Source organism: Flavobacterium pasteuri (assembly GCF_048286615.1).
Taxonomy (GTDB): domain Bacteria; phylum Bacteroidota; class Bacteroidia; order Flavobacteriales; family Flavobacteriaceae; genus Flavobacterium.
Genome location: NZ_JBLVPN010000003.1, coordinates 288,358 through 346,028, shown reverse-complemented (window position 1 = coordinate 346,028; position 57,671 = coordinate 288,358). Strand labels below are relative to the sequence as shown.

Sequence of the window (57,671 nt, the reverse complement as noted above, 5' to 3'; positions counted from 1 at the left end):
CCGGTATTTCATAAACACGCATCCAGAAACATTTTCCTTTTTGGGTAAAAAACATCATGTATTGGTGATTCGTTGCTACAAACATGTGCTCTAAGAAATCTTGATCTCTTGTTCCAGCACTTTTTTGTCCAACTCCTCCTCTGTTCTGAGTTTTGTATTCCGTAAGATTAGTCCGTTTAATGTAACCTGCATGAGATATTGTAATTACTACATTTTCATCGGCAATTAAATCCTCAATACTTACATCACCACCTGAATATTCAATTACAGAACGACGCTCATCTCCGTATTTATCACGAATTTCAGTTAGTTCTTCTTTAATCAAAGCAATTCTTAAGTTTACATCTGCTAATAAAGCTTTCAAGTGCTCTATTAACTTCATGATTTCTTCGTATTCTGTTCTTAACTTATCTTGTTCAAGACCTGTTAATTGGCGCAAACGCATTTCAACAATGGCACGCGATTGAATATCTGATAAATTAAACCTTTCGATTAATTTTTCTCTAGCTTCTTCCGTACTTTTTGAAGCTTTGATTAAAGCAATTACTTCATCTATATTATCCGAAGCAATAATCAAACCTTCTAATATATGAGCTCTTGCTTCCGCTTTTTTCAACTCAAATTGCGTTCTACGAATTACTACATCATGACGGTGTTCGATAAAATAATGAATCAAATCTTTTAGATTCAACATTTGTGGACGCCCTTTTACAATGGCAATATTATTTACACTAAACGAAGATTGTAATTGTGTAAACTTATAAAGTGTATTTAAAACTACGTTTGGTGTCGCATCACGTTTTAAAATATAAACGATACGCATCCCATTTCTATCTGACTCATCACGGATATTCGCAATTCCATCAATTTTTTTGTCATTAACCAAATCAGCCGTACGCTTTATCATATCAGCTTTATTGACTTGATAAGGTATTTCGGTAACGATAATACATTCTCTGCCATCTACTTCTTCAAAACCAACTTTAGCACGCATTACAATACGTCCTCTACCAGTTTTGAATGCTTCACGAACGCCTTCATACCCATATATTATACCACCAGTGGGGAAGTCTGGGGCTTTAATATGATTCATTAACTCGTCAACTTCAATATCATTATTATCCATGAAAGCCAACGTACCATTAATTACCTCAGTTAAGTTGTGAGGCGGCATATTAGTGGCCATACCTACTGCGATTCCTGTTGCCCCATTGATTAATAAGGTAGGGACACGAGTTGGCATAACTGTTGGTTCTTGCAGTGTATCATCAAAATTTAATTTAAAATCAACAGTTTCTTTATCGATATCTGCCAAGATTTCTTCCGAAATCTTACGCATTCTAGCCTCAGTATAACGCATTGCTGCAGGACTATCGCCATCAACAGATCCAAAGTTACCCTGACCATCAATCAATAAATAACGCATACTCCATTCTTGTGCCATACGAACCATCGCATCATAAACAGATGTATCTCCGTGTGGGTGGTATTTTCCAAGAACTTCTCCGACAATTCTTGCTGATTTTTTATGGGCAGATCTAGAATTAACACCTAAATCATGCATTCCAAATAATACTCTTCGATGTACTGGTTTCAAGCCGTCTCTAACATCTGGAAGCGCTCTTGATACAATTACTGACATCGAATAATCGATGTAAGCTGATTTCATTTCATCTTCTATGTTAATAGGAATTAACTTTTCTCCTTCAGACATAAGTTGTTATATTAAAAAATTATATTAGTTTCAAAACGTGCCAATATACGCCTTTTTGAAATTTTTAAACCTATTTAGCAGTAGTTATTTCGATGATTTATTAACAAATTTTAAAGTCGTTTTAGTTAATAAATTAAGTCAATTTTAACTATAAATTTATTTTTATTTTTGTCTATTAGCTGACACCACTTCTTATAGGAATGGTTTTTGTTTTTCAATTACTAATTCACTAAATTTACGATATCAAATATATATTATGGATGATAATTTTTCACCAAGAGTAAAAGACGTTATTACTTACAGCAAAGAAGAAGCTTTGCGACTAGGTCATGACTTTATAGGAACCGAGCACTTAATGCTGGGTATCTTAAGAGACGGTAACGGGAAAGCAATTCAAATATTGAATAACCTATCTGTTGATTTGGACCATTTACGCAGAAAAGTAGAGATATTAAGCCCTGCAAGTCCAAGCCTAGAAGTAAATGTTGAGAAAAAAAACTTACACTTGACACGCCAAGCAGAACGAGCATTGAAAACTACTTTTCTTGAAGCAAAAGTTTTTCAAAGTTCCTCTATCAGCACAGCACATTTATTATTGTGTATTTTAAGAAATGAAAACGATCCAACAACCAAGCTATTGAATAAATTAAAAATTGATTACGATATAGCTAAAGAACAATATCTAAACATGACTCCAAACGAAGAAGATTTTATAGAAAATTTACCACGAAACGAATCGTATAATGACGATTCAGGACAAGATGACAGTCTAAAAGAAGGGTCTTTCAACAATCCAGCCAATAAATCCAATAAAAAATCTAAAACACCTGTTTTGGATAATTTCGGAAGGGATTTAACTGAAATGGCCGAAGAAGGAAAACTGGATCCTGTTGTGGGACGTGAGAAAGAAATTGAACGTGTTTCTCAAATTTTGAGCCGTCGTAAAAAGAATAATCCTTTACTTATAGGAGAACCGGGAGTTGGAAAATCAGCTATTGCCGAAGGTTTAGCGTTGCGAATTATTCAGAAAAAAGTATCACGTACCTTGTTCAATAAACGTGTCGTTACTTTAGATTTAGCTAGTCTTGTTGCAGGTACAAAATACCGCGGACAGTTTGAAGAGCGCATGAAAGCAGTTATGAATGAATTAGAAAAAAATGACGACATCATTCTTTTCATAGATGAAATTCACACTATTGTGGGTGCCGGAGGTGCAACAGGTTCACTGGATGCTTCTAACATGTTTAAACCTGCATTAGCTCGTGGAGAGATTCAATGTATTGGCGCAACAACATTAGACGAATACAGACAGTATATAGAAAAAGACGGCGCATTAGAAAGACGTTTTCAAAAGATAATTGTAGAACCTACATCAGTTTCAGAAACAATTACCATTTTGAATAACATCAAAAACAAATATGAAGACCATCATAATGTTACCTACACACAAGAAGCAATCGAAGCGTGTGTAAAATTAACAGATAGATATATGTCCGAACGTTTCTTGCCAGATAAAGCCATTGATGCATTAGATGAAGCAGGTTCTAGAGTTCACATTACTAATATTGAAGTGCCAAAACAAATTTTAGATCTCGAACGCCAACTAGAGGACGTACGTGAATTGAAAAATGTTGTGGTTAAAAAACAAAAATACGAAGAGGCCGCTAAACTTCGTGATGATGAAAAACGCATCGAAAAAGACTTAGCTATTGCCCAAGAACAATGGGAAGAAGATGCTAAGAATAACCGAATTGAAGTTACTGAAGACAATGTGGCTGATGTGGTTTCTATGATGAGTGGAATACCTGTTAACCGTATTGCACAAACTGAAAGTAACAAACTAGCCAAACTTCCAGAACTTATCGAAGGTAAAGTAATTGGACAAAGAGAAGCAGTAATGAAAATTGCTCGTTCTATTCAAAGAAATCGTGCTGGATTAAAAGATCCGAATCGACCAATTGGTTCTTTTATTTTCTTAGGTCAAACCGGTGTTGGTAAAACCCAATTAGCCAAAGTATTAGCTAAAGAGTTATTCGATTCTGAAGATGCATTAATTCGTATTGACATGAGTGAATACATGGAAAAATTTGCAATCTCCCGTTTAGTTGGAGCGCCTCCGGGATATGTAGGATATGAAGAAGGTGGTCAATTGACAGAGAAAGTAAGAAGAAAACCATATTGTGTCGTATTATTGGATGAGATAGAAAAAGCCCATCCTGATGTTTTCAATATGTTATTGCAAGTTTTAGATGACGGATATTTAACAGATAGTTTAGGTCGAAAAATTGATTTCAAAAACACTATAATCATCATGACTTCCAATGTTGGAGCTAGACAATTAAAAGATTTTGGACAAGGTGTTGGTTTTGGAACTGCCGCCAAAGTAGCTCAGGCCGACGACAATTCGAAAAGCATCATCGAAAATGCATTGAAAAAAACTTTTGCTCCTGAATTCCTAAACCGAATTGACGATGTAATTGTTTTCAATGCTTTAGAAAAACATGACATCGATTTGATTATCGAAATCGAATTGAAAAAATTATTCGCCCGTGTTGCTGAATTAGGATACCAATTGAATCTTTCTGACAAAGCAAAAGCATTTATTGCAGAGAAAGGTTTTGATAAACAATTTGGCGCAAGACCACTAAAAAGAGCGATTCAAAAGTATGTTGAAGATGCGCTTGCAGAAGAAATTATCACTTCGAAAATTACTTTAGGAGATGAGATTTTTATGGATATTGAAGATGGCTCACAGGAGTTAACAGTGCAAATTCATAAAGCTGGGGAACCCACAAATCCTTAAATTTAGTAAACAATTATAGTAAAATAAACCCGTTACGTTTTTATAACATAACGGGTTTATTCTTTACAGTAAACATACTTTTTTTGAAAACAAATATTTACATTTGGTCTTTATAAAAAAGGTTAAACAAAATTAATTTATGTCAGATAACAAAGTTATTTTAGGTAGTGAAGAATGGTGTTCTTTTCCAGAATTAGGAATTCCTACTATTAAAGCGCGAGTAGATTCCGGTGCAAAAACTTCCGCTTTACATGCTATAAATATTGCTCCATTTATAAAAAATGAAAGCAACTGGGTAAAATTTGACATCAACCCAATACAAAATAATCAAAAAACGGTAATTCATTGTGAAGCACCATTAATTGACAAACGTATCGTTAAAAGTTCGAGTGGTTTTAGAGAACAACGCTATGTCATTCAAACAAATTTACAAATTGGAAGCTCTCAGTGGCCAATAGAAATGACGCTTACCAATCGAGATTCGATGGGTTTCAGAATGCTTTTAGGACGTGAAGCCATGAGCGGAAGAGTTCTTGTTGATCCGGAACAAAAATATCTTTTGGGACAACCTACAACTGACACTTTAAAAGAATTATATAAAAATTCCGAGAAAGCAAGTTCTGGTTTACGAATCGGACTTTTGGCGAGTAATCCTGAATTGTACAGCAACAAGCGTATTATGGAGGCAGGCGAAATGCGTGGTCACGAAATGCACTTTCTGAACATTAAGGAATGCTATATGAAACTGGATGCAAAAACGCCAGAAATTCATTATCGTGGCGGTAAAATATTAAATCAATTTGACGCCATTATACCAAGAATCAGGCCTAGTATTACATTTTACGGTTGTGCTTTGACACGACAATTTGAAGCCTTAAAAGTATATTGCTTGAATTCATCAAATGCCATTACGCAATCACGCGATAAATTATATTCGTTGCAATTATTATTAAATCACGGTGTAGAAATCCCTACTACTGGTTTTGCAAATTCACCATTGGATACTGATGACTTGATAAAAATGGTTGGCGGCTCTCCTTTAATCGTAAAATTACTGGAAGGAACGCAAGGAAAAGGTGTCGTCTTAGCCGAAACAAAAAAAGCTGCCGAGAGTGTTATCAATGCTTTCAAAAGCCTAAATGCCAATATATTAGTTCAAGAATTCATCAAAGAAGCCAACGGAAAAGACATTCGTTGTTTTGTAATTGATGGAAAAGTAGTCGCCGCCATTCAGCGCGAAGCAATGCCAGGCGAATTTAGAGCCAACATCCATCTTGGAGGAACCGCATCGGTTATAAAAGTAACCCCAGAAGAAAAACGTATTGCCATAAAAGCTACGAAAGCAATGGACTTAAAAGTCGCAGGCGTTGACATTATTCGTTCTTCAAAAGGGCCATTATTATTAGAAGTAAATTCATCTCCAGGATTGGAAGGAATTGAAGGAGCCACCAATAAAGATATAGCCGGTGAAATGATAAAAGCAATTGAAAAAAATTTCAAACAAAAAACAGATTTAAAATAGTATTATTCCAACCATGAATTTGTAAAAACCTAACTTAAGTTTTTGTCATTTTTAAATTTAAAAACAAAATAGTAAACCTAAAAAAATGAACGAGTACCTTGCTATAATTCTTCGCAGTAGTGCCGTTTATTTTTTCATGGTTATCGCTTTACGCCTTTTTGGCAAGAAAGAATTGTCTCAACTGAACACTGCCGACGTGATATTAATTCTGCTCATTAGTAACTCCGTTCAAAATGCAATGGTAGGAAACGATACTAGTTTATTGGGAGGTTTAGCAGCAGCAACTGTATTGTTTACCATCAATTTTATTTTAAAGAAATTAATGTTTAAGTTCCCAAGATTCAGTGATTTCATGCAAGAAAAACCAGAAATTCTTATACACAACGGCAATTTGGATTTTAAGACTCTTAGCAAATTAAACATCACTTCCGATGAATTAAAAGAAGCCATGCGGGAACATGGTATTGAATACTTTAAAGATGTAAAATTGGCAATGCTAGAAATAGACGGAAATATTAGTATTATATCCGGCGAAAATAGTCTTCGTCAAACCCATTACAAACGCAGACGGATTCATAAAAATTTGAGCGGAATAAATTAGACTTAAAGAACTCAAAAAAATAGCAAAAGGAGTATAAAAATAAACGAATTGCCTCAAAATAATTATGCTCGATTCTTTCAAAACATACTTTCAATCCAAAACAAATTTAACAGACGAACAGTTTCATTTGATTACAGATACGTTGCAATCTAAAAAAGTAGAAAAAGGAACTGTCCTACTACATCAAGGCGATATTTGTCATCACTCTTTTTTTGTATCCAAAGGATTACTGCGTTCCTATACCATTGACGAAACCGGAAAAGAACATATCATTCAGTTTGCGGCTGAGAACTGGATTATTTCGGATAGAAGCAGTTCTTATTTCAATGAGCCTTCTGAATTATTTATTGATGCCATTGAAGATACTGAAATAGTGTTTATCGACAAAAAATTTATTAATGCAGCTGCAGAAATCAGTGTTCTTTTTCGAGAGCAGGACAATATTGCGCTACACAATCACATTCGGCAACTTCAAAAACGAGTGAACCTCTTACTGGGAGCAACAGCTGAACAACGGTATTTAGATTTCATTACCATTTATCCGAGTCTTACTTTGCGTATTCCACAATGGATGATTGCTTCCTATCTGGGCATTACACCCGAAACCTTAAGCAGAGTTCGCAAGGAATTAGCCAAAAAAAATTTTAAGCCGTATTAGTTCTTTCTAAAATCATTTCTTATCCTACATCAATGCATCTGATTTTAATCCATAGTAAATTTGTACTATAATTAAAATAAGACATCGCAATGAAAACAAAAAAAATCGAATTAGTATTGGCTCCACCTCCACCACACATGGTAGGTGATGGATTTAGAGTACACAATTTTATCCCAAGTGGGTATCATTTAGACATGAAAAGAATGAGTCCATTTATTATGATGGATTATAATTCTAAATTTTATTTTCCACCAACGGACCAACCTAGAGGTGTAAGTGTTCATCCACACAGAGGTTTTGAAACCGTTACGATTGCTTATAAAGGAAAAGTAGCGCATCATGACAGTTCAGGAAACAGTGGTGTTATTGGCGAAGGAGATGTACAATGGATGACAGCGGCTTCGGGAATTTTACACAAAGAATACCACGAAGAAGAATTTAGCAAAAATGGCGGTGATTTTCAAATGGTACAACTTTGGGTCAACCTTCCGGCGAAAGACAAAATGTCAACACCAAAATACCAGGGAATTACTAACGACCAAATTAATAAATTTGAGATTCCTGGAAAAGGTGGCGTGATTGAAGTTATAGCTGGGGAATATGAAAATTTGAAAGGTTCTGCTTCTACTTTTACACCCGTACATTTACAGAATGCCAAATTAAATAAAGGAGCAAAAGCATCTTTTCATTTTCCGGCAAATTACAACACTGCTTTACTTGTAATTGAAGGAAGTATAAAAGTAAATGATAGCGAAAATGTTCCTGCTGACCATTTTGCATTATTCGAAAATGATGGCGAAGAATTTACCATTGAAGCTACTGAAAATGCAATCGTTTTAATTTTAAGCGGAGAACCTATCAATGAACCTATTGTAGCACACGGTCCGTTTGTAATGAATAGTCAAGCCGAAATCATACAAGCATTCAATGATGTGAATATGGGGAAATTCGGTTATTTAGAAGAATAATCCTTATTTTTATATTTTAAAATACATAAAAATGTCAAATATAAAACTGATAATAGAAGAACGCCCGAGCAATATTGGCAACTTTATGGTTGGGCGATTGCTTCCCTTTCGAGAAAAAAGAATGGTTGGACCATTTGCATTCATCGATCACATGGGACCAACTTGCATGAGCGATTACGAAAATTTAGATGTTCCACCACATCCACATATTGGGCTTTCCACTTTGACGTATTTGTTTGAAGGAAGTATTATGCACAAAGACAGTTTGGGAACTGAAATGGAAATCAAACCCGGGCAAATCAACTGGATGACATCAGGTAAAGGAATCGTTCACTCGGAACGAACGCCTGAGTATTTGCGTAGTTCCAATAAAATGTTGCACGGACTTCAAATTTGGGTGGCATTACCGAAAGAATTAGAAGAAATGGAGCCTTCTTTTTTCCACGTTCCTGAAAATCAAATACCAGAATGGAAAACGGATGATATTGCCTATAAACTTATAGCCGGTGAAGTACTTGGCAAAAAATCACCTGTTCCCGTTTACAGTCCATTGTATTTATTAGAACTAAAAAGCACTACGGATCAAACAGTCACTATAGGCAAGCATCTATTTGGCGAAAGTGCTTTATACATTCTAGAAGGCAGTATTGAAAGTGAGGGAAATGTTTTTGGTCCAAAGCAAATTTTGATTGCCAAAGACAGTAAACTCTGCACCTTTGATATGGCAGAAAACACTACTATTTATATTTTTGGAGGAGAACCTTTTCCGGAAGAACGAATTATCTATTGGAATTTTGTGGCTTCAACCAAAGAGCTGATTGAAAATGCAAAAGAAAAATGGTTGGCACAAACTTTTGATAAAGTTCCCGGAGAAACTGAATTTGTTCCACTTCCTGATCAAAATAAAAGACAATAATATGGGTAAAATAACAGCAAGTATCGACACTGAACTTTATAAAACAGAAATACAATCCGAAACAAATTTGATTATTTCTGATGAACCTGAAAGTAGCGGAGGAAAAGATTTAGGCTTTACGCCAAAAGAATTACTTGCGTCCTCTTTGGCAGCCTGCACCTGCATTACTTTACGCATGTATGCTAACCGAAAAGGCTGGAATTTAACCGATGTAAAAGTTGAAGTCACTTTTGAAACTGATGCAGTGGAAAATAAATTCAAAATAATGCGCAACATTCAATTATTTGGGGATCTAGACACTGATCAAAAAGCCCGATTATTAAACATTGCAGATAAATGCCCGATACACAAAATTTTAACCAACCCAATCGAAATAACAACAGCATCAAATTAGAAAAACATGACAATTGAACAAATAAACGAAACCAAAAACGGCTACTTTAGAGCCGTTGATAACGACATCGAAGCAGGAAGAATGACCTATACTTGGGCAGGAACTGATAAATTTATTATTGACCACACGGAAGTAAATCCTGATTTTACAGGACAAAGCGTGGGCAAAAAAATGGTCTTGGAAGCCGTACAATATGCACGGGAAAATAATCTTAAAATTTTACCATTATGTCCTTTCGCTAAAAGCGTATTTGATAAAACGAAAGAAATACAAGATCTACTATTTTAGAAAATTGAATTTTTAGCGCATAAAAAAACCATTCTCAGTGAGAATGGTTTTTTTGTAATTATTATTTTAGCATTAAATAAAAATACTAAAGATATAGTAAATGATTGCTGCTAATATTGCAGAAATTGGAATAGTTAAAACCCAAGCCCATAGTAAGCTAACGGTCATCCCCCATCGTACGGCTGAAACTCTTTTAGTAAGTCCAACTCCAATGATAGATCCAGTAATAGTATGCGTTGTACTTACAGGCACTTTAAAATGCTCTGTAAAATAAAGTGTCAATGCTCCTGCAGTTTCTGCGGCTACACCTTCAAAAGAAGTTACTTTTGTAATTTTAGATCCCATTGTTTTCACAATTTTCCATCCTCCACTTAACGTTCCTGCTGCAATAGCAGAATAACAAGCTAAAGGAATCCAAGCTGGCATTTTAAAGGCACCTTCATCGTTTGGCAAAACAACATCTAACCAAGCCGGTAAAGATTCTTGAGCTACACCACTGGTGTGAATATAAACTGCTACAGCTGCTGCAATAATACCCATAACTTTTTGTGAATCATTTCCACCGTGTCCTAAACTAAAGGCTGCAGAAGAGAGTAATTGCATTTTTTTTAACCATGCCGTAGCTTGATTTAAATTTAAACTACTGAATATTAAACAAAATGTGCTTATGGACAAGATTATAAAGGCTACTAAAAACCACTTGATATTGTGTGCTTCAAAAGCAACGCTCCAAAAAGGAGAATCAAAACGAGGCTTTTCAATTTGATCGTAGTAAATCATTTGGCTTTCTACAAACCAAACGGTCAGGATCATTAAAGAAGCGGTGAAAATCTTTGGATAAATGCTCTTTTTAGAGGCATTAAGAAGCCATATCGATATTAAGTAAGAGATTAGAGCTCCTAACAATGGTGCCAATATAATAAAAGCAACAATGATTAAAACTCCCGAAGGCATTCCGCCATCTTTTCCTTCTTTGTACCAAGAAACAACCCCAAAACCTGCATGCGCAATTGCTGCTCCAGCAAAACCACCAATTAAGGTGTGTGAGGAACTGGATGGAATTCCTTGCCACCAAGTAAATAAATTCCAAATGATAGCCGCGATTACACCAGCTAAGATTACAACTAGGTTAATATCCATGGTATTGGCCGTTTTTGCAACTGTATCTGCTACACCAAAACCAAAAACCCAATACGCCAAAAAGTTAAAAAAAGCCGCCCAAACTACCGCCTGAAAAGGAGTTAATACTTTTGTGGCAACAACGGTTGCTATAGCATTGGCAGCATCATGAAAACCATTAATGTAATCAAAAATTAAAGCCAGGACTATAATAACTATAAGTAGAGTAAATTCCATAATTATAATTTCAGAATAAAACCGATTGAATTAAGAATGTTTTACAGAAATTGATTCTAAAACACTAGCAACACTTTTGCATTTATCAGCAGCAGTTTCTAAAACTGATAATACTTCTTTGTACTTGATAATGTTTTTTGCATCTGTTTCGTTTTCAAATAAATCAAGAACTGCTTTATCATAAACATTATCTGATTTATTTTCTAACTTGTTAATTCTAACGCAAGCATCAGTGATATTCTTTATTTTTTTCAAATCTCTTAATTCTCTTACAGCAATATCAATATTCTGACAAGCTTCAAGATTGATTTCAGTCAATTTTCTGATCGATTTTGTAATTTTATCCACCTGATACAACTTCATTCTACTTGCTGCACCGTGAAGGTTATCCGCAACATTGTCGATAGAAGTAATTAATGAGTGTATATCTTCTCTATCAAATGGAGTAATGAAGTTTCTACTTAACTCTAAATTTGTTTGACGTGTAATGTCTTCTCCTTTTTGCTCTAAAGCATCAATTTTTTGAAAAATAACCTCACGTTCCTTCAAAGGAAGATTTACAGCTTCGTGTAAGTTTGTAGCAATTTCAATTAAATTACTAGAAGCTTCCTCAAAAAGAGGGAAAAACTTTTTATCTTTAGGAACCAAAAATTGGAAAAAATTATTTATGTTCATTTCATTAAAATTTAGTCCGGCAAAATTACTGCATTATTTAATGCTAATGTTAAGCTAATATTAACAAATCATTTTCTATCTGAAAAGTATTCAAAAAAGAAACGGTATTCTCTATGTCATAATGTAAAATTCGGTCTTCTTTTATCAATGGAACTTCCTCTCGATACGCACTTAAAAACATCTCAATAAAATCGCTTGACAGCAACGGTCGTCTGTATTCAATCGCTTGTGAAGCATTCATTAGTTCAATCGCAAGAATCCGTTCCAAATTATCTAAAACACGCAAGGCTTTTGTAGCTGCATTTGCACCCATACTTACATGATCTTCTTGTCCGTTACTGGAAACAATACTATCAATACTGGCAGGAGTTGCCAATTGTTTATTTTGACTGGCAATACTAGCCGCTGTGTATTGTGGAATCATTAAACCAGAATTTAATCCTGGATTATCCACTAAAAATGCAGGAAGATTACGCAAACCAGAAATCAACTGATAGGTTCTTCGCTCCGAAATACTTCCTAATTCCGCTAACGCAATTGCCATAAAATCTAATGCTAACGCTAATGGTTGCCCGTGAAAATTACCTCCAGAAATGATTTGGTCGCTTTCTATAAATATGTTAGGATTATCCGTCACCGAATTAATCTCTGTTTTAAAAACTTTCTTCACATAATCAAACGCATCTTTTGATGCACCATGAACTTGTGGCATACATCTGAACGAATAAGGATCTTGAACATGTGTTTTTACTTGCTCGATGATTTCGCTTCCTTCCAAAAATCCTTTTATACGATTTGCCGTTACAATTTGTCCTTTATGAGGCCTGATAAAATGAATCAATTCATGAAAAGGTTCAATTCTTCCATCAAAAGCTTCTAATGAAATACTTCCAATCAAATCTGCCAAATAAGAAAATTTGCTGACCTTCATTAAAATATGCGCTCCGTAGGCACTCATAAATTGGGTTCCGTTCAATAAAGCCAATCCTTCTTTAGACTGCAGCACAATTGGTTTCCAGTCGAAATGCTTCAAAATTTCAGCAGAATGTACTTTCTTACCTTCAAAATAAACATCGCCTTCACCTAATAAAGGCAATGATAAATGCGCCAAAGGAGCTAAATCTCCCGAAGCTCCAAGTGATCCTTGTGTATAAATTACAGGAAGAATATCATTATTATAAAACGCAATCAATCGTTCCACAGTTTGCAATTGAATTCCGGAATGTCCATAACTCAAGGACTGGATTTTAAGCAACAACATCAATTTTACAATTTCAGTTGGTACTTCCTCTCCTGTTCCACAAGAATGCGATTTTACTAAATTTTCTTGCAGCTTTGATAAGTTCTCATTTGATATTTTCACATTACAAAGCGAGCCAAATCCCGTATTTATACCATAAATAGGTTCTAAATGAGAAGCCATTTTTTTATCTAAATAATCCCTGCATTTTTGAATATTAACTTTTGCTTCTTCAGAAAGTGCCAATAATTTACCATGAGAAATAATCTCTTCTAATGTTTCAAAACTGAGTAATTGCGTGCTTATATAATGTGTATTGTCCATTTTTATTTTCTAATTAAAGGGTAAAATTCAATAAATCTATATTAATAAACAACATTTATTGAATATAATTTAAAATTCAGACCTAAAGACAAACTAACATTAAGTGTCATGCTTAAAAAGTTACAAACTAATTAATTAAAAATCCGTGAGATAAAGAGCTATAAATAATACGAGTTGCAATAATAAACTTCAGAAATAGTTACTAAAACTCCTCAAAACGGCTTTATTAATGGAATTAATTATTTGTAATCAGTTATAAAACGAATAACAAACCGTTTAATTTTTTCATAAAAATACGAATAGCTTGAACATTGACCCTGAAAACTAAACAATATTCAATATTCTTCTCAATGGTATTGAAAAATTAAAATATTCGCAAAAACGATATTAGAGGCTTTCGTTTTTATAAAAAACTGTACTTTTGAAAAATCAAATGACAAATAACAGAACAACATATCACTCTTCGATTTCAACTCAAATTTGGGTTGCCTCTTCTGTTACATTTACTACAACAACTACTACCCCTTAGGGGTACACATTTTACATATAATCCTATTATTATATTTTTTTTCTGAAGAAAGAAAGTACTTGGGTATATAATAAACATTTGCATTTTTTACATAAAATAAACAAAAATGAAAGTATTAAAATTTGGTGGAACTTCAGTTGCCAATGCACAAAATATAAAACTGGTTTTAGATATCATTATCAATAAAGCAAAAGAAGAAAAATTAATTGTTGTGGTTTCTGCTTTTAGTAAAATTACAGATTTGCTCCAACTTGCTTCTCAAAAAGCAGCTGCCGGTGACGAAAGCTTTAAAGAAATTCTTTCCGATTTAGAGAAAAAACATTTAGATGCTTTAAAAGAACTTATTCCTGTAAGCGAACAAAGTGGCTTGCTAAGTCATACAAAAAGAATCATCAATCATCTTGAAACTTTGTTGGATGGATGCTATCTTTTGGGAGAATTATCGCCTAGAACTTCGGATACTATATTGAGTTTTGGTGAATTATTGTCTTCTTATATTATTGCAGAAGCATTAAAACAAAATCTAAAAAACAGCAGTTACAAAGACAGCCGTGAATTAATCAAAACCGACAATCATTTTGGAAAAGCCACAGTAAACTTTGAAGTTTCAAATCAATTAATTGCTGAATTTTTTGCTTCAAATGAAAATCAAGTGGTTGTAATGCCTGGATTTATTGCCGCATCAATGGACGGAATCAATACTACTTTAGGTCGTGGCGGCTCTGATTATACTGCCGCTATTCTTGCCGGAGCATTGAACGCAACTGACTTGGAAATTTGGACTGACGTTAACGGAATGTATACTGCTAATCCAAAAATTGTAAAACAAGCACAACCTATTGCATTCATTTCCTATCAGGAGGCGATGGAATTATCTCATTTTGGCGCCAAAGTTTTATATCCGCCAACTATTCAGCCCGTGTTGAGAAAGAACATTCCAATTCTTATCAAAAACACTTTCGAACCGGAAGCCGAAGGAACTTATATTTCAAATCAAGAAATGGATCACACTAATCCCGTAAAAGGAATTAGTCATATTGACAACATTACTTTGATTACGCTTGAAGGCCCAGGAATGATCGGTGTTAGCGGTTCATCCAAAAGGCTTTTTGAGGTATTGTCACATGAAAATATAAATGTAATTTTTATTACCCAAGCCTCATCGGAACATTCTATTTGTATTGGAATTCTAAATGCTGATGCTGATGTTGCTGAAGATTCCATCAACAATGCTTTTGAAGTAGAAATTCTACAAAACAAAATCGGTCCTTGTATTGTTGAAAAAAACCTGTGTATTATTGCTTTGGTTGGCGAAAACATGAAAAACCACCAAGGTTTAAGCGGTCGAATGTTTAGCACTTTGGGTAAAAATAACGTAAACATCAGAGCGATAGCTCAAGGTGCTTCTGAAAGAAATATTTCGGCAGTAATCAACGAAAGAGATGTAAAAAAAGCACTGAATTCGCTCCATGAAAACTTTTTTGAAGAAAACACTAAACAGTTAAACCTATTTGTAATGGGTGTTGGAAATGTGGGTGAGAAATTCATCGAGCAAATTTACCAACAAAACAAATTCCTAAAAGACAATCTAAAAATAAATGTTAGGGTCATTGCTTTATCTAATTCCAGAAAAATGCATTTTGACGAGGAAGGAATCTCCTTAAAAAACTGGCAATCTGCTTTAGAAAATGGCGAAGAGGCAAATAAAGAAAAGTTTCTTTATACAGTAAAAGAGCTTAATTTACGCAACAGTATTTTTGTTGACATTACTGCAAACGAAAGTGTGTCTAAAACCTACGAACAGTATTTAAAACGCAATATTGCCGTAGTGACTTGTAACAAAATTGCCTGTGCATCAGAGTACGATAATTATAAAAAACTGAAAAAATTATCCCGACAGTTCAATGCTCCTTTCCTTTTTGAAACGAACGTTGGAGCAGGATTACCGATTATTGATACCGTAAAAAACCTAATAGCTTCAGGAGATAAAGTGAATAAAATCCAGGCGGTTTTATCTGGAAGTTTGAACTTTATTTTTAATAATTTCAATGAAAACAACACTTTTCATGACGTTGTTAAAGAAGCTGGTGTACAAGGATTTACAGAACCGGACCCGAAAATTGATTTGAGCGGAATTGACGTTGCCAGAAAGATATTAATTCTGATACGAGAAAGCGGTTACAAAATGGAAATTGACGAGATTATCAACGAATCGTTCCTGCCTGCTGAATGTTTAGATACTATAAATAATGAAGCCTTTTTCAAATCTTTAATTGAACACGCAGCTCATTTTGAAACTATTTACAAAGAAGCGTTAAGCAAAGATTCTCGTTTGAAATACGTAGCGCAATTTGAAAACGGAAAAGCAAATGTTGGTTTAAGATTCATTCCTAAAGATCATCCGTTTTACAATTTGGAAGGAAAAGACAACATCGTATTGTTTTTCACGGACCGTTATGTTGACCAACCTTTATTGATAAAAGGAGCTGGTGCTGGAGCTGCAGTTACCGCTTCTGGAATATTTGCCGATGTAATTAGAATTGGAAACGTATAAATGAGTAGTAAAGTCGAATGTCATAAAGTCTCAAAGTTACCAACTTGATTTTATATTCATTCCTAAGACTTTACCACTTTATGACATTAGACTTTAAGACTAAAATTATGAATGAAATAAAAATATTTTGCCCCGCTACAATCGCTAATCTTTCCTGTGGATTTGATGTCCTTGGACTGTGTTTAGAAACTGCTGGGGACGAAATGATTATTCGAAAATCAGATATAAAAGGGATTCGCATCACTAAAATTGTGGGCGCCGACTTGCCTTTGGAAACCGAAAAAAATGTGGCTGGAGTATCCGCTTTAGCGATGCTGGAAGCCATTGAAACAGAATTTGGGTTTGAAATCGAAATATACAAACACATCAAAGCCGGAAGCGGAATTGGAAGCAGTGCCGCTAGTTCAGCGGGTGCTGTTTTTGGCATCAATGAATTACTGGGACGTCCATTTACACGCAAAGAATTGGTTTTATTCGCTATGCAAGGCGAAAAATTAGCCAGTGGAAATGCCCATGCCGATAACGTTGCTCCTGCCCTTTTGGGTGGTTTTACATTAGTAAGAAGTTCAAATCCTTTGGATATTATCAAAATAGAAAGCCCGTCAGAATTGTACGCAACCGTGGTTCATCCTCAAATTGAGTTGAAAACATCGGATGCGCGTTCGGTATTGAAACAAACTGTTTCCTTAAAAAGTGCTATCACACAATGGGGAAATGTAGGCGGATTAGTTGCAGGTTTGTACACTAAAGATTATGACTTAATTGGTCGCTCGTTGCATGATGAAATCGTAGAACCGTTACGAAGTGTTTTGATTCCAGGATTTGATTTAATCAAACAAACTGCATACGAAAACGGAGCTTTAGGTTCCGGAATATCAGGTTCAGGTCCTTCTATTTTTGCTTTAAGCAAAGGGGAAGCAACAGCTATTAAAATCGCCAAAGCTATGAGCGCTGTGTACGACGAAATGAATTTACCGTATGAAATTCACGTTTCTAAAGTGAATGATGAAGGAATGAAAATAATTAGTTAATACAATAATAAGGAGATTGCTTCGTGCCTCGCAATGAAAAAAAAATGAAATATTACAGTTTAAACCATAATGCACCCAAAGTTTCTTTCAAAGAAGCCGTAATACAAGGATTAGCCACTGATAAAGGTTTGTATTTCCCTGAAACAATTACTCCGCTTCCAAAGTCTTTTTTTGGCAACATCGGAAATTTAAGCAATGAAGAAATTGCTTTTGAAGCGATTCAACAATTTGTAGGTGACGAAATCCCAGCAGATACTTTAAAAGAAATCATTGCCGAAACCTTATGCTTTGATTTCCCTGTGATCGAAGTAGAAAAAGATATTTACTCCCTTGAATTATTTCATGGCCCAACGATGGCTTTCAAAGACGTAGGAGCTCGATTCATGTCTCGTTGTTTGGGGTATTTTAATAAAGATAATGCAGATAGTAAAAATACGGTTTTGGTAGCGACTTCCGGAGATACGGGCGGAGCAGTAGCCAGTGGTTTTCTTGGCGTAAAAGGTGTGGAAGTGATCATCCTATATCCATCCGGTAAAGTGAGCGATATTCAAGAACGTCAATTGACTACTTTGGGTCAGAATATTAAAGCACTTGAAGTAGATGGTGTTTTTGACGATTGTCAGGATATGGTAAAGAAAGCTTTTCTTGACGAAAGTTTAAAACATAAAAATCTGACTTCGGCAAATTCGATAAATATTGCACGCTGGTTGCCACAAATGTTTTATTTTTTCTTTGCGTACAAAGCATTAAAAAAACAAAACAAACCATTAGTTTTCTCTTGCCCAAGTGGAAATTTTGGAAATATTTGCGCGGGTATCATTGCCAAAAAAATGGGATTGCCAATCGAACATTTTGTAGCATCCACAAATGTTAATGATACGGTTCCAAGATTTTTAGAAAACGGAGTTTACGAACCTAAACCTTCTATAGCTACGATTTCGAATGCGATGGATGTTGGTAATCCAAGTAATTTTATCCGAATTCAAGAAATGTACCACAATGATTTAGAGCAGTTCAAAAAAGATTTTTCTTCTTTTACGTTCTCAGACGCAGAGACTTTAGAAGCCATGAAAACTATTTACAACACGGATGGTTACATTGCAGAACCGCACGGAGCAGTTGGATATCTTGGATTGAAAAAAGAATTACAAAACCACCCCAATGCGATTGGCATTTTCTTAGAAACTGCACATCCTATTAAGTTTTTAGATACGGTTGAACCAACATTAAACGTAAAACTGCCGATTCCTACACAAATTGAAAGTGTTTTAGGAAAGGATAAAGCGAGCGTAAAAATTAAAACGTACGAGGAATTGAAAGCTTTTTTGGGATAAAAAATATCAGTCTAAACAAATAAAAAACGACTAAGAATCTAATTTTAGTCGTTTTTTTGTACCTAAATAAATTTGTTTTAAAAGTACTCTTAAACTTGTATTTAGGAACAACAAAAAAATTCTTCACATTTTGGACTTTTATTTTAAATATATAATTATGAGTAATTTAAAGAGAAGCCTATCAATAAATTATGCCACAAAAAAATAAAATTCCAGATCTGAAAATATAGCTTGAATATGATTTAAATTATACTTAGTTTTGCAAAAAAATTGAGTTGTCTCTATTCAGGTTTTTGCGAGTGAAAAACAAACCTGAACCCCATTAAAAAACAACTAAGTATTTAAGACGCTGTTTGAATCTTAACTAAAATCAACCGATTAAAAAATACTTTAAAAAACTACCTGATAAAGTAGCTTCCCATATCAACATAATTTATTAAAAGAAGGAGAAAAAAGTTTATGACGGATCATAGCATGAATGCTGTTAGTTTTGAAATTGAATTATTGGATAAGCACAAAGATTACAGGACTCAATATAAGTCAAATGATTTGTATTGGGGCGTAGGAATAGAAAATGAATGTTATTTAGAGTTTGAAAACCATCGGGTGGTAGACAAAGATTTTTTGCTGACTAAAGGGCTTCATGAAAAGTATAGTGTGAATCACTTTAAGAATTACAAAGAAAACGTTTACCAGAATTCATTGCTAAAAATATTATCCGATAAAGAATATTATTTGCCGGTACTGATGAACTCCCATTCGTTTACAAAAACGGACATTAACAACCAGCATAAGACTTTTGACCCCATAGCTAACGAACCAAATCCTGAATATTTAGGGGAAAGTATTTTTGAAATATTACAAAAAAACAATCCATATTTTATAGACGAGCTCCAAAAAGAGTTCATTTTTGACGGTGACACAGTTGAATTTGTTACGCAAAAATTTTACAAAACAGATATTGACTCGGCCATTGCTGAGCTAGCAACAATAAAACAAGGTTTCATAAACCACTTACAAAGCGCCTTTGATAAAGATAAAATCTTTACGGAATTTGGCACTATAAAAATATGTTCTAAAAACCATCCTTTTGCCATATTTATTTCAAACAACACTAATTATTCTGTTTTTAATAATATGACCTATCACTTCAATTTAACTATTCCTACTGAGTTAAATAATGAAGGTGAAATTAAGGACAAAACAGGTTTTATAAAAAAACACCAGAGAGCAATTCGATTATTCCAATGGCTGAGTCCATTATTTATGACAAAATTCGGTTCTTCTGATTACTTATCGCATAATGACAGCAGCGTCAATTTAACAAAAGCATCACAACGATGTGCCATGTCAAGATACATTGGGGTGGGTACTTATGATACAAATGTGATGAAAACCGGGAAAATTGTCCAAATGAATTTTGATGAACATCCAATGCATGATAACCCGTTATGGTGGGTGAACCGTTATTCTGAAATATCGGATTATGAAAAAATTGATAAAATTGGTCTTGACATTAATTTTCACAAGCACAAAAATCATGGCATTGAGTTTCGAATATTTGATTATTTCGACGAAAAACACCTACAGGAGGTTTTGAATTTTCTTGTTTTTATTATGGATCATGCCTTATTAAACGAAATCGAAAATCCAATTTGCGATTTAGAATGGAATAACTTTGTCTACGAATCTATTATCCACGGCAAAGAAACCCATGTACCATCAAAATTCATCAGCCTTTTAGAAAACATATTATCTATTACCATAGAGTCGAATGATCCTTTATTAATCTATGATCAAATATACAGCAGCTTACATGCTCGTTATTACGAAAAAGGCTTTTGTAGTTCTTTACTAATTAAAAAACAAGACTGCACTGCAAATGCAATAGCATCTTTATAAAATAACTCGCAAATAAAAACACTTCTTGTTGACTATAAACCTACAAGAAGTGTAATTACTCACAAGAAGTTTTTTTAACTAATCGTGATAATAAAAGATAGCGGAAGTATATCCTTTTTCTGGATCTTTATTATCCCACCAATCTTCTCTAATTTCTGAAAAATAATTATAATTTTCAGCACCTGCCTGGGACTGCAAAGGATAAATAACTTTGTCGTCTTTTCTAAAGGCTTTATCAGTATCCGTTTCTGGAACAACAACTACAATATGCCCTGATTTATTCAAGATGAATCTTTTGGCACAGATGATTCCTACTCCTCCAGTAGCATTTACTTTCTTTTGAAGTTCATCAACATTATCGATTCTTTCCCAACCAAACTCACTCCCAGATTGCAAAAACCAATCATAGATATAATTGGAATAAAAAGGTCTTACTGTTTCATCAAAAACCACTGCTACTTCTTTCCCTTTCTCCAGTTGCTCGATTGCGGAATCAGTCCATCTCAATCTGGGGATATAGACCCTGGCAAAAAAACAATAATCAAAAGTATAAATATTACAATAAGTATCCGAGGCGTCTTTCTGATAACGGAAACTTTTTGAAACATCCAGCGCCTTGATGATGTTTTGAATTGAAGTAAGTTTAGACTCCAGACTAGTTAAATCTCTAAACGGAATTGAAGGATCGCCAATAGGTTTATACGTTTCCTCTTTACTGTCCAGACTTGCTTTTGTACCCGGCTCAAAATTGGGCACTTCAATATCCATAATTTTTTGATTCGTTTCATCAACAAGCTCGATATCTTTTGAAAACACAAACCCCTCTTTTTCAGTGTTTAAAAGTTTTACTTTCCACCAATCTGATGCTGTTTTTTCAATTAATTTTACGGTATGTCTAAAAGGTATTTGCAATAAAATTTTGGAATTATCCTGCGTTGCCGGAAAATCTCTTAGATTTAATGACGGAGTAGCGACTCTATATTTCATACTAATCAATTAATTATAAATGATTCTACTGCCAAAATACTAAAAACAACCAAGAGAGCACCACAGAACACCATTATTTTTTAGATTTTTTTTAGAAACCAATAATGTAAAACAGCATTTAATGAGTACTATTTTGCCACAAGAAAAGGAAGCGTGAACATTAAGATTTAGACGGAATTGAAGGTTTTTTTGGATAAGAATTAAATGTTTTTTTAAATACAAAACGACTGAGAAGTGATTTTTAGTTGTTTTTTTATGAAATAATTCGATTCAATGTCAAATCGAGCACAGTGTGATTAAATTAGTACAAGTAAAATCATTAAATTTTACATGATGTAGAAAAGTATTTTTTTACGGTATAAAGTCAACCCTATTAGTTTGAATTTAAGTTATTTATAGCAAAACAACTTATTAGTAATTAAAACTATTACATTATAAATAAAATAAAAGATGAGTATGTTTAATTATTTGGCGTCCAAATAAAACCCAATTGCTCAGATATATACAATTTCCCTAGCTTGGCCTTAGCTAGTGAAATTACCGAACAACCTAAAAAACAAAACAAGCTACTGACTTAAAAGGATGTAGCTTTTTTTATACGTTGGCGTAACAATAAAAACCAAACAAAAAAACGATGAACACAACAGAGCAAGTACCACAGCAATCAAAGTTCCCTATCAAAAATATTTTTCTTCCTGACTACGAAAACTACGAAGGCGTTCGCAGAATCAATATTTATGTGATGCGGCTGTTCTTCGCGTTAATGTTTATTTTTGTTGCCACAGATTCCTGGACCGTTATTCTTACTCATGAAGGGGAATGGGATCCTACAAGAGCTGTAGCTTGGTGCACTTGGGCGGCTTACTCCACACTGGCACTTTTGGGTGTATTCCATACGTTACGAATGTTACCCATTATGCTTTTTATGATTTTTTACAAAGGACTTTGGCTTATTGTTGTCGCTTATCCTTTATGGTCAGCCGGCACGCTCAAAGGTTCCCCAGCCGAAGGAATGGCATATATGTTCTCCGGAATTATCATACCAATACTCTTCATGCCTTGGAAATATGTATTCAGAAAATACATTTTAATAGAGACAAAAAAGAAATAATTATAGTATTTCAAAATACTTACTAAAAACCAAAACGGCTGAGAAAATTCCTCAGCCATTTTGGTTTTATCGCAAGTTATTAAACTTGAATTGCTGTCCACCAATAGATGCCTCGTACATGAGTCCGCCCTTTTGCATGGTAAACACCATCACGCCATTCGTATATTTTACATTTGCTGAGGCGCCTTCCGTTACGGCTACAGCAGAAGCTTGTGCGGAAAACTCGAATCGGCTCTCTTTAAACCGGTTCATTTCATTTTTTGATTCAAAAAATATCACCTCCCGATACGCTTGTCCGCCAGCTTGAAATCCTATGCTCAATTGCGTCAATTTTGCCATTCCTATTCGTTTGTTCTGCTCATATACAACCCCGTTTCCTGCTGCACCGCCAACGCCAAGACCTCCTTTACCTACATTTGGAAAAATAACATAACCGTAAGCTTTATCAAAAAGCGCTTTCATCAACGGGTCACTTTTAATAAACTCGGCCTTTGCTATTTTACTATCAGCAATAATTTTATTTTTTTTAGCGGTCGATTGTCCCAATACAGGCGCTATGTTGAGTACACAAGCCATCATTATTACCAAAAAAATATTTAAATTTTTCATAATCATATCTTTAAATTACTGTAAAATTTCTTTGTTCAAAGATAAAAAAAAATATTTTTTAATAATTAAATATACTGATTATCAATGCAATATAAATTATTTTATACATTTAAAGAATAATTATTTCATCAAAAAAATGAAGTGATTACTCCCTTTTTTCTACCTTTGAAAAACACAAAGCAATAACCCAAGAATAGAGGTAGTATACATGATTACAAAAGCAACAATAAAAGACGTTTCCCTTTTAAATACATTAATCAATTCAGCGTATCGCGGCGAATCGTCTAAAAAAGGATGGACCACTGAAGCCAACATATTAGAAGGACTACGAACCACAGAACAAGAACTCACAGAAACGATTCAAAATACAAAAAATACCATTCTAAAATTTACTCAGGAAAATCAGATTATAGGTTGTGTATTGTTGATTGAAAAAGAGCAGGAATTGTATTTAGGCATGCTGACCGTTTCACCGGAATTACAAAACAGTGGCGTTGGAAAAAAATTATTGCAGCAAGCAGAACTTCATGCCTTGGAATTAGGATTGCCAAAAATCATAATGACAGTAATTTCCGTTCGGGATGAACTTATTGCTTGGTACAAACGTAACGGTTATGAGGATACTGGCGCAAAAGAACCGTTTCCAGTAAGCGATGTTCATATTCCAATTACGGAAGTGCCTTTGGAATTTATCGTTTTGGAAAAAAGGGTTTCTAATTAGTAATAATCAATCTTAAGTCAAAATAAAATGGGAACAAATAATAAAACAGTTGTTGTAAAAAATTTAGAAGAAAAATCAATTCTGGTATCGCGAACATTTTCTGCGCCGCTTGAAAAAGTTTGGCTAGCGTTTACGGAAAGTGAATTGTTAGAACAATGGTGGGCACCACAACCCTGGAAAGCCGAAACCAAAACGATGGATTTTTCCGTTGGCGGCTATTGGTTGTATGCAATGGTGGGTCCCGAAAATGAAAAACATTGGGGACGAATGGACTATACTGCCATAACACCATATTTAAGTTTTGAAATTAAAGATAGTTTTTGTGATGAGGAGGGAATCGTAAATACTTCAGTACCGGTTTCTATAGGGACTATTGCTTTTGCTAAAACAGAGTCTGGTACATTGGTTGAATTCAAAATGTTTTATTCTAATGAAAAAGAGATTGAAACCATGATTGAAATGGGCTTTGAACAAGGCATTACCGCTTGTCTTGAGCAATTAGAAACATTATTTCAAGAAAATAAAATCTAACGATAAGCAAGATTTCGTTTAGTCCTCGGGTAGTTAGCGTAAGGGATTGCGGCGGCATCCTTTATTTTTTTCTTTAAAAAAATAAAGATAGAGCCAAAAGCCCGACCCCAAAGCTGCAGATACATTATTCAAAACGGGATTTTCTGCTTTGGGGTTACGCCCAATCTCTAATATTAAATCCAATATCAGAGAATATGGGTAAAACAAAACCTATTTTTGTAACGTGAAAAAATCAGTTTCAATTATTGGAGGAGGACCCGCAGCACTTATACTTGCTGCATTATTGGATTGTGAGAAATTCAAGGTTACTGTTTACGAGAAAAATAAAACATTGGGAAGGAAATTTCTGGTGGCCGGAAAAGGAGGATTCAATCTCACCCATTCGGAACCCATTACTGATTTGATTGCACGCTATACACCGCCTCATTTTCTGGAAAAAGCATTACTTGATTTTGACAACAACGATTTTAGGAATTGGATTGATTCCATTGGTATTCCAACGTACATCGGCAGTAGTAAGCGGGTGTATCCTGAAAGTGGTATCAAGCCTATTACTGTTCTCAACGTAATTCTAGATGTCCTTGATCAGCAAGGTGTTGCTATTCAATACCAACATAATTGGACAGGTTGGACGAGCAACGATGATATTATTTTCAATACGGATACAGTAATAAAATCAGACTATACCATTTTTGCTATGGGCGGAGGCAGCTGGAAAGTTACCGGTTCTGATGGTAGTTGGCTTGATTTATTCGAAAAGGAAAGTATTCCTATCGTTCCTTTTCAATCTTCTAATTGTGCATATCAAGTGAATTGGCCAGAAGATTTTATCCTAGAACATGAAGGCAGTCCGCTTAAAAATATTGCGATTAGCTGTTTGAATAAAAGGCAAAAAGGCGAAGCGGTTATTACACATTTTGGTTTAGAAGGAAATGCTATTTATGCGCTTAGTCCACAAATTAGGGAGGAAATGGAGAGCCAAAAAAAAGCTACAATTTTCTTAGATCTAAAACCAACCTTGCGCTATGATGATTTGCTTGACAAAATTAGAAAATCAACTTTTAAAAAGACGAGCGAAACATTACAAAAAGAAGTTAAATTGAGTCCTGCACAGATTGGTCTTTTGAAAAAATACCTTTCCAAAGAAACTTATTTGAATCCTGAATTATTGGCACAAAACATAAAAAAACTGCCTATCGAAATCACAGGTTCTGCCCTATTGAACGATGCCATATCTACAACAGGCGGCATTCAACTGAATGCTGTGGATGAAAATTTCCAATTGAAAAACAAAAATCGTAATTATTGTATTGGTGAAATGCTAGACTGGGATGCGCCCACTGGCGGTTACCTTCTTCAGGCTTGCTTTAGTATGGGGATGCATCTTGCACGTCACCTAAATAAGGTTCCTTAATTTTTAATATTCTATTATAAACTGCAATAAAGCATTCTGTTTTTGAAAAATGACTCTCCAACAGTTTTTTAAATTTATTTACAATACCATTTCTTCAAACAAGCGCTGTGTGGTTTGTTCCAAATCATCACACAAACCCGGATGTGGTCTTGAAGTTTGAATGGCAGAACTGCGAAGTGCTGTCAACCAACGGAAACGCGATGGAATATCAAATTGTCCTATGGGTCCTCCTGATTTTTCGCCATGTGCCACTTTCTCGAATGCCTGTAAATTTAGATGCAATTGTTCTAGATCTAAATCGGCTGAGAATAGTTGCAATTTGGCTTCGTTCATCGAGCAGATTACTTTTATAAACTTCGCTTTTTTACAAAACAAAATAATACCCACATTGAGGAATTCTTCGCGTTCTACCCTAGGCACAACACGGATTACGGCATACTCATATAAGTGCTTCTCTTGCATTTTGTGTTTCGTTTATAAAAATTTGGGAATGGTTTAAACGTATCGATAAAAACTGAAAATAGACTTCCCGAATAGCCTCGGGAGTTTCATCGGTATCTTCCCAATGGAGCCATACTTCCGGAATAAGATTCACTATACTCTGTAATACCTCTTTCGTCAATATTTTTTTGAATATTTCATCCGTTTCTGGCAATAAGGAAGCTTGAGGCAATAATACATGGTCTTTTATCAGTGCAAAAGGACTTTGCGCGTGCTTTTCCCAATTGGTCCAAGAATGATGAAAATAAAGACTTGCACCGTGATCGATCAGCCATAATTCTTTATGCCAGATCAACATATTGGTGTTTCTAAACGTTCTGTCGACATTAGTGATAAAAGCATCTAACCAAACAATTTGCGAGGCTAGTTTTGGGTCAACCAAAGTGACAACTGGATCAAAATTTATAGCTCCTGATAAATAATGCAACGCCAAATTGAGTCCCTGACTGCCTTGAAGCAAATCCTGAATTTCTTCATCGCCTTCTGAACGGCCAAATGCTTCATCGAGATTTGCAAAAACGAGTTCGGGCATTTTTAGGTTTAAAACACGAGCTATTTCTCCGCCAATTAATTCGGCAATCAAAGCTTTCACGCCATGTCCGGCACCTTTGAATTTCAGTACATATTTAAAATCATCATCGGCTTCAGCGAGCGCAGGCAAAGAACCGCCTTCCCGCAACGGAGTGATGTATCGCGTAACATTTACGGTTCTAAGATGAGGTATTTTTTCCATAATCGAATTGGATAAAGCAATTTTTCTTGGATACAAACTTACAAATAAGTAGTTTGATTTTGTATTAGTAATTACTAAAACAGTAAATAATATTGCTACTTACTGGTGTAAGTTTCACCATGAACTTCTTTTATAGAAATTAACTCTTTACAATAATAAATTTCTTTTCCTCTGGTTTCAATGTTCATTTTAAGACTTACTTTTCTATTATTTGAAATCAAATCATTTGAATTATAATTCTTTACTTTTTGATAATCATTCTCGCTTAAATAGACACTTATAATTGAATCTTTTGTTTTGAGTTTAATAGAAGGAGACTTTATTACTTTGTGTTTTTGTAATGCATCAAAATAATTCAAAATAAACACATCATCCGCACTAGGGTTTTTAATTTGACGCGTACCATTAAGTACTTTTTCCCACTCATCAATACTCTTCTGATCAAGATTATAATAGTTAAAAAGATCAATCGACTTAAAAGCCAAATCTCCTTCAATAATTTTTTCGTTTCGAGAACATGAAATAAGGATAAATACGAAAAACAATAATTTTAATTTGTTCATGTTGATGACCATTTTCTAATTGTTGAGTTCTTAAAAGTAGTTAATTTAGAGAATATCTCAACTTTCTAAACTCAAAAAGGCTTTCCCAATATTAGCAATTACATCTGAAGCAATAAACGATTGATAGCCGGTTTCTGGCAACGCAATATCAGCGGTTAATCCGTGGAGATACACACCAAGAATTGCGGCACTAACAGGTTCATAGGATTGTGCTAATAAACTGGTAATCATTCCCGTCAAAACATCGCCAGTTCCAGCAGTTGCGAGAGCGGCATTTCCAGTAGTATTTTCATAGACAGTTTCGCCATCTATGATTTGGGTTGGTGCACCTTTCATAACTATTATAAGTTGGTATTGTTTAGAGAAGGAGATTGCTTTACTCCTTTTCTCTTCTTCGGAATCCCATTTTCCTATTAATCGTTCCAGTTCTTTGGGATGTGGCGTTAAGATTGTTTTGGACGGTACTAAAGAAAACCATTCTTTATTTTTGGATAAAATATTCAATGCATCGGCATCGATTACTAAAGTCGTTTTACTCGTTTTTAAAAATTGATGCAGCGCATTTTGGGTTACTACCGCCTGACCTAAACCTGGACCAATTCCGATAGCTTGTGGTGCAATTTCGAAAGTGATATTAGAAATTTTTTCCTCTTGAATATCTGTGATAACCATGACTTCGGGAATCGCGATTTGCAGAATTGTATAGCCACATTTTGGAATAAAAACAGTGACTAATCCGCAACCAGTTTTCAAACAAGCTTTCGCAGACAAACTCACTGCTCCTATTTTCCCATAACTTCCACCGATGATTAAAGCATGACCCTGAATTCCTTTGTGAGTATTTTTGTCAAGCTGTTTGTAGCGTTTCAGGATTTCTTTTTGGTCGATGTAAATAGGATTTTTCATTGAAATTTGTTTGTCTAAAACTACGAATTTTATAGGAAACAAATTCGTTCATTGATCCTAAATTCCCAAGCCCTGATTACTTCACAATACTTCTATTTTAATAGGAGTTCAGTGAACTTCGTTTAAAGCGGCATCTCCCGCTTTAGAAAAATAAGGCTTTTTAGCCGTAGTTTTTGTTAAGCGGGAATACAGCGAATAGCAGGAAATAGCTCCTAAAAATACTTATTATAAATCCTACAGTATGTGTTCTTACGAAAACGTTTGAAACTTTAAACTTTGCTTCGCTCTGCCTTTGTCACCCGAAATAAAATCAATAAATTAGCGACTTGAAATTTTATATAAAAATACAATGAAAAATACTGCGCTTACACACATACACGAGAATTTGGGAGCAAAAATGCTTCCGTTTGCCGGATACAATATGCCTATTTTATATGAAGGAGTAAATGCAGAACATGAAACGGTGCGCAATGCAGTGGGTGTTTTTGACGTTTCTCACATGGGTGAATTCTTGCTTACGGGTCCAAATGCATTAGCTTTGATTCAAAAAGTGACTTCGAATGATGCTTCTACTTTGACTATTGGAAGAGCGCAATATTCTTGCTTGCCAAATACTGATGGTGGAATTGTAGACGATTTGCTGGTTTATAAAATGAAAGACGAGCAGTATTTATTAGTGGTAAATGCTTCTAATATTGACAAGGATTGGGATTGGATATCGGCTCAAAATGATTTGGGTGTAGAGATGAAAAACTTATCGGATGATTATTCATTATTGGCAATTCAAGGACCAAAAGCGGTTGAAGCGATGCAATCCTTGACTTCAAAAGATTTATCTGCGATTCCATATTACCATTTTGAAGTGGGTGATTTTGCCGGTATCGAAAACGTCATTATTTCGGCTACAGGATATACTGGTTCTGGTGGTTTTGAGATCTATTGTAAAAATTCAGAAGTAGAACAAATTTGGAATAAAGTTTTTGAAGCGGGTGCGGCTTTTGGTATTAAACCAATTGGTCTTGCGGCTCGTGATACATTGCGACTAGAAATGGGTTTCTGTTTGTACGGAAATGACATCAACGACACGACATCGCCACTAGAGGCTGGTTTGGGATGGATTACGAAGTTCACTAAAGAATTCACGAATTCAGAAAACCTGAAAAAACAAAAAGAAGTAGGAGTTACTAAAAAATTAGTCGCTTTTGAAATGCAAGAACGTGCGGTACCAAGACACGATTACGAGATTGTGAATGCTTCAGGAAATATAATCGGGATTGTAACTTCGGGAACCATGTCGCCATCGATGAATAAAGGAATTGGTATGGGTTATGTAACTGTTGAAAACAGTGCTTTGGAGAGTGATATTTTTATAAGAATCCGTAAAAATGATGTTCCTGCAAAAGTGGTAAAATTACCTTTTTACAAGAAATAATAATAAATGAAGAAACTTTCACTTGTATTCTTGCTGACTACATTTTCACTTTTAGGTCAAAATGATGTGAAAACTTGTGAAACACTTTCTAAAATAAATACGTTAATACAACGTGAACATTACCAACCAAAACCGGTAGACGACAGTTTATCGGTTTTTGTTTTTGATAGCTTTTTGGATGTTTTGGACTCTAACAGAAACTTGTTTACCAAGATTGAATATCAAAAACTATATGAGCATAGACTTCAATTGGACAATTACATCTTAGAGAATAATTGTTCTTTTCTGAGTAATTTTGTTGCCGTTTATAAATTGGCTTTGATTCGGAAAAAGAAAATTTTAGAGAAAATGCAACAGGAAAATTTTGATTACAACTCAAATGATTCTGTGAAATTTTCGAAGAAAAACTTCCCTTTTGATTTGGTAATAACTGATATAGAAAGAGTTTGGAGAAAGAGAATTAAATACGATATTCTAGAAGATATTTCGAAATTGAGTTCCAATTTAGATTCGCTTACACAGAATTTTTCAAAGCTGGAGAAAACGGCTAAAACAAAAATATTTGACACCAACTTATGCAAAGTAAATAGTATACTTGAAGACACAAACAGATTAGAAAATGACCTTCAAAATAATTTTCTAAATATTTTTTGCACTTATTTTGATCCTCATTCCAATTATTTTTCAATGGATGTTAAATCCAGTTTTATGTCGGGTTTATCAACGAGTAATCTTTCATTGGGATTAAATATTGGATTTAATGAAAAAGAAGAAATTATCATCGAAGAAATTGTCCCCGGTGGTCCAGCGGCCAAAACGGATAAGTTTGAAAAAGACGATGTAATCCTGAAAGTATCTAATACCAAAGGAGATGCATATTCTGTTTCCTGTTCTTCCATAGAAAAAATTGGAGAATTAATTTTTTCTGATTCGAATATAGAAATTGAGTTGACCATTCAGAAAAAAAATGGAACAGTACAATCTGTACGCCTGAGAAAGCAAGTAATGAAAGCCACTGAAAATGCTGTTTTCAGTTACATTGCCGAAGCGGAAACTAAAATTGGGTACATCAACATTCCTAGTTTTTATTCAAATTTCGACGGATATTCTATTCAAGGTTGCGCTGATGATGTTGCCAAAGAAATTGAGAAACTTCAAAAAGACAATGTTGAAGGTTTAGTAATCGATCTTCAAGACAATGGCGGTGGATCAATGGAAGAAGCCATTAAATTAGCTGGAATGTTTTTAGATATTGGCCCAATATCTGTTTTAGTTAATAATAAAAATAAGCAAACCATTTTAAAAGACGGGAATCGTGGCAGCGCATACAATGGCCCTATTGTGTTGTTAATCAATGGAAATTCAGCATCGGCAAGCGAATTTTTTGCAGCGTCAATGCAGGATTATAACCGGGCAATCATTATTGGCAGTACATCATTAGGCAAAGCTTCTATGCAGACCATTTTACCGTTGGACGAAAATAATCAACAGGGATTTGTGAAACTTACTATTGAAAAATTCTACAGAATTACAGGTAACAGCCATCAAATAAAAGGAATTGTTCCAGATATTGCTCTACCCGTTTTATTTGACAGTATCATTCAGCGAGAAATCAGTTTTAAAACAGCTTTGAAATATGATATGATTAGCACAAAAGCAAGATTTAATCCGTTTTCAAAAACTTATTTCCCCAAAATAGTCGAATTAAGTAATTCAAGAGTGAAAAATAGCTCTCGTTTCAATGAAATTAGTTTGGCCAACAAACAGATAAATGCACTTTATAACAATCCAAAAAAACCGACTCGCTTAGTTATTGAAGAAGTATTCAACGATATTCATGAAATTGATTCGCTTTGGAAAAAAGTTAAAAAAATTGTAGAAAGTGAAAACAACAGTACGATTTCAAATAATTCCTTTGATTTAGAGCAATTAAAATTTGATGTTTTTCCACAAGATATTAATCGCTATAAAATCAGACAAGTGAAAAACAATCCTTATTTAGATGAAGCAATTGCCATAATAAACGATTATAAGAATTTTAATAAATAATGATTCTATCAAAAAATAAGAAGAGCAAAACAATGTTCCAATTGATTAATAAAAATTTTTGAAAAAATAACTAATAACTGTATTTTTGCAGTTCAAAATAAAAAATAGAAATGGGAAGAGCGTTTGAGTTTAGAAAAGGTAGAAAAATGAAACGTTGGTCAGCAATGGCCAAAGCATTTACCAGAATTGGTAAAGATATTGTTATGGCCGTAAAGGAAGGCGGACCAAATCCTGAAGCCAATTCAAGATTAAGAGCCGTAATCCAGAATTCAAAGGCAGTAAATATGCCAAAAGAAAATGTAGAACGTGCCATTAAAAAAGCTACTGATAAAGACACCGCCAACTATAAAGAAGTTTTATTTGAAGGGTATGCTCCTCATGGAATTGCAATTCTAGTTGAAACAGCTACAGATAATAACAACAGAACTGTTGCTAATGTTAGAAGTTATTTTAACAAATGTAACGGCACAATGGGAACACAGGGTTCGGTTGAATTTATGTTTGACCATACCTGTAATTTTAGAATCCCAACAAACGGAATAGACCCTGAAGAATTAGAATTAGAATTAATCGATTTTGGTGCTGAAGAAGTTTTTGAAGACGAAGACGGTATTTTAATTTATGCTCCGTTTGGAAGTTTTGGAACCATTCAAAAAGAATTAGAAAATAGAGGACTTGAAATTCTTTCTTCCGGATTTGAGAGAATTCCTCAAATCACCAAAAAACTTACAGAAGCTGAAGTCGCTGATGTAGAAAAACTAATTGAAAAATTAGAGGAGGATGATGATGTGATGAACGTTTATCATACTATGGAAGAGGAATAGATTTTGATATAATTATACTTTAAACTCTAGCTTTGGCTAGAGTTTTTTTGTTTCACTATTTATGAACTAACAATATTACATCTGTGATTTATTGTTTAAAATATTCTTTGAGTTATTTTTTTAAAACTGGCTTAAAACATAGTTATAAAACAAACCAAATAGTTTCTTGGAATTATATGCTTCCCTAAGACTTTTACCTTTTTCTGAAATTTTCAAGCAATAAATCAGTAAAATATAAATAAGTTTTAAAAGACATTTACCTTCAAATTATTTTATAAATACCGTTTAAATTATTGACTTTATCTAAAAATAGAAGATTTAGTAAACGAGTATTATTTAATATCTTTTATACTGCTACCAAGTTTCTTATATTTGCTGACTTTTGCGAAATGCTACGCCTCAAAAACAAGCGAAACATCAAACCGTTAGGAGCAAAATTATTTTTTGTTATGATCTTCAACAAAATATAGTCCCTGATTGAATGAGTTTAGTTAGCAATGTAAATTTCCAAATACAGAGTATCGTTCTAAGGAACGTTTTAAATTACAACACTTATGACAAACAACATTCTAATTGAAAATCAATATAAAAGAACCAGTTTATTTGAAAAAGAAAATGTGAACTATTTAGTACGCATTTTAAAAAGATTCAATACCGTACCAAAGATAAATAACATCAATATTATCACTTCAACCAGTGAGCCTACTGTTTTTAAAATTGTACCCAACAAATCAATTATAATTGGTTCCTCATTTTTAGACAAACCCATTTTAGCGTTAGTCTATTTAAGATATGGAATCGAATGGCAGCTATGGTACAAAGCTTTGAACGCCGAAAAAAAAGATGTTGTTTTATGTGATATTGCAGCTCTCGAAGTGATTCGAATTTTTTATAATTTACTACCGAAAGATGATAAGGAAAAGTTAGAAAATCTTGATTATATTTTAATTAACTTAATTAAAAATGATACCTCTTTAAATACTGAATCTTCATTAATATACGACGAGCTTCAATCTTTTCATGGTTTAAAAAATTCTAATACTGAACTCATAGAATCTTGGAAACCTATTGTCGAAAATCTTGCAAAACCCACAGAATACATGTTGATGTCTGGTGGTGATCTTAGATTGAATATCGATGAGATTCATTTGCTTAACAAATACGGATGCCGTCCATTCCCAAGACCTGATGCATTTACTTTTGCTTCGTCGACGGCGTCAAGCGTTTCTAATTTTGCTTTTGACAAAACAGATAAAGTGAGAAGTATATTGATTAGAAATAGCCTTAAAAAAGGTTTTCAAAATACTACAATCGAGTTTTCTGAATTGCTAAAAAACAATCTTAGACATATTTTTAAATTAAATGAGGAATGTGAAATAATTTTTTCACCATCAGGTACTGATTCTTCTCTTCAAATAGCAGCCATAACACAAATTATTTCTGACAAAGAAATTACACATATTTTAGTGGCCTCTGATGAAACTGGTAGCGGTGTAGCTGCCGCATTAAAAGGGTGTCATTTTGAAAACACTACTGCTTTAAATTATCCAATTAAAAAAGACACTAAAATTGAAGGATTTAGAGATGTTGATTTAATACAAATCCCTTTTAGAGATCAAAATGGCGCATTAAAAACGTCTAATCAATTAGATCAGGAAGTATTTGATGCCGTTGTTAAGACCAGAAATGAAGGCAGACATATAGTATTACATACTATGGACCAATCAAAATTAGGGTATCAATCTCCCAGCGACGAATTTATTAAAAAACTAAACACACTTGAAGATTTATCAATTCAAATAATTGTAGATGGATCACAGCTAAGATTAGATCCAAAAGACATACAAAATTATTTAAATAGAGGCTATATTGTCACCATAACGGGGAGTAAATTCTTTACTGGTCCTCCATATTGTGGTGCATTAATTTTACCTAAAAATGTCAATAAATTAATTCAATCTGTAAAAAACACATTACCTAAAGGATTAAACCAATATTATAATCGTTCTGACTGGCCGACTTCTTGGTTTTGTTCCAATGAATTATCTGAAGGCTATAACTATGGTTCCTATATGCGCTGGAATGCCGCAATAGTTGAAATGGACAGGTATTACAAAACACCTATTTTATATCGAAATATGGGTATTGAGATGTTTTGTAATTTTGTGGACGACTCCATAAAAGAGGCCTCTTTTTTACAACCTATTTATGGAGATGAAACAAAAACTAAGAGTTACAGCAGTAAAGAATTTGGAATAAGAAATATTCGTACCATTTTTCCTTTTTTTATTTTTAAAAACAATGAAGTCTTATCTGTTGATAAAGTAAAAAAATTATATACATTATTAAATTCTGATTTATCTGACCAGTTTGAAGGTTCTTCTTTAGAAATCATTCGACTTGCTGCCCAAAAATGTCACATTGGTCAAGCTGTTAATGTAAAATATACTACAGAAATTGAAAGTGCTATATTAAGAATTAGTTTGGGGGCAAGAGTTATTTCTGAAAGTTGGGTCAATAGAGATATTAGTCTCTTTTTTAGAAATATAGAATTACAAATGAGTCAGATCACAATCACTATTAAAAAAATTGAATTGATACTTAATAATCCTGAATTATTGGATTAAATAATAAGTATTCAAATTTAATATTCAATAAAAAAATCCCATTTGCTGAGGCAAATGGGATTTTTTTATTGAATATTAAATTTATTTTATAAATTCTATTTTTTGAACTTCTTCTTCGTTGATGCTGTCAAAGAAACCTTGTTCGTTCATCCAATCATCGCTAAATACTTTGCTCATATAACGAGAACCGTGATCCGGGAAAATTGCTATTACATTACTATTAGCATCAAATTCACCTTCCTCCGCATATTGTCTAATCGCTTGCATCACTGCTCCTGAAGTATATCCAACAAATAAACCTTCTTTTCTGGTGATTTCTCGTGCAGCATGAGCGCTTTCCTCATCTGTTACTTTCATGAACTTATCAATTATATCAAAATCAGTTGCAGATGGGATTAAATTTTTTCCCAGACCTTCTATTCTGTATGGATAAATTTCGTCGTTATCGAATTCTCTAGTTTCATGATATTTTTTCAACACAGACCCAAAAGCATCCACTCCAAGAATTCTAATAGTAGGATTTTGTTCTTTTAAATATTTTGCAGTACCTGAAATAGTTCCGCCTGTTCCACTACAAGCTATTAAGTGTGTAATTGCTCCGTTAGTTTGTTTCCAAATCTCCGGACCGGTAGACTTATAATGCGCATCAACATTCAATTCATTAAAGTACTGATTAATATAAATCGAACCTTTCGTTTCTTCATGCAAACGTTTAGCGACGTTATAATAAGAACGTTCATCATCAGCAGAAACATGTGCCGGACAAACATATACTTTAGCACCTAAGCTGCGAAGCATGTCTATTTTATCTTTAGATGATTTAGAACTAACAGCAAGAATACAATTGTAACCTTTTATGATACTGACCATTGCTAAACTAAAACCCGTATTACCGGAAGTTGTTTCAATTATGGTATCACCAGGAGATAAAATACCTCTCCTTTCAGCTTCTTCAATTATGTATAATGCTATTCTATCTTTTGAAGAATGTCCCGGATTAAAAGCTTCTACTTTAGCGTAAAAATTTCCTTCTAAATTTTCAGTAACTTTATTTAGCTTAATAAGTGGAGTATTACCTATTAATTCTAAGACATTATTATAAGCAGTTATTTCTTTTTTCATAAAAAAATAGTTAGTCGTGGCAATCTTACACTAAACACGAATGTTACAAATTTAACAAAAAAATCTAATTAGTTTTTAATTTCTTCTAAATCTAATAGGAAACTATATTCTTTTGCTAATTCCTTTAGGGCTTCAAAACGCCCTGAAGCACCTCCGTGACCTGCATCCATATTCGTATTAAGATATAAAACAGTGTCATTTGTTTTTTGAGTTCGTAGCTTTGCAACCCACTTTGCAGGCTCCCAATATTGCACTTGAGAGTCATGTAGTCCTGTAGAAACAAACATATTAGGGTATTTTTGAGGCTTTACATTATCATAAGGCGAATAAGAAAGCATATAATCATAATATTTCTTCACGTTTGGATTACCCCATTCGTCATATTCTCCTGTTGTAAGCGGAATAGTATCATCAAGCATAGTGGTAATTACATCTACAAAAGGAACTTGAGCAATCACTCCGTTGTATAATTCCGGTGCCATATTTACTACTGCTCCCATTAATAATCCTCCTGCTGAACCACCTTCGGCATATAAATGTTCCGGTGAAGTATATTTTTCCTGAATCAAAAATTTAGAGCAATCGATAAAATCAGTGAATGTGTTTTTCTTTTTCAATAATTTTCCATCTTCATACCATTCTCTTCCTAAATCTTCACCACCACGAATGTGTGCTATTGCAAACACAAATCCTCTGTCCAGAATAGACAAGCGTGTCGATGAAAAATAAGTATCCATCGTAACGCCATAAGAACCATACGCATAAAGCAATAAAGGATTGTTGCCGTCTTTCTTTAATCCTTTTCGGTATACCAAAGAAATAGGCACTTTAGTTCCATCAGTAGCAGTGGCCCAAACACGTTCTTCGATGTAATTATTTTTATCAAATTTGCCTCCAAGAACTTCTTGCTCTTTCTTGATTTCTTTCTCTTTGGTTTTCATGTTGAAATCAATAACCGAAGATGGCGTTGCTAATGATTGATAGCTGTAACGCAAGATATCCGTGTCAAAATCAACATTTGTGGTCGTGTAAGCATTGTACGTTTCACTTCCAAAAGGCAAGTAATACTCTCCTGCTCCACTCCAAGGCATTATTCGAATATGATTCAATCCCTTAGAACGTTCTTCAACAACCAAATAGTTGCTAAAAATCTCGATATCTTCCAGTAAAACCTCTTTTCTATGGGCAATTACATCTTTCCAATTTTCTTTTGCAGTAGCGTTTTCAGGCGTTTTCATCAACTTGAAATTTGTCGCCTTATCTTTATTGGTAAGAATGTAAAAAGAATCTCCAAAATGAGAAATACTGTACTCTAAACCACGAACTCTTGGTTGAAAAACAACAAATTCTCCATCTGGATTATCTGAATTTAAAATTCTATATTCAGTAGTTAGTGTACTTCCTGAACCTATAACAATATATTTTTTGGACTTTTCTTTACCTACAGAAACATTGAACGTATCGTCTTTTTCATTAAAAACTAATACATCTGCAGCAGCATCAGTGGCTAATTTATGCTTAAAAACTTTATCAGAACGCAAGGTAACTTTGTCTTGTCTGGTATAAAAAATGGTTTTATTATCATTTGCCCAAACTGAACTTCCAGTAGCATTTTCAATCTTATCCGAAAGAATTTCTCCTGTTTCAAGATTTTTGATTTGTATTGTATAAATGCGTCTTCCCACAGTATCAATACCAAAACTTGCAAATTTATTGTCAGGACTCACACTCAAACCTCCTAGTTGAAAGTACGAATGTCCTTTGGCCAAATCATTGCAGTTAAATAAAATTTCTTCATTGGCAGAAAGACTTCCTTTTTTTCTCGAATAAATGGGATAATCCTGCCCTTTTTCAAAACGGGTAATGTAGTAATAGCCGTTGTATAAATAAGGAACTGACTGATCATCTTCCTTAATTCTTCCTTTCATTTCTTCAAACAATTCTTTTTGAAAATCTTTAGTATGAGCTGTCATTGCATCATAATATGTGTTTTCTTTATTCAGGTAATCAATAACTTCGGGATTTTCTCTGTCATTTAACCAGAAGTAATTATCAATTCTTGTCTCATTATGTTTTTCTAATGATTTAGGAATTATTTTAGCTACTGGAATTGGACTTTTTTTTAACATTTGTTGTGCTTTTGTATTAGTAAATGAAGTTACAAAAATAACACAAAGAGAAGTTATGATGAGTCTATTTTTCATGAATATTTTGTTGAATATGACTATGCAATATACTAATTTTGTAATTCAATTAATTTAAAAAAATTAAAACATGGATTTAATGGGAATGATGGGTAAACTTAAAGAAACCCAACAAAAGATAGAAGATACTAAAAAACGTTTAGATACAGTCCTTATAGATGAGCAAAGTACCGATGGTTTATTAAAAGTGACACTTACTGCTAATCGCTCCATTAAATCAATCACTTTTGACGATTCCTTGCTGGAAGACAAAGAACAATTAGAAGATTATATGATTTTAGTACTAAACAAAGCTATCGAAAAAGCTACTAAAGTAAATGAAGCTGAACTTGATGCTGTTGCAAAAATGGATATGCCAATGATTCCAGGAATGGATAATTTGTTTAAATAAAAAAATTTAAAGTTTAAGGTTTAACGTTTTTTGATCACGATAAAAACTTTAAACCTTAAACTTTAAATAAATTCTCCAAGAAGAACTATACTAACTTTTGCAATGTTTCCAAAACATACGTGTGCATTACTTCTTTATAATCAAGATGCGTAACGATTCTTAGTTTTCCATGACCCATGGAACTGATTAAAATATTTTTTTGTTTCAACAATTCAATTAAATTCTTTTCAATACAATTTGGAACCAATGTAAATATCAAAATATTAGTCTCAACAGGTTCCACTGACGCAACCCAACTTACATTTCTCAAAACTTCTCCTATTTCTTTAGCTCTTCGATGATCTTCGGCAAGGCGTTCTATATTATTATCCAAAGCATAAATTCCGGCTGCCGCCAAATAACCTACTTGACGCATTCCTCCACCTAATATTTTTCGGATACGCAACGCTCTGTGAATGGTCGCTTTGTCAGCTAATAAAACCGAACCAATAGGCGCTCCCAACCCTTTTGACAAACAAACCGAAATCGTATCAAAAAGTCTCCCAAATGCTTTTGGATCTTGATTTTTAGCAACTAAAGCATTCCAGATTCTAGCACCATCCATGTGAAATTTTAAATTGTTAGCATCACAAACCATTTTTATTTTTTGCAAATCTTCCAGTTCATAACAAGCACCACCACCTTTATTGGTAGTGTTTTCCACACATACTAAACTCGTTAACGGACTGTGGTAAAATTCCGGATCATTGATCGCTCCAGCAACTTGTTCCGCAGTAATCATTCCGCGATTTCCATCTAATAAACAACAAGAAACGCCGCTGTTAAAGGAAACTCCACCACCTTCATAATGATAAACGTGTGCGTATTTATCCGCTATTAATTGTTCTCCGGGCTGTGTGTGTAATTTTATAGCTGTTTGATTAGCCATTGTTCCTGATGGGAAAAAAAGTCCCGCTTCCATTCCGAACATTTCGGCAACTTTAGCTTCAAGTTCAATAACCGTGGGATCTTGTTTGTAAACGTCATCACCTACCACAGCGTTTAACATGTGTACCAACATTTCGCGTGAAGGCTTTGTAATCGTATCGCTAATTAAATTTATCTCCATATTATTTTTATTTTTGATAAGGGCAAGTCGCAACTTGTCCTTGCGTAAAATTTTTCTATTTTTGTGCTACAAATTTACACAATACCGTTTGTTAATTCCAACTAGTTCCATTAAAACTAAACTAATTGTAGTACACAACGGCATTTTTGATAAATATTGAAAATAGACTTATCAAATTAATATAATTTTATGACAACTACCGAACAAATTAAAGGTATTGTGGAGCGCCTTGGTGCGTTGAGGAGGTATCTTTGACGTTGATGCCAAGCTAATTGAGATTTCTAATGAAGAAGAGAAAACTTTTGCTCCCGACTTTTGGAACAATGCAAAAGAAGCGGAACTCATTGTAAAAAATCTTAGAAACAAGAAAAAATGGATTGAAGATTACAATAAAGCGGTCGAAATGACGGACGAATTGCAACTCGCCTATGATTTTTACAGAGAAGGAGAACTTACTGCCGAAGAATTAGACGAACAATATTCGATTACAGCCAATCATATTGAAGCGATTGAATTCAAGAACATGCTTTCAGACGAAGGTGATACTTTGAGTGCTGTGGTACAAATAACCGCTGGCGCCGGTGGAACCGAAAGTTGTGATTGGGCCGAAATGCTCATGCGCATGTACATGATGTGGGGCGAAAAATACGGCTACAAAATCAAAGAACTGAATTTCCAGAAAGGAGAAGCTGCAGGTATAAAAACCGTAACACTCGAATTTGAAGGCGATTATTCCTTTGGTTATTTAAAAGGCGAAAATGGCGTACATAGATTAGTTAGAATATCTCCCTTTGACAGTAATGCTAAGCGTCATACTTCGTTTGCATCCGTTTATGTGTATCCGCTTGTAGATGACAGTATCGAAATTGATATAAATCCTGCTGATATCGAGATTACGACTTCGCGATCTAGTGGTGCGGGAGGACAAAATGTAAATAAGGTAGAAACTAAAGTACAATTGTTTCACAAACCAACCGGAATTCAAATACAATGTTCTGAAACACGTTCGCAACAAGATAACAGACAGCGTGCCATGCAAATGTTACGCTCTCAATTGTACGAAATTGAGTTAAAAAAGAAGCAAGCACAACGCGCAGACATCGAAGCAGGGAAAATGAAAATAGAATGGGGTTCTCAAATCAGAAATTATGTGATGCAGCCCTATAAATTAGTCAAAGACGTTCGAACCGGTTATGAAACCAGTAATGTTGATGGTGTAATGAATGGAGAAATCGATGAATTTCTGAAAGCCTATCTAATGATGATGGGGCAAAAAGAAGAGTAACAATATTCTACTATTAAATTTAATCCTACAGTAGGCTAAAGCTATATTGTAGGATTTTTTATTACTTTTACCCACAAAATTATATAAAGATGAAAAATTCACTATCATTATTTGTCTTATTTTTTTATGTATAATTTTTTGCTAAGAAAAAGTATATTTTAATGAGTACTTTAAAGAATTACAATCTGCAGATAATGCGATTTATTATACTATTTGTGAAGAGAGTCCAGCAGGCACATTATGAACAACGTACTACCTCGATAAGGACTCTTGACAAAATAGATGGCAAAGAAACACGTGTAAAATTTGGTATACTAATTACCGTTCTGTAGATTTTTTACGATATTTTAAGAATTGCTCCTTTAAAATTTATAGCCATTCTATCAAAGATACTCCTACTCCAATTGTTGTTTGTAAATTATTATAATCAATTAGCGTTTCACCATATCCATGAGAGATCAACAAATATCCCTTAAGGTTATCTTTTATGGGATACGACCAGGAAAAGGATGAATTACCTCTTGTTTTTGAATTAAAATTTAGATTATGGCTACCAATAAAAGAAAATATATTACCATTTTGGGTATAAATCACATTCACATCTCCACGCCCTACATATTCTGAAATATCCGGATTATCATCTTTCTCTGCTGGAAGACGAAACCAAGGCCTCACATAAATTGTCCAATTTTTGCGTTCCAATCCTGCATGAAGAATAACTCTGTTCCAACTTCTGGAAAAGGGCTCGCTCTTCCCATTAGATTGGTGATTGAATGCCACTCCAATCATTCGGGCTTTAAAACCCAAAAAATTAAATTTAACAGGAACATTTAAAATTAGTTCCGGCTCGTAATTAACTTCTCTAAAAGGTCTTGAAAGATCATTATTGTATATTTGCCAATGTGATATTTGTGTGTAAGCAACCCATAAATCGCCATGCCCCCAAAAAATACCTTGTAAAATTTTAGTCTTAAAACTCAACTGAAATTTAGTCTCAATATTATCATAATCAACCCCGGGTGGAGCCACATAATCAGGATCCACATTTCCTGAAGAAGGTCTTTCATTCGGATTATTTGTCCATCTTAAGGGTAAAACATACATGGGTTTATAGGGAGTGACCAAAAATGTTCCTCTAACAGAAGTGGTATCTAATTCCCAACGTTCAGTCAAATCCCGAAGTTGTGTTTTACTGTTGAACAAAGCCTGAAGTTGAGCATTTACTGAACAAAAAGAAAAGAAGATTATAAGAATTGAAAATTTTAGTTGAAATAATTTCATCAGATACAAGCATATATTAACTAGCAAAATTAATTTTTTAATACTCCCTTTTGTTGTAAATTAATTTTTTTAAGTTATATAACTAACACTTTTTTATCTTGTTAAAGAAATTATTAAGATTAGGAATTTTAACACTAAATTCTTTTATTTGATAATTATTAAACAACCAAATCCAATATATACTTAATGAAATCCTATACAATTCAAGAAATAAATGAGATTCTAAAAGGAGAAATAGTCGGGAATACTTTTCAAAGTATTACTGCGCCTGAACAACTTGAAGCCGCTAATGAATCTGAAATTTCATTTATTGGAAACAAAAAATACGAAAAATTTTGGTCTGCTTCCAAAGCTTGTGTAGCGGTTGTCAACGAAGATATATCTATAGAACCCGGAGAAGACAGGGCTTTCATAAAAGTAAAAAATGCTGATTTAGCAATGTCTCAGGTATTGGAACTTTTTGCACCTCCAACTCCATTATTTACAATTGACATTCACCCAACAGCAGTAATTGATTCAACGGCTACTATTTGCAATGGTGTACGAATTGGTGCTGGTTGCTACATAGGACCTAAAGTTATAATTGGAGATAATACGACCATTTATCCAAATGTGACTATTCTTGATGAATGTACAATAGGAAAAAATACTGTAATTTGGTCAGGAACTGTTGTTAGAGAACGATGTCATATTGGGAATGATTGTATTATACATCCCAATGCTACAATAGGTGCAGATGGTTTTGGTTTTCGTCCTGATCCTCAAAGAGGTTTGGTGAAAATCCCACAAATTGGGAATGTAATTATTGGTAACAATGTCGAAATTGGCGCTAATTCCTGTGTTGATAGAGGGAAATTTAGTTCTACTGTTTTAGGTGACGGTTGTAAAATTGATAATTTAGTTCAAATAGGTCATAACAGTAAATTAGGTAAGTTCTGTATTATGGCTGGAAACAGTGGACTTGCAGGATCCGTAACTTTAGGGAACGGCGTAATTATAGGCGGAAGCGCTTCTATAAAAGACCACACCACTATTGGCGATGGTGCCATTGTTGGTGCAGGTTCGGGTGTTACGGGAGATATTCCGGCAGGAAAAACTATGTTAGGATATCCAGCTGTTGAAGCTCGAGACGCATTAAAACAATGGGCAATTTTGAAAAGACTTGTCAATGAGTCTAAAAAATAAACACTTACTTTTTTATTAAATTCATAAAAAAACAGAGATAAACTTCTGTTTTTTTGTTTTAATACTAAACATATATTCGATTTTCATCAAAATCCAATTAAAATAATAAAATTTATTTAGTTGGATTTTGTATTTTAGCACAAAAATTTTTTAACACTATTTCATCATGGATTTGAACTTCAACAAAAACGAAGACCACAATAAACTTTTACTTTCAGCATTACGACAAAAATTAAGCGTAGTCAAGTTAGGAGGTGGTGAAAAACGCATCCAAAAATTACATGGCGAAGGCAAAATGACGGCACGCGAACGAATCGATTATTTATTGGATCCAAAAGCAAAATGTATAGAAATTGGCGCATTTGTTGGTGAAGGAATGTATGCAGAACATGGTGGTTGTCCATCTGGTGGGGTTGTTGTGAAAATAGGATATATAAGAGGAAAACAATGTATTGTTGTGGCTAATGATGCTACCGTAAAAGCGGGTGCATGGTTTCCTATAACTGCAAAGAAAAATTTACGTGCTCAAGAAATTGCAATGGAAAATCGTCTTCCAATCATCTATTTAGTGGATAGTGCCGGAGTTTATTTGCCTTTACAAGATGAGATTTTCCCTGATAAAGAACATTTTGGTCGCATTTTTAGAAATAATGCCCAAATGAGCAGCATGGGAATCACTCAAATTGCTGCAGTAATGGGAAGTTGCGTTGCCGGTGGTGCCTATTTACCAATCATGAGCGATGAAGCCATGATTGTTGATAAAACGGGAAGTATTTTCTTAGCTGGAAGTTATTTAGTCAAAGCTGCCATTGGCGAAAGCATCGATAATGAAACATTAGGCGGAGCTACAACACATTGTGAAATTTCTGGCGTTACGGATTACAAGGCAAAAGATGACAAAGATGCATTAGACAAAATAAAAAATATAGTCGACAAAATAGGTGATTTTGACAAAGCCGGTTACAACAGAATAAAATCCGAAAAACCAGCATTGGACGAAAAAGAAATTTATGGCGTTTTACCAAAAGCCAGAAATGAACAGTACGACATGATGGAAATCATCAATCGTCTGGTTGATAATTCTGAATTTGAAGCCTATAAAGATGGTTATGGACAAACCATTATTACCGGTTATGCCAGAATTGATGGTTGGGCAGTGGGAATTGTTGCTAACCAACGAAAAGTGGTGAAAACCAAAAATGGCGAGATGCAGTTTGGAGGCGTAATCTACTCCGATAGTGCGGATAAAGCGACCCGTTTTATCGCTAATTGCAACCAAAAGAAAATTCCTTTAGTATTTGTACAAGATGTTACCGGTTTTATGGTAGGGTCCAAATCTGAACATGGCGGAATTATAAAAGACGGTGCCAAAATGGTAAATGCAGTATCCAATTCAGTTGTGCCAAAATTCACAGTTATCGTAGGAAATTCTTATGGAGCCGGAAATTATGCCATGTGTGGAAAAGCATATGATCCTAGATTAATTTTTGCTTGGCCAAGTGCCGAATTAGCTGTTATGGGCGGAACACAAGCCGCAAAAGTATTGGCACAAATTGAAGCTTCTTCGCTTAAAGCAAAAGGAGAAATAGTTGATGAAGCCAAAGAGAAAGCTCTTTTTGATAAAATCAAAGCCAGGTATGACGAACAAGTTTCGCCTTATTATGCAGCTTCACGATTATGGACTGATGCGATAATTGACCCTTTAGACACCAGATCCTGGATTTCTATGGGTATTGAAGCAGCAAACCACTCTCCTATTGAGAAAAAATTTAATTTGGGCGTAATTCAAGTCTAACTGCTCATTTATAAATACTTAATCCTATATTTCGTATGTTAATAATGCTTTTAGGAACTATATTAATAGTTCCTAAAAGCATTTTTAGCGCCCTAAAAAGTCTTACCCTAATTCCTTTTAATTATCTAAAATTAAAAGAAAATGAAAAAGATTTTGGTTTTACTAATAACACAATTATTGTTAGTGGGGCAGTTTGTAGATGCACAAACTAAAACGGAAAATACTATTTTGTCGAAGGATAAGAGACCTTTGATTTAGAAACGGGTACAAACGTATCGCTGCCTGTACACATATAAAGATATCGAAGTCATTGACTTGCAGTAGATATAAATATAAGAGCTGGAAAAATAATTACTAAAAAATTAAGGCACGGATTTCGATTCGATTATGATTATAGGCTCATAAAAAACGATACCCAAACACTTATTACCCCTCAAAGCACAATGGCAGAAAGAGCTTTATACAGTAATTTTAGTTTATTCAGTCTTAAACCAATTGTTCAGTTTAATTTAATTTCAAAATACTTTTTTGGATTATTAGAATTTGCACTTTCTTATGAGGATGGTGAAATTGGATTGGGTTTTGTTTCTAAGTATGCGAGTGAACAACTATTTGGATTATGTCCCTGTGTACTTTAGCAAGTCATTTATCACTAGTCCCAAAAAAACCAAAGTAAACTTATCTATGGATTTGACTTACTTTTTGGCTCATGGTGATGCTCAAAACAGACTTGATTTAAGAATAAATTATCAATTTATAAACTAAATACGGCATTTCAAATTATTAGAAATTATTCAATATTTTTTAAAATTTAACTTTTTTACGTAGGCTGTAGTTATAAATTAAGACGGTATTTATAGTATTTTATTTGCAAAAGTTAACTGGCAAAGCTTTTTAACAAAGAATACATTCAAAGTTTAGTTTTCCTTAATAACAACATATTATTTTATTAAAAATCAGTAACTTAGTGTTAAATATTTAAAACTATAGTATTATGAACCGCGTAAAAAATTTAAATAAATGGGCGAATACGCACACTTATTTACCCGTGGATTTGGTACGAATAGCACTTGGTGTATTTTTGTTTATGAAAGGAATCTCTTTTATAACGAACATCCAATATTTAAATGATCTAATATCGCCAATTGACAGAATTGGTGGTGGAATGTTCCTCGTTCATTATATTGCTCCGGCACATATTATAGGTGGTATAATGATTGCTTTTGGTTTAATGACAAGATGGGCAATAATAGCACAACTTCCTATATTAATAGGTGCTATCGTAGTAAATTTTATGGGAGAAATGCAATCCCAAAATTTACTTTTGGCATTACTGATATTAGGAATTTATATCTTTTTCTTATTCTACGGAAGTGGGAAAAATTCAGCTGATTATTATTTTAAAATGCAGCAATAATTAAATAAAAAAGCTCCCAAAATTCACGGAAGCTTTTTTTAGCATTTTAAATACTTTCTATAATTTCTTTACGTTTTATCTTCCCGTTTTCGGTTTCAGAAAATTTAGAAACATAAAAAACTTCTTTTGGTTTTTCATATTTATCTAAACCATCAAAAATAGTGTGATCCAATATTTGTTGTTCCCCTTCAATAACAATAACCAATTTTTCACCCAAAACAGCATCTTGTTTTCCAGCTACAAAAAATCTTGAGTTAATTTTATCGGATAACTTATCTTCTATTTTTTCAGGAATTAATTTGATTCCACCACTGTTTATTACATTATCAATACGTCCTAAAAAAATAAATTGATTTTCACCTACAAGTTCCACTAAATCATTTGTAACAATCGAATCATCAGAAATTTTTAAAGCATCAATCACCAGACAATTTCTTTCATCTTGGCTAATTTTAATATTTGGTAAAATTGAAAAAACGTCCTCTCCTATTTTTTTGGCTGCAATGTGAGTAATCGTTTCCGTCATACCGTAGGTTTCATACACTTCTGTTTTCAATTTAGAAAGTTCTTTTTCAAGGGTATTGTTCATTTTTGCGCCACCTACAATCATCTTTTTTACATACTTTAATTCTGATAAAGAGTTTTGAGCTTGTAAAGGAACCATCGCTACGAAATCATATTTAATATCGTTTTGCAACATAGGATGAGAACTTGGCGCAACAAAATCAACATCAAGCCCCAGAATAAAACCTCTCACAAACATCATTTTTCCTGCGATATACTTAGTAGGTAAGCAATGCAATGCTTTATCTCCAGGTTTTAAATCGAAAAAATCACCCGTAGCAATTGCTGAATTAACCATCGCTTGTTTATCAACACGAATCAATTTTGGAGTTCCAGTAGTTCCAGAAGTATTCATTTCTACATACGATTTATTATCAAACCAATCGAGTATAAAGTCTCCCACTGATTTTTCGAATTCGTCTCCTTCTTTTATAAAACTGTACGCTACTCTGCACAAATCATTTCGATTCAGATGAAACCCATTTAATTTAAAGAGGTTATGGACATTATGATATGTTATTGTATCGATCATGATAGGTTTATTTTTAAATTATTGAACAATTTTATTATTTAAATATTTCCAGTTAATTTTTCTTTCCAATTGGTCCAATTGTATTTTTTACTAAAGATAAATAAAAGTATTGGGTAAATAAGAACTACCGGCAGTATAACATCTAATCCAGCTGAGGGATCCGAAATATCTTTAAAAATAGAATTGGTTTGAAATGCAGACCAATCTGATGTAACGAGTAAAGCACCAACTAAATTATTCGCAGCATGGAATCCTAAAGCCAGCTCCATTCCTTCATCCATCAATGTAACAATTCCCAGTAAAAGCCCCGTTCCTATATAATATACAAGTACTATATACCCTATTTTAGCCACTTCAGGATTAAAAATATGCATTCCTCCAAAGATAACCGAAGTCATCAATAACGGAAACCATTTATTCTGGGCAAGATTAGCAAATCCTTGCATTAAGTATCCTCTAAAAATATATTCTTCTGAACTGGTTTGAATTGGAATTAGAAGCACTCCTATTACCACTAATATTGCAAATGGAATTGGTTTAAAATTGACAACAAAATCATCGGGATTAGAAAAATAAAAAAGTAACGTGGATACAATTGTAAAAACCGACCAAATCATAAAAGAAAATCCAACTCTTTTCCAATCTATTTTAGCTCTTGATGTTGTTACTGAAAGCAACGTTTGTCCGTGTAAACTACGGACGACTAACACTATCCCAAGCATAATAAAAACAAATGAAATCAGTATTAAAAACAAAGTCAGATTTGAATCAAAAAAACGCATTACCGCTTCATTACTTGTTGGATAAGGCTTTCCATTATACATTGTTTCATATAAAACGCCTATCAAAAGCGGCAACTGCCCCACAAATGAAGCGCAAATTATTATGAAAGAACCTAAAATATATTTCCAAAACTTATTATCTGATTTTATTCCTTGTTCTATAAACATCTATTTTTCGTTTTATTTTTATACTTAATTAGTTGAGCAAATAGTACTTTTGTTACATCAATACTAATTCTCGAGATATCTATTTACAATAATCCAATATTAATCCATATGATACAAATATACCATAATTCACGCTGTGGAAAATCCAGAAACTGTCTCGCATTTGTGGAAAACTCAAAAAAAGAGTTTGAAGTCATCAATTATCTGACTACCCCTCCTTCATTTGAAGAACTGTCTGCTATTATCGAAAAATTAAACATGAAACCAATTGAATTAGTTCGTCAAAAAGAAAAAATTTGGGTAGAAAATTTTAAAAACAAAAAATTGAATGACGAACAAATTATTGAAGCCATGATTTCTAATCCAATTCTAATTGAAAGACCTATTGTAATCAATGGAAAATCAGCAATAATAGGGCGTGATTTAGAAAAAGTGGAATCATTTATTTTATAAAATGCGGGTTAGTTTAATTAACATTTTTTTGTGATTTTTAGTATTAAACCAAATCCTACTTTTACAATCTAAAACTCATAACCAAAGTTTTTAAAAAATGAAAAAAATGAAATCCGTTTTAATTCTTGTTCTCTTTTTTACGACCCTGTTTAGTTTTGCTCAAGCACCGCAAGGTCCTGCAATTCCAAAAATTAAAATAACAGGTAAGGTAATTGAGAAAATAAGCAAACAACCACTTGAATACGCAACAATTACTTTTTTAATTCCAAACAATCCAAAACCAGTTGCTGGTGGAATTACAAATCTAAATGGGGAATTTGATATTGAGATTAAACCGGGTGTTTATGATATAAAAATTGAGTTTATATCTTTTAAAGTAAACGAAATTAAACAAAAGAACCTTCAAAAAAGTACTAGTTTAGGTCTAATTAGTTTAGATGAGGATGCGAATCAATTGAATGAAGTTGTTATACGTTCTGAGAAAACAACTGTTGAAATCAAATTAGATAAAAAAGTTTATAACGTAGGGAATGACCTTATGGTAAAAGGAGGAACTGTAAGTGATGTTTTAGACAACATCCCTTCTGTTGCTGTGGATGTCGAAGGAAATGTAAGCCTGCGTGGAAATGAAAATGTCAGAGTTCTTATTGATGGCAAGCCTTCAAATGCTATTAATATTGCTGAAGCCTTGCGATTAATTCCAGCTGATGCAATTGACAAAGTAGAAGTTATTACCAATCCATCTGCACGATATGATGCCGAAGGTGGCGGTGGTTTATTAAATATTATCTTGAAAAAAGGTAAAAATCAAGGTTTAAATGGAACTTTTATAGCTTCAACAGGATATCCTGAAGCATACGGTTTAAGCGGTACCTTAAACTATAAATCTAAGAACTTTAATCTTTTTACTACTCAAGGATACAATGATCGCAGCAATCCTGGAAATGCATTTACAGATTCAAGATATTTAAACGCTGACAATTCAACTCGAAATTATGTAAATGAAACTAGAGATAACGAAAGAGATAATAAAGGGTATAATGGAAACTTTGGAATGGAATGGTATCTAAGCGAAAGCATTTCCTGGACCAATACCTTCAACTACCGAAAAAGTAATGGTAACAACGTTGACAACGTTTTCCAAAATAATTATGATTCAGGATTTAATTATGACTACACCCGTAATCGCATCAATTTAGAAAATAGCGACAGTGAAAACGTAGAATTTGCCACAAACTTCACTAAGAGATTTAAAAAAGACGGTCATAAATTAACATTTGACGGTTCCTTCTCAACTAATGATGACATCAACGATGCATTAATTACAGATACAGCCACAAATACAAGTGTGGTAAAATTTGACAATACCATCAACAATCAAACTCAAAGCAGAAGTTTACTTCAAATGGACTATGTTTTACCTCTTGGAAAAGGAAGTCAATTTGAGGCAGGTTACCGTGGTGATTTCTCAGAATTACTCACCGATTATAGAGTTGAAAATGATGGAGTAATCAATGAAAACTTCACCAATACATTAGAATACAAGGAGAAAGTAAATGCGCTTTACACTCAATATGGTGTAAAAATCAATAAATTTTCAGCTCTATTTGGTTTACGTTTTGAGGATTCTAATATTGAAATCAATCAATTAGCAACTAATGATTTCAACACTAAAAAATACAATAACTTTTTCCCAAGTGCTTTCTTCACTTATGAAATATCAGATAAAAGTAGTGCTTCTTTAAGCTATAGCCGAAGAATTCAAAGACCAAGAGGAAGAATGTTGAACCCATTCAGCAACTTGTCGAGTAACATCAACATTTTTGTTGGAAATCCAGATTTAGATCCAGCATTTTCAGATGCTATTGATTTTGGTTACATCAAAAGATGGGACAAATTAACCTTCAATACTTCCCTGTATGTAAATAAAACTACTGATGTTTTTCAATTTGCAAGAAGAGAATCAGGTGATTTTATTAACGGAACACCTATCTTAATCAGTTCTCCAATCAACTTGGCAACTGAATATAGAACAGGATTTGAATTTACATTAAACTATTCTCCATATAAATGGTGGAAATTAAACAGTAATTTCAATTTCTTCAGAAACGAAACGCAGGGAGATTTTACCTATACAGATTTTAACAATACTGAAATTGTACAAAATTTTGATAACGTAGCAACTTCATGGTCTACAAGACTAACATCTAAAATCACATTACCATACAAAATCGACTGGCAGACTAATGCAACCTATAATGGTCCACAAAATAATGCACAAGGAAGAAGCTTAGGAATTTTTGCAGCAAACATAGCATTCAGTAAAGACGTCTTAAAAGACAAAGGAACGCTATCATTCAACGTAAGTGATGTATTAAATTCCAGAAAAAGAATCATGGAAAGTAATCTTCCTGGAATAGTAAGTTCTTACAGCGAAATGCAATGGAGAGAAAGACAGTTCAGCTTATCGTTCACATATCGTTTTAACAAACAGAAAAACGAAAGAGAACAACAACCTAAGCGAAATCAAGGTGAAAATGAAGGAGATTTTCAAGGATAAAAAATTAAGGACTTGTGTAAATGGGTCCTTTTCCTTTAGTAAAATAGGAGATTGTTTTAATCCATAAAAAAAAGGGCCCATGAAAATGAGTCCTTTTTTTATTTAACAAACAGATTAAACTGATTGTTCTTTCTTCGCTTTTCTTTCTTTATATCTTTCCCATAAAGCTCCACCAATCCAATATTGAACGAAACCTACAAGAAAAAACATCAACCAAAATCCTATAGTAAGAATGGTTAAGAAAAGTAAAAAGCCTAAGTACTGTGAAAATTCAAACATGTTTTCCGGAATTTTTGAATGTAGCCACAAATGTAAGTTTAATTCCTTTTCGTACCAATAAAAAAACATAAAAACTACCAATCAATTTTTATAAAAAAGGAATTATCCGTATTTTTGAGCTCAGAATTTGGAGCTGTTTCCCGCTGTACACTCTAATCTTTTCTTTTTGACAGAAAAAAGAAAAGGATTTCTCCCGAAGCTTCGGGATCATCGGGGCTAAAACGTAGTAAACGACATAATTATTTTTAAATAACAAGAAATGAAATTCAGAATAGAAAAAGACACCATGGGTGAAGTGCAAGTTCCAGCTGATAAATATTGGGGCGCACAAACAGAACGTTCAAGAAACAACTTCAAAATAGGTCCATCGGCTTCCATGCCAAAAGAAATTATTGAAGGTTTTGCTTATCTTAAGAAAGCAGCGGCTTATGCTAATTGTGATTTAGGTGTTTTACCAGTCGAAAAACGCGATGCTATTGGTGCTGTTTGTGACGAAATTTTAGCCGGAAAATTAGATAACGAATTCCCATTAGTGATTTGGCAAACGGGTTCAGGTACACAAAGTAACATGAACGTAAATGAAGTTGTTGCTAATCGTGCGCAAGTTCTTAAGGGATTCAACATTGGCGAAGGCGAACAATTCATTAAAGCCAATGACGATGTGAATAAATCACAATCTTCAAATGACACTTTCCCTACCGGAATGCACATTGCAGCGTATAAAGCAGTTGTTGAAGTTACCATTCCCGGAGTTGAAAAACTAAGAGATACACTTCATGCAAAAGCAGTTGAATTCAACAATGTGGTAAAAATTGGTCGTACGCATTTAATGGATGCTACTCCACTAACATTAGGACAGGAAATTTCAGGATATGTAGCGCAGTTGAACTACGGTTTAAAAGCGGTTAAAAATACTTTGGCACACTTATCAGAAGTGGCTTTAGGAGGGACAGCTGTAGGAACTGGATTAAATACACCAGAAGGATATGACGTAAAAGTAGCGGAATACATCGCTGAATTTACAGGTCATCCATTTGTAACTGCCGAAAATAAATTTGAAGCCTTAGCAGCACACGATGCTATCGTAGAAACACACGGAGCTTTAAAACAACTAGCAGTTTCATTGAATAAAATTGCCAATGATGTACGTATGTTAGCTTCTGGACCACGTTCAGGAATTGGAGAAATCCTTATTCCAGAAAACGAGCCAGGTTCTTCTATCATGCCAGGAAAAGTAAACCCAACACAATGTGAAGCATTGACTATGGTTTGCGCACAAGTTATGGGGAATGATGTTGCAATATCTGTTGGAGGAATGCAAGGACATTATGAATTGAATGTTTTCAAACCATTGATGGCTGCAAACTTCTTGCAATCAGCACGATTATTAGGTGACGCTTGTATGTCATTTGACGAACATTGTGCACAAGGTATTGAACCTAACTATAAACGCATCAAGGAATTGGTTGACAATTCATTGATGTTAGTTACAGCTTTGAATACTAAAATAGGATATTACAAGTCAGCTGAAATTGCTCAAACTGCACATAAAAACGGAACAACATTAAAAGAAGAAGCAGTACGTTTAGGATACGTAACTCCAGAAGATTTTGATGCTTGGGTTAAACCCGAAGATATGGTGGGAAGCCTTAAATAATTAATTATCAATGATGAATTGTTAATTATTAATGAGTTCTAAATTAAAATCCCTGCAATTTACATTGCAGGGATTTTTTGTTTTTAAAAAGCTATCAAATGCTATTTCTTATTAATTGAATCCATTACTTCCTTCATGATTCGAATGCTTTTCAATTTATCTTCATGATTAAAAATTGGACTCGTAATCATCAATTCATCAATTTGCGTATATTCAATAAATTGCTTCAATTCGGTAACTAATTTTTCTTTGCTTCCTACAAATGAACAAGCAGTCATTTGGTTTACATGAAAATGTTCTTCTTCACGCATAATTCCATCGAGCGAATCAACTGGCGGTTGTAAAGGCTTTCTATCATTCCGAATCAAATTCAGAAACATTTGAGTCAAACTCGTGGATAATTTTTCCGCTTCTTCATCTGTATCTGCAGCTATTGCGTTTACACAAGCCATCGTTTTGGGTTGGTCTAAATACTCCGAAGGTTCAAAATTATCTCGGTAAAACTGAAATGCCTGATACATTTGTTTCGGCGCAAAATGTCCTGCAAAGGCATACGGCAATCCATTGGCAGCAGCTAAAGCAGCACTATCCATACTGGAACCTAAAATCCAAATGGGAACATTAGTTCCTTCGGCAGGAAAAGCGCGCACTTTTGCAGTAGCATTATCCTCCGAAAAAAATTCCTGTAGCGCGGCAACATTTTGAGGGAATAGTTGTGATTGTTCAAAGAAATCTTTTCGAATCGCTTGTGCGGTTAACCCATCTGTTCCTGGTGCTCTTCCTAATCCTAAATCAATTCTATTGGGATATAGTATTTCGAGTGTACCAAATTGTTCCGCAATAATTAACGGAGCATGATTCGGCAACATGATACCACCGGAACCCACACGGATATTTTGCGTTTGACTGGCAATATAACCTATCAGAACTACCGTGGCAGAACTCGCTACGTGTGCCATATTATGATGTTCGGCCAACCAAAAACGGCAGTACCCTAAACTGTCTGCCAGTTGCGCTAACGCTTTTGTTTTTTGTAATGTTTCGCTTGCATTGCTATTTTCGGTAATTATTGCTAATTCTAGTAGGGAAATTGGAATATTTTTAGTCATTATAAATTTCTAAATTTTGAACAAAATTAGGCAATTACACAAAGTCCTTAAATTCTGAGGTGTTAATTGATTTATAATATTTTAAAATGAAGCTAATTGTTAGCCAATAAATTTCCATAAAAAAACCTGCAACGTTATATTGCAGGTTTACTATTTATAAAGAAAAGGATTTATTTCCCATCAACGTAATCTTGTAAATAACTAAATCTTGGAGTCAGTTTTCCATTTTCAGTTATTTTGGCTCTTTGTAAAATTCCATCTTTATCGCCGTTGAAAAATGCAGGAATTACATGCTCCATGAACATTTCTCCAAATCCTTCACTAGCGTCTTTTGGCAACTCACAAGGTAAATTATCAACTGCCATCACCACAATTGCCGCAGGATGAAAAACATCAACTTCTTTATCTTCACTTGGCAAATACCCGTATAAAGGTTCTGCAATTGTTGATGATCTAAGCGTGCAGGCTATTGGACCATTGACATCACAGGAAACATCAGCAACAATCTTAATTTTACAATCTTTAGATTGAAGCATTTCTCGGGTCAAAATTACTGGAGCTTCATTGGCATGAAAATGTCCTGTAATGTAAATATCCGAAACTTTAGTAAATCGCTTAAAATCAGAAATATACTCTTGTGGTTTGTCGTAAAAATCCGTGAAATCCAATACTTGTCCATCTTTACGTTTGTTGTATTCTAAAACATCAATCTGAGTGTAAACGGGTTGTGTGTAGTTCTTTGTCAAATAATTTTCAACTGAAACTTCTTTTATTTTTATGGCATCCAAAATCTCTTTTGCGCCGTTACCCACTTTTCCTGTTCCAGTAATTACAAATTTCAATGGAGGCAAAACCAATCGTTTTAAATGCGTGATTAAGGCTTCTTTACCGGATAGTGTTTCTGCTTTTGGTAATTTAAATAATTCAAATTTTATTCCAAAAGCGCGAATGCTATTATAAGCACCCACAATTCCTGCATAACGTCCAAAACCAATTAACCTACGATTTTGAGAATCTACAATGGTTTCATGATCATATAAATCAATGTTTTTTTCTAAAACGGCTTGTAATAATTTTCTATTGTAAGGTTGTTTTTTTATGGTATGCGAAAAAAAGAAATAGGCTTTATTAGGAATTAAATTTTCTACCGGAACTTCTTTTACTCCAAATAAAACATCACAATCACTTATATCATTAGTCACTTCAATGCCTAAGTTTTTATATTGTTCATCTGTAAAAACCCTAATATCGGAACTTTCTACATTTACAGAAGCACCTTTATACAGCTGTTTCAATCTGGCCAATTCATCTGGTGAGAAAATAACTCTTCTGTCAGGCGGGTTTTTTCTTTCTTTTAAAATTCCGAATCTCATATTTTTTAATGCTTTTGGTTTATTTTATTATAACTTTATTATAACTTTATTTGGTTTATTTGGTTTATTTGTTACAAATATAACAATTTAAATTAAATTGAATTTATTTTTTATAGAAAATAAACCAGCAAGAAACTATTATTACCTGAACCCCATAATAATACAAAAATGGAGTTATCTTGTACTGATAAAATAGTGTTAAGGTTTCAAAAAAAACCTCATCAAAGCACATTGTTTCTATATATTTGCCCTTATAGCCCTACTGAAATGAATTTTATAAAAAAAACAAATATACTACATATATTCCTCCTCTTATTAGTTTTAAGTTCTTGCAATAAGGAGAAAAAGAAAATAGAATTAAATGATGCTCAGCTCCCAAAGAGTACATTACCTAAGATGAAGCCGTTAAGTGAACCGGAGACAAAACTAACTGCCGAATTCATTAATTCAAAAAAGATATCCATTGACTCTTTTTATAAAAAAAACTGGCCAAACAATAGTGCAAACGGAAGTTTTCTAGTTGCTAAAAATGGTCAAATTATTTATGAAAAATACGAAGGCTACTCTAATTTTAGAGACAAAACATTAA

Annotated in this window: 49 protein-coding genes (2 of these 49 only partly in view); 30 read left to right on the top strand and 19 right to left on the bottom strand. The window is 33.8% G+C overall.

Annotated features, from left to right (window positions below):
- On the bottom strand, nt 1-1,714 hold the 5' portion of the coding sequence (gyrA, locus tag ACNQF6_RS06500; protein ID WP_417964320.1) for a DNA gyrase subunit A. Its footprint begins 905 nt before the window's first position; only the first 1,714 of its 2,619 coding nucleotides appear in the window; its start codon is at nt 1,712-1,714; its stop codon lies off the left edge, out of view.
- A gap of 256 nt (nt 1,715-1,970) precedes the next feature.
- Between gyrA and ACNQF6_RS06495 the strand changes: the two genes are divergently transcribed.
- The 8 genes from ACNQF6_RS06495 (at nt 1,971) to ACNQF6_RS06460 (ending at nt 9,864) form a co-directional block, all read left to right on the top strand.
- Nucleotides 1,971-4,517 (top strand): ATP-dependent Clp protease ATP-binding subunit, encoded by a 2,547-nt coding sequence (locus tag ACNQF6_RS06495; protein WP_417964318.1) that lies wholly within the window; start codon nt 1,971-1,973, stop codon nt 4,515-4,517.
- 139 nt (nt 4,518-4,656) lie between these two features.
- On the top strand, nt 4,657-6,039 hold the full coding sequence (gene rimK / locus ACNQF6_RS06490) for a 30S ribosomal protein S6--L-glutamate ligase (protein ID WP_417964316.1): 1,383 nt from the start codon (nt 4,657-4,659) through the stop codon (nt 6,037-6,039).
- A gap of 85 nt (nt 6,040-6,124) precedes the next feature.
- Complete coding sequence (locus ACNQF6_RS06485) at nt 6,125-6,640, top strand: DUF421 domain-containing protein (protein WP_417964314.1); 516 nt, start codon at nt 6,125-6,127, stop codon at nt 6,638-6,640.
- 61 nt (nt 6,641-6,701) lie between these two features.
- Nucleotides 6,702-7,298, top strand: coding sequence for a Crp/Fnr family transcriptional regulator (locus tag ACNQF6_RS06480; protein ID WP_417964499.1), 597 nt, complete (start codon nt 6,702-6,704; stop codon nt 7,296-7,298).
- An 89-nt stretch (nt 7,299-7,387) separates the two neighbouring features.
- Nucleotides 7,388-8,266 carry a pirin family protein gene (locus ACNQF6_RS06475; RefSeq protein WP_417964312.1) on the top strand — a complete coding sequence of 293 codons (879 nt, stop codon included), beginning with the start codon at nt 7,388-7,390 and terminating at the stop codon, nt 8,264-8,266.
- Between the two features lie 31 nt (nt 8,267-8,297).
- Nucleotides 8,298-9,182, top strand: coding sequence for a pirin family protein (locus ACNQF6_RS06470; RefSeq protein ID WP_417964310.1), 885 nt, complete (start codon nt 8,298-8,300; stop codon nt 9,180-9,182).
- A gap of 1 nt (nt 9,183) precedes the next feature.
- Nucleotides 9,184-9,576 (top strand): OsmC family protein, encoded by a 393-nt coding sequence (locus tag ACNQF6_RS06465; RefSeq protein WP_417964308.1) that lies wholly within the window; start codon nt 9,184-9,186, stop codon nt 9,574-9,576.
- 6 nt (nt 9,577-9,582) lie between these two features.
- Nucleotides 9,583-9,864, top strand: coding sequence for a GNAT family N-acetyltransferase (locus tag ACNQF6_RS06460; protein ID WP_417964306.1), 282 nt, complete (start codon nt 9,583-9,585; stop codon nt 9,862-9,864).
- A gap of 72 nt (nt 9,865-9,936) precedes the next feature.
- On the opposite strand, the gene ACNQF6_RS06455 is transcribed toward ACNQF6_RS06460, so the two are convergent.
- From ACNQF6_RS06455 to hutH, 3 genes are read right to left on the bottom strand one after another with little or no spacing between them, the layout of a single operon-like run.
- On the bottom strand, nt 9,937-11,220 hold the full coding sequence (locus ACNQF6_RS06455) for an inorganic phosphate transporter (protein WP_315208208.1): 1,284 nt from the start codon (nt 11,218-11,220) through the stop codon (nt 9,937-9,939).
- A gap of 30 nt (nt 11,221-11,250) precedes the next feature.
- Nucleotides 11,251-11,895 carry a DUF47 domain-containing protein gene (locus ACNQF6_RS06450; RefSeq protein ID WP_315208210.1) on the bottom strand — a complete coding sequence of 215 codons (645 nt, stop codon included), beginning with the start codon at nt 11,893-11,895 and terminating at the stop codon, nt 11,251-11,253.
- A 49-nt stretch (nt 11,896-11,944) separates the two neighbouring features.
- Nucleotides 11,945-13,459, bottom strand: coding sequence for a histidine ammonia-lyase (hutH, locus tag ACNQF6_RS06445; RefSeq protein ID WP_417964304.1), 1,515 nt, complete (start codon nt 13,457-13,459; stop codon nt 11,945-11,947).
- A 635-nt stretch (nt 13,460-14,094) separates the two neighbouring features.
- On the opposite strand from hutH, the gene thrA reads away from it, so the two are divergent.
- The 4 genes from thrA to ACNQF6_RS06425 all read left to right on the top strand — a co-directional run bounded on the left by thrA (nt 14,095) and on the right by ACNQF6_RS06425 (nt 20,809).
- Nucleotides 14,095-16,542: a bifunctional aspartate kinase/homoserine dehydrogenase I gene (gene thrA / locus ACNQF6_RS06440; protein ID WP_417964302.1), complete on the top strand. Its 2,448-nt coding sequence runs from the start codon at nt 14,095-14,097 to the stop codon at nt 16,540-16,542.
- Nucleotides 16,543-16,649: 107 nt separating this feature from the next.
- On the top strand, nt 16,650-17,573 hold the full coding sequence (locus ACNQF6_RS06435; protein WP_417964300.1) for a homoserine kinase: 924 nt from the start codon (nt 16,650-16,652) through the stop codon (nt 17,571-17,573).
- A 44-nt stretch (nt 17,574-17,617) separates the two neighbouring features.
- The gene (thrC, locus tag ACNQF6_RS06430; RefSeq protein WP_417964298.1) at nt 17,618-18,907 is read left to right on the top strand and encodes a threonine synthase; all 1,290 of its coding nucleotides are present in this window, start codon (nt 17,618-17,620) and stop codon (nt 18,905-18,907) included.
- Between the two features lie 459 nt (nt 18,908-19,366).
- Nucleotides 19,367-20,809 carry a hypothetical protein gene (locus ACNQF6_RS06425; protein WP_417964296.1) on the top strand — a complete coding sequence of 481 codons (1,443 nt, stop codon included), beginning with the start codon at nt 19,367-19,369 and terminating at the stop codon, nt 20,807-20,809.
- Nucleotides 20,810-20,887: 78 nt separating this feature from the next.
- On the opposite strand, the gene ACNQF6_RS06420 is transcribed toward ACNQF6_RS06425, so the two are convergent.
- Entirely contained in the window at nt 20,888-21,796 is a 909-nt protein-coding gene (locus ACNQF6_RS06420; RefSeq protein WP_417964294.1) for an SH3 domain-containing protein, read from the bottom strand.
- Nucleotides 21,797-22,430: 634 nt separating this feature from the next.
- On the opposite strand from ACNQF6_RS06420, the gene ACNQF6_RS06415 reads away from it, so the two are divergent.
- Nucleotides 22,431-22,907, top strand: coding sequence for a hypothetical protein (locus ACNQF6_RS06415; protein ID WP_417964292.1), 477 nt, complete (start codon nt 22,431-22,433; stop codon nt 22,905-22,907).
- A gap of 66 nt (nt 22,908-22,973) precedes the next feature.
- On the opposite strand, the gene ACNQF6_RS06410 is transcribed toward ACNQF6_RS06415, so the two are convergent.
- Nucleotides 22,974-23,516 (bottom strand): lipid-binding SYLF domain-containing protein, encoded by a 543-nt coding sequence (locus ACNQF6_RS06410; RefSeq protein ID WP_417964290.1) that lies wholly within the window; start codon nt 23,514-23,516, stop codon nt 22,974-22,976.
- A gap of 208 nt (nt 23,517-23,724) precedes the next feature.
- Between ACNQF6_RS06410 and ACNQF6_RS06405 the strand changes: the two genes are divergently transcribed.
- From ACNQF6_RS06405 to ACNQF6_RS06395, 3 genes are all read left to right on the top strand, one after another.
- Nucleotides 23,725-24,237, top strand: a complete 513-nt coding sequence (locus ACNQF6_RS06405; RefSeq protein WP_417964288.1) for a GNAT family N-acetyltransferase — start codon at nt 23,725-23,727, stop codon at nt 24,235-24,237.
- A gap of 27 nt (nt 24,238-24,264) precedes the next feature.
- Entirely contained in the window at nt 24,265-24,768 is a 504-nt protein-coding gene (locus tag ACNQF6_RS06400; RefSeq protein ID WP_417964286.1) for an SRPBCC family protein, read from the top strand.
- A 223-nt stretch (nt 24,769-24,991) separates the two neighbouring features.
- Entirely contained in the window at nt 24,992-26,182 is a 1,191-nt protein-coding gene (locus ACNQF6_RS06395; RefSeq protein WP_417964284.1) for a BaiN/RdsA family NAD(P)/FAD-dependent oxidoreductase, read from the top strand.
- 78 nt (nt 26,183-26,260) lie between these two features.
- Here the strand turns inward: ACNQF6_RS06395 and ACNQF6_RS06390 are convergent, their stop codons facing one another.
- The 4 genes from ACNQF6_RS06390 to ACNQF6_RS06375 all read right to left on the bottom strand — a co-directional run bounded on the left by ACNQF6_RS06390 (nt 26,261) and on the right by ACNQF6_RS06375 (nt 28,885).
- Complete coding sequence (locus ACNQF6_RS06390; RefSeq protein ID WP_417964282.1) at nt 26,261-26,644, bottom strand: DUF3037 domain-containing protein; 384 nt, start codon at nt 26,642-26,644, stop codon at nt 26,261-26,263.
- Nucleotides 26,622-27,416 (bottom strand): HipA family kinase, encoded by a 795-nt coding sequence (locus tag ACNQF6_RS06385; protein ID WP_417964280.1) that lies wholly within the window; start codon nt 27,414-27,416, stop codon nt 26,622-26,624. The genes ACNQF6_RS06390 and ACNQF6_RS06385 overlap by 23 nt, the downstream gene beginning before the upstream one ends.
- A gap of 95 nt (nt 27,417-27,511) precedes the next feature.
- Nucleotides 27,512-27,979 (bottom strand): hypothetical protein, encoded by a 468-nt coding sequence (locus tag ACNQF6_RS06380; protein WP_417964278.1) that lies wholly within the window; start codon nt 27,977-27,979, stop codon nt 27,512-27,514.
- A 57-nt stretch (nt 27,980-28,036) separates the two neighbouring features.
- The gene (locus ACNQF6_RS06375) at nt 28,037-28,885 is read right to left on the bottom strand and encodes an NAD(P)H-hydrate dehydratase (protein WP_417964276.1); all 849 of its coding nucleotides are present in this window, start codon (nt 28,883-28,885) and stop codon (nt 28,037-28,039) included.
- A 349-nt stretch (nt 28,886-29,234) separates the two neighbouring features.
- Here ACNQF6_RS06375 and gcvT point away from each other — a divergent pair, with 349 nt between their 5' ends.
- The 4 genes from gcvT (at nt 29,235) to ACNQF6_RS06355 (ending at nt 35,817) form a co-directional block, all read left to right on the top strand.
- Nucleotides 29,235-30,317 carry a glycine cleavage system aminomethyltransferase GcvT gene (gene gcvT / locus ACNQF6_RS06370; RefSeq protein WP_417964274.1) on the top strand — a complete coding sequence of 361 codons (1,083 nt, stop codon included), beginning with the start codon at nt 29,235-29,237 and terminating at the stop codon, nt 30,315-30,317.
- Nucleotides 30,318-30,323: 6 nt separating this feature from the next.
- Nucleotides 30,324-32,366 (top strand): carboxy terminal-processing peptidase, encoded by a 2,043-nt coding sequence (locus tag ACNQF6_RS06365; RefSeq protein ID WP_417964272.1) that lies wholly within the window; start codon nt 30,324-30,326, stop codon nt 32,364-32,366.
- 110 nt (nt 32,367-32,476) lie between these two features.
- Nucleotides 32,477-33,190: a YebC/PmpR family DNA-binding transcriptional regulator gene (locus tag ACNQF6_RS06360; RefSeq protein WP_417964270.1), complete on the top strand. Its 714-nt coding sequence runs from the start codon at nt 32,477-32,479 to the stop codon at nt 33,188-33,190.
- A gap of 554 nt (nt 33,191-33,744) precedes the next feature.
- A complete protein-coding gene (locus ACNQF6_RS06355) occupies nt 33,745-35,817 on the top strand; it encodes a hypothetical protein (protein ID WP_417964268.1) in 2,073 nt (690 codons plus the stop codon).
- 81 nt (nt 35,818-35,898) lie between these two features.
- On the opposite strand, the gene ACNQF6_RS06350 is transcribed toward ACNQF6_RS06355, so the two are convergent.
- Nucleotides 35,899-36,939 carry a cysteate synthase gene (locus ACNQF6_RS06350; protein ID WP_315208251.1) on the bottom strand — a complete coding sequence of 347 codons (1,041 nt, stop codon included), beginning with the start codon at nt 36,937-36,939 and terminating at the stop codon, nt 35,899-35,901.
- Between the two features lie 68 nt (nt 36,940-37,007).
- Nucleotides 37,008-39,068, bottom strand: coding sequence for a S9 family peptidase (locus ACNQF6_RS06345; RefSeq protein WP_417964497.1), 2,061 nt, complete (start codon nt 39,066-39,068; stop codon nt 37,008-37,010).
- Nucleotides 39,069-39,213: 145 nt separating this feature from the next.
- Here ACNQF6_RS06345 and ACNQF6_RS06340 point away from each other — a divergent pair, with 145 nt between their 5' ends.
- A complete protein-coding gene (locus ACNQF6_RS06340; protein WP_417964266.1) occupies nt 39,214-39,534 on the top strand; it encodes a YbaB/EbfC family nucleoid-associated protein in 321 nt (106 codons plus the stop codon).
- 85 nt (nt 39,535-39,619) lie between these two features.
- Here ACNQF6_RS06340 and ACNQF6_RS06335 read toward each other — a convergent pair whose 3' ends face one another.
- Entirely contained in the window at nt 39,620-40,642 is a 1,023-nt protein-coding gene (locus ACNQF6_RS06335) for a threonine aldolase family protein (protein ID WP_417964264.1), read from the bottom strand.
- Nucleotides 40,643-40,831: 189 nt separating this feature from the next.
- On the opposite strand from ACNQF6_RS06335, the gene prfB reads away from it, so the two are divergent.
- Nucleotides 40,832-41,927, top strand: a protein-coding gene (gene prfB, locus ACNQF6_RS06330) for a peptide chain release factor 2 (RefSeq protein WP_315208257.1) whose coding sequence is annotated in 2 segments (ribosomal slippage) — nt 40,832-40,894 and nt 40,896-41,927 — 1,095 coding nt in all. Because the reading frame shifts where the segments join, the coding sequence is not laid out codon by codon here.
- 369 nt (nt 41,928-42,296) lie between these two features.
- Here the strand turns inward: prfB and ACNQF6_RS06325 are convergent.
- A complete protein-coding gene (locus tag ACNQF6_RS06325; protein ID WP_417964262.1) occupies nt 42,297-43,208 on the bottom strand; it encodes a phospholipase A in 912 nt (303 codons plus the stop codon).
- Nucleotides 43,209-43,394: 186 nt separating this feature from the next.
- On the opposite strand from ACNQF6_RS06325, the gene lpxD reads away from it, so the two are divergent.
- The 4 genes from lpxD to ACNQF6_RS06305 all read left to right on the top strand — a co-directional run bounded on the left by lpxD (nt 43,395) and on the right by ACNQF6_RS06305 (nt 47,605).
- The gene (gene lpxD / locus ACNQF6_RS06320) at nt 43,395-44,393 is read left to right on the top strand and encodes a UDP-3-O-(3-hydroxymyristoyl)glucosamine N-acyltransferase (RefSeq protein ID WP_417964260.1); all 999 of its coding nucleotides are present in this window, start codon (nt 43,395-43,397) and stop codon (nt 44,391-44,393) included.
- A 166-nt stretch (nt 44,394-44,559) separates the two neighbouring features.
- Nucleotides 44,560-46,188, top strand: coding sequence for an acyl-CoA carboxylase subunit beta (locus ACNQF6_RS06315; protein ID WP_417964258.1), 1,629 nt, complete (start codon nt 44,560-44,562; stop codon nt 46,186-46,188).
- A gap of 443 nt (nt 46,189-46,631) precedes the next feature.
- A complete protein-coding gene (locus ACNQF6_RS06310) occupies nt 46,632-46,826 on the top strand; it encodes a hypothetical protein (RefSeq protein WP_417964256.1) in 195 nt (64 codons plus the stop codon).
- A 356-nt stretch (nt 46,827-47,182) separates the two neighbouring features.
- Nucleotides 47,183-47,605: a DoxX family protein gene (locus ACNQF6_RS06305; RefSeq protein ID WP_417964254.1), complete on the top strand. Its 423-nt coding sequence runs from the start codon at nt 47,183-47,185 to the stop codon at nt 47,603-47,605.
- A 46-nt stretch (nt 47,606-47,651) separates the two neighbouring features.
- Here ACNQF6_RS06305 and ACNQF6_RS06300 read toward each other — a convergent pair whose 3' ends face one another.
- Together ACNQF6_RS06300 and ACNQF6_RS06295 are read right to left on the bottom strand one after the other, a co-directional pair.
- Nucleotides 47,652-48,701, bottom strand: a complete 1,050-nt coding sequence (locus tag ACNQF6_RS06300) for an AMP-binding protein (RefSeq protein ID WP_417964252.1) — start codon at nt 48,699-48,701, stop codon at nt 47,652-47,654.
- Between the two features lie 38 nt (nt 48,702-48,739).
- On the bottom strand, nt 48,740-49,651 hold the full coding sequence (locus ACNQF6_RS06295) for a CPBP family intramembrane glutamic endopeptidase (RefSeq protein WP_417964250.1): 912 nt from the start codon (nt 49,649-49,651) through the stop codon (nt 48,740-48,742).
- A gap of 108 nt (nt 49,652-49,759) precedes the next feature.
- Between ACNQF6_RS06295 and arsC the strand changes: the two genes are divergently transcribed.
- Complete coding sequence (gene arsC / locus ACNQF6_RS06290; RefSeq protein ID WP_417964248.1) at nt 49,760-50,104, top strand: arsenate reductase (glutaredoxin); 345 nt, start codon at nt 49,760-49,762, stop codon at nt 50,102-50,104.
- Between the two features lie 106 nt (nt 50,105-50,210).
- Nucleotides 50,211-52,664, top strand: a complete 2,454-nt coding sequence (locus ACNQF6_RS06285; RefSeq protein WP_417964246.1) for a TonB-dependent receptor — start codon at nt 50,211-50,213, stop codon at nt 52,662-52,664.
- Between the two features lie 114 nt (nt 52,665-52,778).
- On the opposite strand, the gene ACNQF6_RS06280 is transcribed toward ACNQF6_RS06285, so the two are convergent.
- Nucleotides 52,779-52,943, bottom strand: a complete 165-nt coding sequence (locus ACNQF6_RS06280) for a hypothetical protein (RefSeq protein WP_099716357.1) — start codon at nt 52,941-52,943, stop codon at nt 52,779-52,781.
- 259 nt (nt 52,944-53,202) lie between these two features.
- Here ACNQF6_RS06280 and fumC point away from each other — a divergent pair, with 259 nt between their 5' ends.
- Entirely contained in the window at nt 53,203-54,600 is a 1,398-nt protein-coding gene (fumC, locus tag ACNQF6_RS06275) for a class II fumarate hydratase (protein WP_315208276.1), read from the top strand.
- 101 nt (nt 54,601-54,701) lie between these two features.
- On the opposite strand, the gene ACNQF6_RS06270 is transcribed toward fumC, so the two are convergent.
- The gene (locus ACNQF6_RS06270; protein ID WP_417964244.1) at nt 54,702-55,709 is read right to left on the bottom strand and encodes an LLM class flavin-dependent oxidoreductase; all 1,008 of its coding nucleotides are present in this window, start codon (nt 55,707-55,709) and stop codon (nt 54,702-54,704) included.
- Between the two features lie 170 nt (nt 55,710-55,879).
- Nucleotides 55,880-57,082 (bottom strand): NAD(P)-dependent oxidoreductase, encoded by a 1,203-nt coding sequence (locus ACNQF6_RS06265; RefSeq protein WP_417964242.1) that lies wholly within the window; start codon nt 57,080-57,082, stop codon nt 55,880-55,882.
- A gap of 267 nt (nt 57,083-57,349) precedes the next feature.
- On the opposite strand from ACNQF6_RS06265, the gene ACNQF6_RS06260 reads away from it, so the two are divergent.
- Nucleotides 57,350-57,671: the start of a serine hydrolase domain-containing protein gene (locus ACNQF6_RS06260; RefSeq protein WP_417964240.1), read on the top strand. It continues 878 nt past the right edge of the window; the window shows 322 of its 1,200 coding nt (coding positions 1-322); its start codon is at nt 57,350-57,352; the stop codon falls past the right edge of the window.

What these genes read in the sequence shown, in the direction of transcription:
- ACNQF6_RS06495 (WP_417964318.1), top strand. Translation starts at nt 1,971, where the DNA reads ATGGATGATAATTTTTCACCAAGAGTAAAAGACGTTATTACTTACAGC.
- rimK (WP_417964316.1), top strand. Translation starts at nt 4,657, where the DNA reads ATGTCAGATAACAAAGTTATTTTAGGTAGTGAAGAATGGTGTTCTTTT.
- ACNQF6_RS06485 (WP_417964314.1), top strand. Translation starts at nt 6,125, where the DNA reads ATGAACGAGTACCTTGCTATAATTCTTCGCAGTAGTGCCGTTTATTTT.
- ACNQF6_RS06475 (WP_417964312.1), top strand. Translation starts at nt 7,388, where the DNA reads ATGAAAACAAAAAAAATCGAATTAGTATTGGCTCCACCTCCACCACAC.
- ACNQF6_RS06470 (WP_417964310.1), top strand. Translation starts at nt 8,298, where the DNA reads ATGTCAAATATAAAACTGATAATAGAAGAACGCCCGAGCAATATTGGC.
- ACNQF6_RS06465 (WP_417964308.1), top strand. Translation starts at nt 9,184, where the DNA reads ATGGGTAAAATAACAGCAAGTATCGACACTGAACTTTATAAAACAGAA.
- ACNQF6_RS06460 (WP_417964306.1), top strand. Translation starts at nt 9,583, where the DNA reads ATGACAATTGAACAAATAAACGAAACCAAAAACGGCTACTTTAGAGCC.
- ACNQF6_RS06455 (WP_315208208.1), bottom strand. Translation starts at nt 11,220, where the DNA reads ATGGAATTTACTCTACTTATAGTTATTATAGTCCTGGCTTTAATTTTT.
- ACNQF6_RS06450 (WP_315208210.1), bottom strand. Translation starts at nt 11,895, where the DNA reads ATGAACATAAATAATTTTTTCCAATTTTTGGTTCCTAAAGATAAAAAG.
- hutH (WP_417964304.1), bottom strand. Translation starts at nt 13,459, where the DNA reads ATGGACAATACACATTATATAAGCACGCAATTACTCAGTTTTGAAACA.
- thrA (WP_417964302.1), top strand. Translation starts at nt 14,095, where the DNA reads ATGAAAGTATTAAAATTTGGTGGAACTTCAGTTGCCAATGCACAAAAT.
- ACNQF6_RS06435 (WP_417964300.1), top strand. Translation starts at nt 16,650, where the DNA reads ATGAATGAAATAAAAATATTTTGCCCCGCTACAATCGCTAATCTTTCC.
- thrC (WP_417964298.1), top strand. Translation starts at nt 17,618, where the DNA reads ATGAAATATTACAGTTTAAACCATAATGCACCCAAAGTTTCTTTCAAA.
- ACNQF6_RS06425 (WP_417964296.1), top strand. Translation starts at nt 19,367, where the DNA reads ATGACGGATCATAGCATGAATGCTGTTAGTTTTGAAATTGAATTATTG.
- ACNQF6_RS06420 (WP_417964294.1), bottom strand. Translation starts at nt 21,796, where the DNA reads ATGAAATATAGAGTCGCTACTCCGTCATTAAATCTAAGAGATTTTCCG.
- ACNQF6_RS06415 (WP_417964292.1), top strand. Translation starts at nt 22,431, where the DNA reads ATGAACACAACAGAGCAAGTACCACAGCAATCAAAGTTCCCTATCAAA.
- ACNQF6_RS06410 (WP_417964290.1), bottom strand. Translation starts at nt 23,516, where the DNA reads ATGAAAAATTTAAATATTTTTTTGGTAATAATGATGGCTTGTGTACTC.
- ACNQF6_RS06405 (WP_417964288.1), top strand. Translation starts at nt 23,725, where the DNA reads ATGATTACAAAAGCAACAATAAAAGACGTTTCCCTTTTAAATACATTA.
- ACNQF6_RS06400 (WP_417964286.1), top strand. Translation starts at nt 24,265, where the DNA reads ATGGGAACAAATAATAAAACAGTTGTTGTAAAAAATTTAGAAGAAAAA.
- ACNQF6_RS06390 (WP_417964282.1), bottom strand. Translation starts at nt 26,644, where the DNA reads ATGCAAGAGAAGCACTTATATGAGTATGCCGTAATCCGTGTTGTGCCT.
- ACNQF6_RS06385 (WP_417964280.1), bottom strand. Translation starts at nt 27,416, where the DNA reads ATGGAAAAAATACCTCATCTTAGAACCGTAAATGTTACGCGATACATC.
- ACNQF6_RS06380 (WP_417964278.1), bottom strand. Translation starts at nt 27,979, where the DNA reads ATGAACAAATTAAAATTATTGTTTTTCGTATTTATCCTTATTTCATGT.
- ACNQF6_RS06375 (WP_417964276.1), bottom strand. Translation starts at nt 28,885, where the DNA reads ATGAAAAATCCTATTTACATCGACCAAAAAGAAATCCTGAAACGCTAC.
- gcvT (WP_417964274.1), top strand. Translation starts at nt 29,235, where the DNA reads ATGAAAAATACTGCGCTTACACACATACACGAGAATTTGGGAGCAAAA.
- ACNQF6_RS06365 (WP_417964272.1), top strand. Translation starts at nt 30,324, where the DNA reads ATGAAGAAACTTTCACTTGTATTCTTGCTGACTACATTTTCACTTTTA.
- ACNQF6_RS06360 (WP_417964270.1), top strand. Translation starts at nt 32,477, where the DNA reads ATGGGAAGAGCGTTTGAGTTTAGAAAAGGTAGAAAAATGAAACGTTGG.
- ACNQF6_RS06355 (WP_417964268.1), top strand. Translation starts at nt 33,745, where the DNA reads ATGACAAACAACATTCTAATTGAAAATCAATATAAAAGAACCAGTTTA.
- ACNQF6_RS06350 (WP_315208251.1), bottom strand. Translation starts at nt 36,939, where the DNA reads ATGAAAAAAGAAATAACTGCTTATAATAATGTCTTAGAATTAATAGGT.
- ACNQF6_RS06345 (WP_417964497.1), bottom strand. Translation starts at nt 39,068, where the DNA reads ATGTTAAAAAAAAGTCCAATTCCAGTAGCTAAAATAATTCCTAAATCA.
- ACNQF6_RS06340 (WP_417964266.1), top strand. Translation starts at nt 39,214, where the DNA reads ATGGATTTAATGGGAATGATGGGTAAACTTAAAGAAACCCAACAAAAG.
- ACNQF6_RS06335 (WP_417964264.1), bottom strand. Translation starts at nt 40,642, where the DNA reads ATGGAGATAAATTTAATTAGCGATACGATTACAAAGCCTTCACGCGAA.
- ACNQF6_RS06325 (WP_417964262.1), bottom strand. Translation starts at nt 43,208, where the DNA reads ATGAAATTATTTCAACTAAAATTTTCAATTCTTATAATCTTCTTTTCT.
- lpxD (WP_417964260.1), top strand. Translation starts at nt 43,395, where the DNA reads ATGAAATCCTATACAATTCAAGAAATAAATGAGATTCTAAAAGGAGAA.
- ACNQF6_RS06315 (WP_417964258.1), top strand. Translation starts at nt 44,560, where the DNA reads ATGGATTTGAACTTCAACAAAAACGAAGACCACAATAAACTTTTACTT.
- ACNQF6_RS06310 (WP_417964256.1), top strand. Translation starts at nt 46,632, where the DNA reads ATGGCAGAAAGAGCTTTATACAGTAATTTTAGTTTATTCAGTCTTAAA.
- ACNQF6_RS06305 (WP_417964254.1), top strand. Translation starts at nt 47,183, where the DNA reads ATGAACCGCGTAAAAAATTTAAATAAATGGGCGAATACGCACACTTAT.
- ACNQF6_RS06300 (WP_417964252.1), bottom strand. Translation starts at nt 48,701, where the DNA reads ATGATCGATACAATAACATATCATAATGTCCATAACCTCTTTAAATTA.
- ACNQF6_RS06295 (WP_417964250.1), bottom strand. Translation starts at nt 49,651, where the DNA reads ATGTTTATAGAACAAGGAATAAAATCAGATAATAAGTTTTGGAAATAT.
- arsC (WP_417964248.1), top strand. Translation starts at nt 49,760, where the DNA reads ATGATACAAATATACCATAATTCACGCTGTGGAAAATCCAGAAACTGT.
- ACNQF6_RS06285 (WP_417964246.1), top strand. Translation starts at nt 50,211, where the DNA reads ATGAAATCCGTTTTAATTCTTGTTCTCTTTTTTACGACCCTGTTTAGT.
- ACNQF6_RS06280 (WP_099716357.1), bottom strand. Translation starts at nt 52,943, where the DNA reads ATGTTTGAATTTTCACAGTACTTAGGCTTTTTACTTTTCTTAACCATT.
- fumC (WP_315208276.1), top strand. Translation starts at nt 53,203, where the DNA reads ATGAAATTCAGAATAGAAAAAGACACCATGGGTGAAGTGCAAGTTCCA.
- ACNQF6_RS06270 (WP_417964244.1), bottom strand. Translation starts at nt 55,709, where the DNA reads ATGACTAAAAATATTCCAATTTCCCTACTAGAATTAGCAATAATTACC.
- ACNQF6_RS06265 (WP_417964242.1), bottom strand. Translation starts at nt 57,082, where the DNA reads ATGAGATTCGGAATTTTAAAAGAAAGAAAAAACCCGCCTGACAGAAGA.